At 71.3% G+C, this 41,165-nt stretch carries 34 protein-coding genes and 1 other RNA gene (1 of these 35 running past the window's edge); 15 read left to right on the top strand and 20 right to left on the bottom strand.

The annotated features are described in order from the left end of the window. Window positions 1-433: 433 nt before the first annotated feature. Complete coding sequence (locus tag HND91_RS18205) at window positions 434-1,882, top strand: cytochrome ubiquinol oxidase subunit I (RefSeq protein WP_181708024.1); 1,449 nt, start codon at window positions 434-436, stop codon at window positions 1,880-1,882. Window positions 1,883-1,898: 16 nt separating this feature from the next. Next, window positions 1,899-2,957 (top strand): cytochrome d ubiquinol oxidase subunit II, encoded by a 1,059-nt coding sequence (gene cydB / locus HND91_RS18200; protein ID WP_281379130.1) that lies wholly within the window; start codon window positions 1,899-1,901, stop codon window positions 2,955-2,957. 129 nt (window positions 2,958-3,086) lie between these two features. Here cydB and HND91_RS18195 read toward each other — a convergent pair whose 3' ends face one another. After that, window positions 3,087-5,519, bottom strand: a complete 2,433-nt coding sequence (locus HND91_RS18195) for a transketolase-like TK C-terminal-containing protein (RefSeq protein WP_181708023.1) — start codon at window positions 5,517-5,519, stop codon at window positions 3,087-3,089. Window positions 5,520-5,656: 137 nt separating this feature from the next. Then, entirely contained in the window at window positions 5,657-6,730 is a 1,074-nt protein-coding gene (locus HND91_RS18190; protein WP_181708022.1) for an ABC transporter substrate-binding protein, read from the bottom strand. A gap of 325 nt (window positions 6,731-7,055) precedes the next feature. Here HND91_RS18190 and HND91_RS18185 point away from each other — a divergent pair, with 325 nt between their 5' ends. The 6 genes from HND91_RS18185 (at window position 7,056) to HND91_RS18160 (ending at window position 12,374) form a co-directional block, all read left to right on the top strand. After that, window positions 7,056-8,030, top strand: coding sequence for a Bug family tripartite tricarboxylate transporter substrate binding protein (locus HND91_RS18185; RefSeq protein WP_181708021.1), 975 nt, complete (start codon window positions 7,056-7,058; stop codon window positions 8,028-8,030). Between the two features lie 208 nt (window positions 8,031-8,238). After that, complete coding sequence (locus HND91_RS18180) at window positions 8,239-8,718, top strand: tripartite tricarboxylate transporter TctB family protein (protein WP_181708020.1); 480 nt, start codon at window positions 8,239-8,241, stop codon at window positions 8,716-8,718. Then, complete coding sequence (locus HND91_RS18175; protein ID WP_181708019.1) at window positions 8,718-10,232, top strand: tripartite tricarboxylate transporter permease; 1,515 nt, start codon at window positions 8,718-8,720, stop codon at window positions 10,230-10,232. The genes HND91_RS18180 and HND91_RS18175 overlap by 1 nt, the downstream gene beginning before the upstream one ends. A gap of 205 nt (window positions 10,233-10,437) precedes the next feature. Continuing rightward, complete coding sequence (locus tag HND91_RS18170; RefSeq protein ID WP_181708018.1) at window positions 10,438-10,833, top strand: I78 family peptidase inhibitor; 396 nt, start codon at window positions 10,438-10,440, stop codon at window positions 10,831-10,833. A gap of 44 nt (window positions 10,834-10,877) precedes the next feature. Beyond that, window positions 10,878-11,933, top strand: coding sequence for a Gfo/Idh/MocA family protein (locus HND91_RS18165; protein ID WP_181708017.1), 1,056 nt, complete (start codon window positions 10,878-10,880; stop codon window positions 11,931-11,933). Between the two features lie 186 nt (window positions 11,934-12,119). Continuing rightward, window positions 12,120-12,374, top strand: a complete 255-nt coding sequence (locus tag HND91_RS18160) for a hypothetical protein (RefSeq protein ID WP_181708016.1) — start codon at window positions 12,120-12,122, stop codon at window positions 12,372-12,374. A gap of 78 nt (window positions 12,375-12,452) precedes the next feature. On the opposite strand, the gene HND91_RS18155 is transcribed toward HND91_RS18160, so the two are convergent. The 3 genes from HND91_RS18155 to HND91_RS18145 are packed head-to-tail and all read right to left on the bottom strand — an operon-like array spanning window position 12,453 to window position 16,787. After that, a complete protein-coding gene (locus tag HND91_RS18155) occupies window positions 12,453-14,012 on the bottom strand; it encodes a glucosamine inositolphosphorylceramide transferase family protein (protein WP_181708015.1) in 1,560 nt (519 codons plus the stop codon). Beyond that, window positions 14,009-15,199, bottom strand: coding sequence for a glycosyltransferase family 4 protein (locus tag HND91_RS18150; protein ID WP_246329565.1), 1,191 nt, complete (start codon window positions 15,197-15,199; stop codon window positions 14,009-14,011). Before HND91_RS18150 ends, HND91_RS18155 begins: the two co-directional genes overlap by 4 nt. A 31-nt stretch (window positions 15,200-15,230) precedes the next feature. Next, the gene (locus HND91_RS18145; protein WP_181708014.1) at window positions 15,231-16,787 is read right to left on the bottom strand and encodes a hypothetical protein; all 1,557 of its coding nucleotides are present in this window, start codon (window positions 16,785-16,787) and stop codon (window positions 15,231-15,233) included. 159 nt (window positions 16,788-16,946) lie between these two features. On the opposite strand from HND91_RS18145, the gene HND91_RS18140 reads away from it, so the two are divergent. The 3 genes from HND91_RS18140 to HND91_RS18130 all read left to right on the top strand — a co-directional run bounded on the left by HND91_RS18140 (window position 16,947) and on the right by HND91_RS18130 (window position 21,256). Next, entirely contained in the window at window positions 16,947-18,995 is a 2,049-nt protein-coding gene (locus tag HND91_RS18140) for a GumC family protein (RefSeq protein WP_181708013.1), read from the top strand. 282 nt (window positions 18,996-19,277) lie between these two features. After that, the gene (locus HND91_RS18135; protein ID WP_246329564.1) at window positions 19,278-20,072 is read left to right on the top strand and encodes a WecB/TagA/CpsF family glycosyltransferase; all 795 of its coding nucleotides are present in this window, start codon (window positions 19,278-19,280) and stop codon (window positions 20,070-20,072) included. Between the two features lie 2 nt (window positions 20,073-20,074). Beyond that, entirely contained in the window at window positions 20,075-21,256 is a 1,182-nt protein-coding gene (locus tag HND91_RS18130; protein WP_181708012.1) for a cellulase family glycosylhydrolase, read from the top strand. A 39-nt stretch (window positions 21,257-21,295) separates the two neighbouring features. Here HND91_RS18130 and HND91_RS18125 read toward each other — a convergent pair whose 3' ends face one another. The 13 genes from HND91_RS18125 to HND91_RS18065 all read right to left on the bottom strand — a co-directional run bounded on the left by HND91_RS18125 (window position 21,296) and on the right by HND91_RS18065 (window position 36,726). Continuing rightward, window positions 21,296-22,675, bottom strand: coding sequence for a lipopolysaccharide biosynthesis protein (locus HND91_RS18125; protein ID WP_181708011.1), 1,380 nt, complete (start codon window positions 22,673-22,675; stop codon window positions 21,296-21,298). 257 nt (window positions 22,676-22,932) lie between these two features. Further along, window positions 22,933-24,258 (bottom strand): bifunctional folylpolyglutamate synthase/dihydrofolate synthase, encoded by a 1,326-nt coding sequence (locus HND91_RS18120; RefSeq protein ID WP_181708010.1) that lies wholly within the window; start codon window positions 24,256-24,258, stop codon window positions 22,933-22,935. Between the two features lie 180 nt (window positions 24,259-24,438). After that, on the bottom strand, window positions 24,439-25,341 hold the full coding sequence (accD, locus tag HND91_RS18115; RefSeq protein WP_181708009.1) for an acetyl-CoA carboxylase, carboxyltransferase subunit beta: 903 nt from the start codon (window positions 25,339-25,341) through the stop codon (window positions 24,439-24,441). A gap of 127 nt (window positions 25,342-25,468) precedes the next feature. Continuing rightward, entirely contained in the window at window positions 25,469-26,329 is an 861-nt protein-coding gene (trpA, locus tag HND91_RS18110) for a tryptophan synthase subunit alpha (protein WP_181708008.1), read from the bottom strand. An 11-nt stretch (window positions 26,330-26,340) separates the two neighbouring features. Further along, window positions 26,341-27,558 carry a tryptophan synthase subunit beta gene (gene trpB, locus HND91_RS18105; RefSeq protein ID WP_181708007.1) on the bottom strand — a complete coding sequence of 406 codons (1,218 nt, stop codon included), beginning with the start codon at window positions 27,556-27,558 and terminating at the stop codon, window positions 26,341-26,343. Beyond that, entirely contained in the window at window positions 27,555-28,238 is a 684-nt protein-coding gene (locus tag HND91_RS18100; RefSeq protein WP_181708006.1) for a phosphoribosylanthranilate isomerase, read from the bottom strand. Before HND91_RS18100 ends, trpB begins: the two co-directional genes overlap by 4 nt. A gap of 66 nt (window positions 28,239-28,304) precedes the next feature. Next, window positions 28,305-29,942, bottom strand: coding sequence for a dipeptide ABC transporter ATP-binding protein (locus HND91_RS18095; RefSeq protein WP_181708035.1), 1,638 nt, complete (start codon window positions 29,940-29,942; stop codon window positions 28,305-28,307). After that, window positions 29,930-30,385, bottom strand: coding sequence for a PIN domain-containing protein (locus HND91_RS18090; protein ID WP_181708005.1), 456 nt, complete (start codon window positions 30,383-30,385; stop codon window positions 29,930-29,932). Before HND91_RS18090 ends, HND91_RS18095 begins: the two co-directional genes overlap by 13 nt. Window position 30,386: 1 nt before the next feature. Next, entirely contained in the window at window positions 30,387-30,626 is a 240-nt protein-coding gene (locus HND91_RS18085) for an SH2 domain-containing protein (RefSeq protein ID WP_181708004.1), read from the bottom strand. 11 nt (window positions 30,627-30,637) lie between these two features. Beyond that, the gene (locus HND91_RS18080) at window positions 30,638-31,774 is read right to left on the bottom strand and encodes an ABC transporter permease (protein ID WP_181708003.1); all 1,137 of its coding nucleotides are present in this window, start codon (window positions 31,772-31,774) and stop codon (window positions 30,638-30,640) included. A 3-nt stretch (window positions 31,775-31,777) separates the two neighbouring features. Further along, on the bottom strand, window positions 31,778-32,881 hold the full coding sequence (locus tag HND91_RS18075; RefSeq protein ID WP_181708002.1) for a microcin C ABC transporter permease YejB: 1,104 nt from the start codon (window positions 32,879-32,881) through the stop codon (window positions 31,778-31,780). Window positions 32,882-32,953: 72 nt separating this feature from the next. Then, window positions 32,954-34,849 (bottom strand): extracellular solute-binding protein, encoded by a 1,896-nt coding sequence (locus tag HND91_RS18070; RefSeq protein WP_181708001.1) that lies wholly within the window; start codon window positions 34,847-34,849, stop codon window positions 32,954-32,956. Continuing rightward, window positions 34,849-36,726: an extracellular solute-binding protein gene (locus HND91_RS18065; protein WP_181708000.1), complete on the bottom strand. Its 1,878-nt coding sequence runs from the start codon at window positions 36,724-36,726 to the stop codon at window positions 34,849-34,851. The genes HND91_RS18070 and HND91_RS18065 overlap by 1 nt, the downstream gene beginning before the upstream one ends. A gap of 319 nt (window positions 36,727-37,045) precedes the next feature. Between HND91_RS18065 and ffs the strand changes: the two genes are divergently transcribed. The 4 genes from ffs to recR all read left to right on the top strand — a co-directional run bounded on the left by ffs (window position 37,046) and on the right by recR (window position 40,110). Continuing rightward, window positions 37,046-37,142: signal recognition particle sRNA small type (gene ffs / locus HND91_RS18060), an RNA gene on the top strand. A 109-nt stretch (window positions 37,143-37,251) separates the two neighbouring features. Further along, a complete protein-coding gene (locus tag HND91_RS18055; RefSeq protein WP_246329562.1) occupies window positions 37,252-39,090 on the top strand; it encodes a DNA polymerase III subunit gamma/tau in 1,839 nt (612 codons plus the stop codon). 34 nt (window positions 39,091-39,124) lie between these two features. Further along, window positions 39,125-39,451, top strand: a complete 327-nt coding sequence (locus HND91_RS18050; RefSeq protein WP_181707998.1) for a YbaB/EbfC family nucleoid-associated protein — start codon at window positions 39,125-39,127, stop codon at window positions 39,449-39,451. A gap of 53 nt (window positions 39,452-39,504) precedes the next feature. Next, the gene (gene recR, locus HND91_RS18045) at window positions 39,505-40,110 is read left to right on the top strand and encodes a recombination mediator RecR (protein WP_181707997.1); all 606 of its coding nucleotides are present in this window, start codon (window positions 39,505-39,507) and stop codon (window positions 40,108-40,110) included. 197 nt (window positions 40,111-40,307) lie between these two features. Here recR and HND91_RS18040 read toward each other — a convergent pair whose 3' ends face one another. Next, window positions 40,308-40,733, bottom strand: a complete 426-nt coding sequence (locus HND91_RS18040) for an OsmC family protein (protein WP_181707996.1) — start codon at window positions 40,731-40,733, stop codon at window positions 40,308-40,310. 124 nt (window positions 40,734-40,857) lie between these two features. Further along, window positions 40,858-41,165 carry the final stretch of a glutamine synthetase family protein gene (locus HND91_RS18035; protein ID WP_210272778.1) on the bottom strand. The gene runs 1,072 nt beyond the window's last position, so 308 of the gene's 1,380 nt are visible here — the last part of the coding sequence; its start codon lies beyond the right edge, outside the window — the gene reads right to left on this strand; its stop codon occupies window positions 40,858-40,860.

Raw genomic sequence — 41,165 nt, 5'->3', positions numbered from 1 at the left:
GGCCGACGAATGCGTGGATGGTGCGCCAGACGCGCACCATGACGGCGCGGGTCGTCGGAGGGAACGCCTGCTGCTCCGCGGGACATTCTCGAGCGGCGGCCGACGAATGCGTGGACGGTGCGCTTGAAGCGCACCATGACGGCTGAGGGGGAGGCGGAGGCCACGGCGTCCGGCGATGAATCGCCCGGCGGCCGACGAATGCGTGGATGGTGCGCCAGACGCGCACCATGACGGCTGCGGGGAGGGGGCGGCCGCGGCGAGGAAGCGCTTGCGCCGGGTGGGACGGTCCGGGTGGGGCCGTCGGACGGGATGGGGCGAGTGGGGAGACGGTCGGTCCCGGTCTGCAATGCCTTCCGGTGGAAAATTGTTTCGGCGTCCGGCGAACGGACTTGGCCTTGGCCGGTTAGGGACAGGACCAACCGGGAGAGCCGTGATGGAACTCGATGTCCTGATGCTGTCGCGCATCCAGTTCGCCTTCACGATCTCCTTCCACATCATCTTCCCCGCCTTCACGATCGGTCTCGCCAGCTTTCTCGTCGCGCTCGAGTTCAACTGGCTGCGGACCGGCGAGGCGCTCTACCGCAACCTGTTCCGCTTCTGGGTCAAGATCTTCGCGGTGTCGTTCGGCCTCGGCGTCGTGTCCGGCATCGTGATGAGCTTCCAGTTCGGCACCAACTGGTCGCGCTACGCGGAATTCGTCGGCAACATCCTGGGGCCGGTGATCCAGTACGAGGTGATCACGGCCTTCTTCCTGGAGGCGGGCTTTCTCGGCATCATGCTGTTCGGCTGGGAGCGGGTGGGCAACCGGCTCCATTTCTTCGCCACCTGCATGGTGGCGCTCGGGACGCTGGTGTCGGCCTTCTGGATCCTGTCGGCGAACAGCTGGATGCAGACGCCGGACGGCTTTCGGATCGAGAACGGGATCGCGCTGCCGGTCGACTGGTTCAAGATCATCTTCAACCCGTCCTTCCCCTACCGCTACGCCCACATGGTGATGGGCTGCTATCTGACCACCGCCTTCGCGGTCGCCGGCATGTCCGCCTGGATGATCCTGCGCGCCCGCGAGGTGCCGGCCGAGAAGGTGATCGGCGCGCGCCGGTCGCTCTCCATGGCGCTCTGGTTCGCGGTGATCTGCACCCCGATCCAGATCGTGCTCGGCGACCTCCACGGCCTCGGCGTCCTGGCGCAGCAGCCGACCAAGCTCGCCGCCATGGAAGGGAACTGGGAGCGGCAGGCCAACATGCCGCTCCGCCTGTTCGCCATCCCGGACGAGGAGGCGGAGACAAACCATTACGAGATCGGCATCCCGAAGCTCGGCTCCTGGGTGCTGACGCACGCCTACGACGGGGTGGTGCCGGGACTGAAGGACGTGCCGCGCGACGAGCGGCCGCCGGTGCTGCCGGTGTTCTTCGCCTTCCGGGTGATGGTCGGGCTCGGGTTCCTGATGCTCGGCATCAGCGCCTGGAGCCTCTACCTGCGCTGGCGCGGCACCCTCTTCACCAACCGCCCCTTCCTGACCGCCACCATGCTGATGACGCCCTCGGGCTTCGGGGCGGTGCTCGCCGGCTGGTTCACCGCCGAGATCGGCCGCCAACCCTGGATCGTCTACGGCCAGCTGCGCACCGCCGATGCGCTGTCGCCGGTGACGGCGGGGGCCGTGACGATTTCGCTCGTGTGCTTCGTGCTCGCCTATGCGGTGGTGTTCGGCTTCGGCAGCTACTACCTGGCGAAGCTCCTGCGCAAGGGGCCGGAGCCCATCGAGGAGGCGGCGCGCGGGGCCGACTTCGACGAGCGCATCGACCGCAAGCCCAAGCGGCCCTTCTCCTATCCGGACGAGAGCCTGGAGGGCCGTCCCGGCCGCCGCGTCAATCCGGCCGAATGAGGGAAGGGCCACGCCGATGATGGATCTCGTCACCGCCTTCGCGCCGGAGGGGCTCACCGGGCCCGGGCTCTGGCTGCCGCTCGTCTGGGCCGGGCTGATCGCCGTCGCGGTCGCCATGTATGTGGTGGTGGACGGCTTCGACCTCGGGGTCGGCATTCTGTTCACCGCCGCCCGGACGGAGAACTGGCGCGACCGGATGATGCTGTCCGTCGCGCCGATCTGGGACGGCAACGAGACCTGGCTGATCCTCGGCGGCGGCGGCCTGCTGGCGGTCTTCTATCTCGCCTATGCGATCCTGTTGCCGGCGCTCTACATCCCGCTCCTCGTGATGCTGATCGCTCTCATCTTCCGCGGGGTAGCCTTCGAGTTCCGCTTCAAGGCGGAATCCTCCAGATACGTCTGGGACTACGCGTTCCACTACGGATCGCTGCTGGCGACCTTCGCGCAGGGCGTGGTGCTGGGCGCCTTCGTGCAGGGCTTCGAGGTGGACGGCCGGCAGTTCGCCGGCGGCACCTTCGACTGGCTGACGCCGTTCAGCATGGCGACCGGCGTCGGCCTCGTTATGGGCTACGGCCTCCTCGGCGCCACCTGGTGCGTGATGAAGACGACGGGCGACCTGGAGCTCTGGGCGCGCCGCAAGGCGGAACAGTTCCTGCTCGGCACCATCGTGATGATGGCGGTGATCAGCCTCTGGGTGCCCTTCCTGGGGCTGGAGATCGAGCGGCGCTGGTTCTCCTGGCCGAACATCGCCTTCCTGGCGCCCGTGCCGATCCTGACCGGGCTCACCGCCTTCGGGATCTGGCGGTCCCTGCGCGGCTACGGCCACCGGGCGCCCTTCTTTCTGTCGATCCTGCTGTTCCTTCTCGGCTTCCTCGGCCTCGCCGTCAGCCTGTTCCCGTATCTCATCCCGCCGACCATGACGATCTGGGACGCCGCGAGCGCCCCGGAGGCGCAGATCTTCGCGCTGATCGGCTATTCGGTGGTGATGCCGCTGACCTTCCTCTACACGGCCTACGCCTACTACGTGTTCCGCGGCAAGGTGGAGGAGGACGTGCAGTCCTCCGGCTATCACTGATCCGTCGCGAGCGTGACGTCCCGGCCGGCCGGCGCGCGCCCGGGCCTCCCGGCGCCCGTCAAGGCTCGACAGGTCGGGCCTTGACGGGCTTGGCATGGCAGAAGGCCGCCGGCGGGCCGGTGACAGCCCTCAGCCGGCCGCCCGGATGTGACGGACCGGGCGTTCCGGGGCGAGCGCCTCCACGGCCCGCATGATGCCGGCGGCGTCGACGCCATAGTGGCGGTAGAGGTCGTCCACCGTGCCGGTCTGGCCGAAATGCTCCACGCCGAGCGAGCGGGTGCGGTGGCCGGCGACGGCGCCGAGCCAGCCGAGCGTCGCCGGATGGCCGTCGATCACCGTGACGAGGCCGCAGTGGCGCGGCAGGGGGTCGAGGAGTCGTTCCACGTGGGCGCGGGCATGGACGAGGCCGCGCTCGCGGGCCCGGGCCGCCGCGGTCCAGCCGGCGTTCAGCCGGTCCGCCGAGGTGACGGCGAGGAGGCCGATGTCGCGCCGGTCCTCGGCGAGGAGGCCCGTCGCCCGGATCGCCTCCGGGGCGACGGCCCCCTGGTAGACGATCACCGCCTCGGCGTTCGGGCCCGGCTCGCGCAGCCAGTAGGCGCCGTCCACAACGGCGTCGGCGAGATCGTCGGTCATCTCCCGCGACGGCTGCTCCACCGGGCGGGTGGAGAGGCGGAGGTAGACGGAGCCGCCCGTCTGGTCGCGCAGCCACGTGCGCTCGTCCGGGTCGCCGTCCCCGTCCCGCTGCATGTAGTCGAAGGCGAAGCGCATCACCACGGCGAGCTCGTCCACGAAGGCGGGCTCGAAGGCGGCGAGCCGATCCTGGGCCATGCCGACGAGCGGCGTCGCGATGGACTGGTGCGCGCCGCCCTCCGGGGCGAGCGTGACGCCGGACGGGGTCGCCACCAGGAGGAAGCGGGCGTCCTGGTAGCAGGCGTAGTTGAGCGCGTCGGCGCCGCGCAGGATGAAGGGGTCGTAGAGGGTGCCGACGGGGAGCAGCCGCTCGCCGTTGATGGCGTGGGAGAGGCCTAGGGCGGACAGCATGAGGAAGAGATTGCTCTCCGCGATGCCGAGCTCGAAATGCTGCCCCTTCGGCGAGAAGTCCCACGCGAAGGTGGACGGGATGCGCTCGGCCTTGAAGAGGTCGCGCCGGTCGTCCTTGGCGAAGAGGCCGCGCCGGTTCACGAACGGGCCGAGGTTGGTGGAGACGGTCACGTCCGGCGACGTGGTGACGATGCGGTCGGCGAGGTCGCTGTCGCCGCGGGCGATCTCGTGGAGGATCTGGCCGAACCCCATCTGGGTCGACACCGGCTTGCCGGCCGCGGGCGGCGTCGGCAGCCGGTCCGGCACCGGGACCGGCTCCACCTGCCGGGCGGGGCGCGGCCCGGCGTAGGGGATGGTCGACAGGAACGCGCCAAGATCGGCCGGGTCGTGCCGGGCGCCCTCGAAGGGCTCCCACTCGTGGCCGGGCCGGACGCCGCAGGCGGCCCGGTAGACGTCCATCTGGGCGGGCGTCATCAGGCCGGCGTGGTTGTCCTTGTGGCCGGCGAGCGGCAGGCCGTGGCCCTTGATCGTGTAGGCGATGAAGCAGGTGGGCCGGTCGTGGGTGGAGGCCTTGGCGAAGGCCTCCAGCAGCGTCGCCGTGTCGTGGCCGGCGAGGTTGGTCATCAGGCGGGCGAGCGCGTCGTCGTCGCGCGCCTCGATGAGGGCGGTGACGGGGCCCTGGTCGCCGATGTCGTCGAGGAGGCGCTTGCGCCAGGCGCCGCCGCCCTGGAAGCAGAGCGCCGAATAGAGCTGGTTCGGGCAGGCGTCGATCCAGGCGCGCAGGCGCTCGCCGCCGGGCTCGGCGAAGGCGGCCTCCAGGAGACGGCCGTATTTCAGCACCACCACGTCCCAGTCGAAGTTGCGGAAGACGCTCTCGAACCGGGACCAGAGACCCTCGCGGATCACCGCGTCGAGGCTCTGGCGGTTGTAGTCGACGATCCACCAGCAGTTCCTGAGGCCGTGCTTCCAGCCTTCCAGGAGGGCCTCGAAGATGTTGCCCTCGTCCATCTCGGCGTCGCCGACGAGGGCCACCATGCGGCCTTCGGGATGGGCGCCGGTCCAGCCCTTGGCGCGCACATAGTCCTGGGCGAGGGAGGAGAAGAGCGTCTGGGCGACACCGAGGCCGACCGAGCCGGTGGAGAAGTCCACCGTGCCGCCGTCCTTGGTGCGCGACGGATAGCTCTGGGCGCCGCCGAAGGCCCGGAAGGCCTGAAGCTTCTCGCGCGTCTGGCGGCCGAGGAGATACTGGATGGCGTGGAAGACCGGGCTCGCGTGCGGCTTCACGGCCACCCGGTCCTCCGGCTTCAGGACGGCGAAGTAGAGCGCGGTCAGGATGGTGGCGAGCGACGCGCTGGAGGCCTGGTGGCCGCCGACCTTGAGGCCGTCCGGGTTGTCGCGGAGGTGATTGGCGGCATGGATCGTCCAGGCGGACAGGAAGGAGACCCGCCGCTCCAGGTCGGCCAGCATGGCGAGCCGGGCGTCGTCGGCGGCGGACGCGGCGGGGGGCACGGGCGGCGTCATGGCGGGCATCTCCTCGAAGGGGCGTGGCGTCGCCTCTTTCGGGCGACTCTCCGATCCAGTGTGACAGGGCGACGGTCCGCGCGCAAAGAAGGGGCGCGACACCGGAGGGCGCGGCTGCGCCAAGGGCGGCGGTTCCGTCAGGGTTTGCGCACCACCGAGGTCCAGAGCGCGATGAAGCGGGCGCGCCGGAGCGGGTCCGTCATGGCAAGGAGCTGGGCGTTGAGGCCGATCGGCCGGATCGGCCCCTGGGCGGCGTCGCGGATGCTGGTCTGGCCGAGGCCGTCCGCGATCCGGTCGTCGATCGCCGACAGGAGGGCCTCGTGGGCGAGCACCCGCTGGGCGTCGGCGGACAGGAGCCAGTCGAGGAAGCGCTCCGCCGCCCGCGGGCTTTCGCCGGTGCGGGTGAGGAGCGCGACCCGGCTGACCACGGTCATGAAGTCCTCCGGGTAGAGGATGTCGATGGGCGTGCCGGCCGCCTGGCGCGCCCACGCGTAGGAGCCGAGCACATTGTAGCCGACCGCGGCCCGGCCGTCCGCGACCGCGTCGATGACGTCGGACGTGCAGCAGAAGGTGAGGAGGCCGCCCTCGCTGACTTCCGCCACGAAGGGCCAGTAGTCGCTCATCAGGATGCTGTCGATGGACGACAGGAGGTAGCCGACGCCGCTCGTCGCCACGTCGTAGGTGGCGACCCGGCCCTTGAGGTCCGGCCGGCTCCGGATCAGGTCCGCCAGGGCGGCGCGGGTGCGCGGCGCCGCGTCCCCCGGCAGGAGCGACGGGTTGGTGACGAAGACGAGCGGCTCGAAGGTGAAGCCGAACGCCTCGTCGCGCCAGCGCGCCCACTCCGGCAGGCGGGCGGTGGCGTTCGACCGGTAGGGGCGCGAGTGGCCGTCGTTGGCGAGCCGGATCTGCAGGTCGGCGGCGGAACTGATGACCACGTCCGGCGCGGGATCGAGCGCGCCGTCCACGACCGCCGCAAAGAGCGCGACCGTGTCCCGCTCCACATAGGCGAGCTCCACGTCCGGGTTGGCGGCGCGGAAGCCCGCGATCAGCGGTTCCATGGCGCTCCGGTCCGTGGAGCCGGCGATCACCAGCGTCTCCGCCCGGGCGGGGCCGGCGAACGCCGCCAGGCCGGCGGCGAGGAGGCCCGCGAGGACGACGGCCGCCGCGCGGGAGGGCCGGACGGGGCGCGCGGTTCCGGGCGGGATCGGCATGGCGGGGTCCGAGGTCTGGCAGCCGTGGCGGCCGTCGGGGGTGGGACCGCCTCGACGGCGGCACGGATGGCGGCTGCCGGCAGGGTGGCAGACGGCCGGGTCCCGCCGCAAGGGCCCATACGGCGTGACAGGATCCAGACAGGATGACACGTTAGCCATGCAGGATCGGACCCTGGGCCGTGGAGGCGGCTTATGGGAGTTCCGAGTGGAGAACAAGGCGCGCGAGCACGGTCCGCCTGGGCCGGGTCGGTCCCGGCGAGTGCCGCGAACGCCGTTCCGCCGGCCCGACCGAGGCTGCCGGACCACGCACAGGGAGGAGCCGCAGATGCATCTCGATCGTCGTCATTTCCTCACCCTCGCGGCCACGCTGGCGGCGCTGCCGCTGACGGGCCGGCTCGCCCGCGCCGAGCAGATCCTGGAGCAGGTGCGCTTCTTCGTGCCCGCCAACCCGGGCGGCGGCTGGGACCAGACCGCCCGCACCATGGAGCAGGTGATGCGCACCGCCGGCCTGATCGGCTCGGCCCAGGTGACCAACGTGGGCGGCGCAGGCGGCACCGTCGGCCTGCCGCAGTTCATCAACCAGTGGGGCGGCCAGGGCGACGGCCTGATGGTGAGCGGCCTCGTGATGATCGGCGCCATCATCGCCAACAAGAGCCCCGTCGACCTGTCCATGGTCACCCCCATCGCCCGCCTGATCGGCGAGACGGAGGTGATCGTGGTGCCGAAGGAGAGCCCGTTCCAGACGCTGCAGGACCTGGTGGCGGCGCTGAAGGCCGACACGGCGGCGGTGACCTGGGCCGGCGGTTCGGCCGGCGGCACCGACCACATCACGGCCGGCCTCGTCGCCAAGGCGGTGGGAGCGGACGTGACCAAGCTCGCCTACGTGGCCTATTCGGGCGGCGGCGAGGCCCAGGCGGCGATCCTCGGCAACCAGGTCTCGTGCGGCATCTCCGGCTGGGGCGAGTTCTCCGAGCAGATCGCGGCCGGCGCCATCCGGGCGCTCGGCATCTCGGCCGAGGAGCGCATTGCCGGCATCGACGTGCCGACGTTCAAGGAGCAGGGCGTCGACGTGGTGTTCACCAACTGGCGTGGCGTCTTCGCCCCGCCGGAGATCAGCGACGAGGACAAGGCCAAGCTGTCGGCGCTCGTGGAGGCGATGGTGAAATCGCCCGAATGGCAGGCCGAGGTGAAGAAGCGCGAGTGGCTGGACGTCTACCAGCCGGCCGAGCAGTTCCAGGCCACCATCGACGAGGAGGTCACCCGGATCACCGGCATCCTCCAGTCGCTCGGGCTCGCCTGATCGATCGACGCACGGGCGCCCGATGTAGCGGGCGCCGACCCGCGGCTTTCGCCGCCCCCGGCGACGTCGGCCGGGCTTCGTCAGACGGGAGGCGGCCGGAGCCGCCTCCCCGGCCACAGGGCGCCGGCATGCGGCGCCATGCTGCGGCCGACCCGCAGGCGCGCGCCCCGTCGCCGCCGTTCCAGCCCTCGTCCTTGGAGATCCCGGGATGCCGAGCCATGTCCGCCCTGGCCCGCTGGTCATTTCCCTGGCGGTGTCCGCCGTCGGCCTCGGCGTGATCGCCGCCACCCTGGCGGCCCCCACCTCGCCCATGTACGCGAGGGTCGGGCCGACCGCCTTCCCGTACACGGTCGGGGCCGGCCTCGTGCTGCTCGGCCTCCTCCTCGGCCTCGACGCCTGGCGCGGGCGCTGGCAGTCGGAGGCGACCGACAGGCCGGACGAGCGGCTCGACATGAAGGCGATCGGTCTCCTCGTGGCGGGCTTCGTGGCCGCGATGGCGCTGGTCGGCCCAGCCGGCTTCATCCTCGCCGCCACCGCGCTCTTCACCCTCGCCACCCTGGCCTTCGGGGAGCGGCGCATCTGGCTGTCCGCGCTCATCGGCTTCTCGATCGCCTTCGCGACCTACCTGCTCTTCGCCAAGCTGCTCGGCCTGCGCATGGGCGACGGCCTCATCGAGAGGTTCCTCTGATGGACGCGCTCGCCCAACTGGCGCACGGCTTCTCCATCGCGCTGACGCCGGTCGCGCTCCTGTGGTGCATCGTCGGCGTGACGCTCGGCACGGCCGTCGGCGTGCTGCCCGGCCTCGGCCCGGCGCTCACCATCGCGCTCCTCCTGCCGATCACCTTCAAGGTGGAGGCAACCAACGCGTTGATCCTGTTCTCGGGCATCTATTTCGGCGCCATGTTCGGCGGCTCGACCACGTCGATCCTGATCAACACGCCCGGCGAGAGCGCCACCATCGTGACGGCGCTCGAAGGTCACAAGATGGCCCGGCGCGGGCGGGGCGGCCAGGCGCTGGCGACCGCCGCGATCGGCTCGTTCGTGGCCGGCACCTTCGGGGTGGTCGGCATCACCTTCCTGGCGCCGCTGATCGTGGACGTGGCGCTGAAGTTCGGCCCGCCGGAATACTTCGCCCTGATGGTGGTGGCCTTCGTGGCCGTGTCGGCGGTGCTCGGCGACAGCCGCGTGCGGGGCCTGACCAGCCTCTTCATGGGCCTCCTTCTCGGGCTCGTCGGCATCGACCTGCAGACCGGACAGGCACGGTTCACCTTCGGCGTGCCGGAACTCCTCGACGGCATCGACGTGATCGTCGTGACGGTCGGCCTCTTCGCCGTCGGCGAAACCTTCTACCTCGCCGGCCGCCATTGGATGGGCCGGGACGAGATCGTGCCCGTGGCGGGCTCTGTGTGGATGAGCCGGGAGGACTGGAGCCGGTCCTGGAAGGGATGGATCCGCGGCACCCTGATCGGATTTCCGATCGGCGCCCTGCCGGCGGGCGGCGCCGAACTGCCGACGCTCCTCTCCTACTACACCGAGCGGCGCCTGTCCCGGAAGCCGGAGGAGTTCGGCCGCGGCGCCATCGAGGGCGTCGCCGGGCCCGAGGCGGCCAACAACGCGGCCGCCGCGGGCGTGCTGGTGCCGATGCTGACGCTCGGCCTGCCCACGTCCGCGACCGCCGCCATCATGCTGTCGGCGCTCCAGAGCTACAACATCAACCCGGGACCGATGCTCCTCAACAGCCACGGCGACCTGGTGTGGGGCCTGATCGCCAGCCTCTACGTGGCGAACGTGATGCTGCTGGTGCTCAACCTGCCGCTGATCGGCCTCTGGGTGAAGGTGCTGCAGGTGCCGAAGCCCTGGCTGTTCGCCGGCATCCTGGTGTTCGCCATGGTGGGCACCTACGGGGTCAGCCGGTCCGTGTTCGACCTCGGGCTTCTCCTCGCTATCGGGGTCGTGGGCCTCCTGATGCGGCTCTACGATTTCCCGACCGCGCCGGTGATCATCGGCCTCATCCTGGGGCCGCTCGCCGAGCAGGAGTTCCGCCGGGCGATGATCACCTCGCAGGGCGACCTGACCGTGTTCGCCACCCGGCCCCTGGCGGCGTCGCTCCTCGTCGTGGCGGTGCTTCTCCTCCTTTTGCCGCCGCTGATCCGGCGATGGTTCGCCCGGCGACGGCCGGACGAACGCACGGCGGGCGCCTGACGAAAAGCGCCAAAAGGACCACCGCGCGGCGACCGCCTTCCGGATGGGCCGGGCCGGCAGCGCCCGGCTCGAGGCTCCGATCCTGCCGTCCGGCGGGAACCCCGCTCATCTTGCTGTCCGGCGGGAACAACCCGCTCCCGGCGTCCGTTCCTGAGCGAGGCCGTCGACGCGGCCGCTCGACGACCCGCCACAGGAGACGCGCGCCATGCCTGCCGGACCGATCCCGACCTTCGGACGCCGCCTGCGGATGCTCGCCGCCGGCGGCGCGCTCGCGTTCGCCGGCTGCGTGGCGGTGCCGATCGATGCGCCGCCGCCTCCGGGCATCGGCCCCGGCCCGATCGACAGTCCGGGTTATGGCGGCCCGCCGCCCGTCTACGGCGGGCCCGGGCCGGGCTATAGGGCCTGCCGGGTGGAGCGGGCGCGTTTCGCGATCGGCGAGCCGGCGACCGGCCGGCTGATCGAGGCCGCCGCCCGCCGATCCCGCGCCAGCGAGGTCCGGGTGGTCCGGCCCGGTGACTTCGTGACCCGGGACTTCCGCGAGGATCGGCTGACCCTCGAAACCGACCGGCGCGGCACCGTGGTGGCCGTCAGCTGCGGCTGACCGGCCGCAGGCCCGTTCCGGCAAGACCCACGCGAGGCAGAACGATGGTGAAGGTGATCCAGGTCGGGCTCGGCCACTGGGGCTATGACTGGGCGTCCAGCGTGCTCCCGACCGTCGAGACGATCGACATGGTGGGCTATGTGGACGGGGTCGCGGAGGCGCGCGACCGGATCGAGACCATGCTGGGCGTGGAGAGGAGCCGGCTGTTCGCCTCCCTCGACCAGGCGCTGGCGGCGACCGACGCGGACCTCGTGCTCGCCACCTTGCGCACCGAGGCGCACTATCCGGTGGTCAAGCAGGCGCTCCTCGCCGGCAAGCACGTGATCGTCGAGAAGCCGTTCACCACCACGATCGACGAGGCCCGGGAACTGGTGGACCTTGCGGCGAGCCGAGGCCTGGTGCTCATGGTGAGCCAGAACTACCGGCACTATCCGGCCCCGATCCTGGCCGCCGACCTGATCGAGCGGCAGGCCCTCGGCCACGTGAGCCTGGTCGGCATCGAGTTCCGCCAGCACGCGCCGACCATCGGCTACCGCTACTGGGACTTCCCCGACCCGCTCCTCGCCGACATGTCGATCCACCATTTCGACCTGATGCGCATGGTGCTGAAGGACGAGCCGCACGCGGTCTCGTGCCGGACCTGGAACCTGCCCGGCAGCCCGTTCCACAACCACCCGGTCGGCGTCGCCACCGTTGAGTTCGCCGGCGGCACGATCGTGAGCTACCGCGGCTCCTGGATGAGCGGCGGCGCCGCCACCGCCTGGGCGGGAGAGTGGACCTTCGACTGCGCCGACGGCGAGATCTGGTTCACCTCCCGCGGCCATGGGGACGAGCGATTCGAGCGCGACGTGGTGGTGCTGCGCAGCCGGGAGAAGCCCGCCGAGGAGCCGGCGCTGCCGACCGTGCGGCACTTCGACCGGGCCGGCACCATCGCGGCCTGCGCCGAGGCGATCCGCACCGGCACCCTGCCGCCGCGCTTCTCCTCCGGGGCGGACAACATCCGAAGCCTCGCCCTGATGCAGGCGAGCATCCTGTCGACCCAGCGGGGCGGCGACTGGGTCCGCATCGACGAGGTGCTGCCGGACGCGGCCGGCCCATGAGAACCGGGGGGCGTCCGCAGCGTTAGCAAATTCTTAAGACCCTGCCAGCAGCCTTGGTGAACGGAATAGAGGCCGCTCCTTGCGCGTTGCTTGTCCGAAGCGACCCCGGCGCCATCCTGCGGGGATGCCGACCGGCGCGGCGTCGACGGGCCGCGGCACCGAGCGACCCGACCTTTGGAGAGGCCCATGATCTCGATCGCCGTCACGATCATCCTGACCGTCGCCTATGGCCTCGTCGCGTCGGTCTTCTTCGCGTCGACGACCGCCGAACTGATCGGCCGCGGACGAACGGTGCCCGCCGCGGTCCTCATCGCGCTGCCGACGGCCCTCCTGTGGCCGGTGACCCTCCTGGCGGCGATCCTGTTCGGTGGCGGCGCCGAAAGGCGCCCGATGGCCCGGCGACTGACCACCAGCCCGCCGGGCCTCTCTCCGCGCGCGTGATTCCCCCATCCGTCATGAAGGCGACGACCACCCGGGCGGAGGGCCGTCCGGACCGGATGCCGCTTGGCCGAAGATCGGTCAGAAGGCCAGGAAGACGGGCGCGCCGGACAGGGCGCCGGACACTATCGGCGGCGACAGGGCGCGGTCCGGCGCCTGGATCCTGTCGGCAAGGCCCATCAGCAGGGCCGGCTTCGGGCGGATCACCGCGCCGTCCACCAGTTCCAGGTCGCCGACCCGGTTGAGGGTATGGAGCTTGCGGCCGGGCCAGCCGGCGCCGGGGCGGATGGTCCTGACCACGGTCTGGCTGTAGCCGGTGGCGTCGAGCCGGGTGATCTCCGCGAGGCCGAGGGCGGCGCCGTAGCCGTCCGTGCAGTCCTGGACCGGCCGCACCAGCCGGCCGCCCTGCCGCACGATGGCGCCCGCCGGCCGGGCCTCGGCCACGTCCACCAGGATCGGGTTGCCCGGATGGGGCTCCCACGGGCCGAACAGGCTGGCCGCGCTGTAGAGCACGAGGGTGTCCGAATAGCCGCCCGTGCCGTCCCGGCCGGCGGCGAACAGCCAGAGCCGGCCGCCGTGACGCACCAGGGTGGCGTCGCCGATCTCCACGCCCTCGAGAAGCGTCGCTACCGGCTCCCAGCGGAACGGAAACTCGACGCACCGATAGGCGACGAGACGCTTCGCCAGCCCGCTCTCCGGCAGCATGTAGAGCTCGCCGTCCTCCTGCCACAGGAAGGGATAGGAAAGGTGCCAGGGCTCCTCCAGCACCGGCACCGCCGGCCCGGTCGGCCCGGCGGCGTCGAACGGCACGGCCGCGATGAAGCCCCTGCCGACCCGGTGGTCGAGGCCTTCGACGAACACGGCGCTCCGGCCCTTGTGGGTGGCGGCGAACGGATCCGCGTAGAAGCAGCGGCCCGGGTCCGGCAGCACCCGGAAGGGCTCGCCGGTGAGGTCGCCGCGCTCCAGGACGCCCGGGCCGGCGACCATGCGCCAGCCGACCCGCCAGTGGGGCGCGTGGCAGCAGAGCCGGTAGATCGCAAGAGCGACGGCGCGGGCGGCGGTGCCGGCCGCGTAGGCGAGAGGCCGGCCGGCGCGCGCGGCCATCGGCCGGGGCGGGGCGTGCGGCCGGTCGGGCCGGCGGAGCCGGGCGACCAGGAGGGCGGCGAGACGGGTGGTGACCGCGTCCATGAGGCCGCCGAGCCCGACGGCGAGCTCGGCCGAGGCGACGCCGCGTTCCAGGATCGCGCCGGTCTCCAGGTCGACGACCTCGAAGGCCGGCACGTGGCCGGCGAGGAGGGGCGCGATGAGGGCGTCCTCGCCCGGAAGGCCGTCGTAGCGGACCGCGAGGACGCGAACGCCCGGCCGGGGCTCCGGGTCGGCGCCGAGGTCGATCACGAGGTCCGGCCGGTCGGCCGGGCCGAGGTCGGGAAGGCCGTGGAGCGGGTCGGGATCCGATCCGAGCGGCCGGTGGCGGCGGAGGATCATGCGCTCCAGGTCCAGGAGGAGGCCGGTGCCGCGCTCCACCGAACGGGACGGCGCCGCGGTGAGCCGCACGGCGAAGCCGGCCGCCTCCAGCCGGCGGGCGAGGTCCGCGATCCAGCGGCGGCGGCGGGCGGGATCGACGGCCAGGGCGACGATCACGGGCGCGACCCCCCGGCAAGGACCCTGTCGATCAGGTCCACATAGGCGTCCACCATGGCGTCGACCGAATAGCGCCGCTCCAGCCGCCGTCCGGCGGCCGTGATGGCGCCGCTGACGGCTTCGTCGCCAAGGGCCCTGTCGACCGCCGCCGCGAAGGCGGCCGTGTCGTCCACGTCCACGAAGAGGGCGGCCGGCTCGCCGTCGCTCGCCAGGACCTCGCGAAGGACCGCGATGTCGTTGGCCACCACCGGGACGCCGGTCTGCGCCGCCTCCACCACCGCGAGCCCGAAGGTCTCGCCCTGCGACGGAAACACGAACGCGTCGAGCGCGGCGAGGAAGACGCCGACCTCTGCGGGCGTGAGCTCGCCGAGGAGGATCAGCCGGTCCCGGACGCCGAGCTCCGCCGCGAGGGCCTCCAGCCGGTCGCGGTCGGCCCCTTGGCCGGCCACCGCGAAGCGCCAGTCCGGCCGGCCCGGCAGGAGCCGGATGGCGGCGTCGAAGTGCTTGGTCGGGTGGAGGCGGCCGGTGGAGCCGATCAGCGTGGCGCCGGGCGGCAGGCCGAGGGCGGCGCGCGCCTCGGCCTTCGGCATCGCCCGGGTCTTGTTCTCGAAGCCGTGCGGGATGGAGACGATGCGCCGCCGATACGCGGCCGCGTGGCCGGCGTAGTCCGCCAGGGTGGCGGCGGAATTGACCGTGATGCCGGCATAGAGGCCGAGGCGGCCGAACAGGGCGTCGATCGCCCGGATCGGCCCGGGCGTGACCATCTGGGCCGAGACCTGGTTGGCGATCACCGGCGCCCAGCCGGCGAGGCGGGTGGCGGCGGCGCCGACCACGTTGCCGAAATGCTGGTAGGTGAGCACCACGTCCGGATCGATCCGCCGGATGGCGGCGACCAGGCGGGCGAAGAAGCGCAGCATGCCGAAGACGCCCGTCGGCCGGACGGTTTCGCAGAACACCGTGCGCGGCTGCCCGTCGTAGGCGGCGGTCCGACGGTAGAAGAAGAGCGTGTGCGGCTCCAGGCCCCGCCGCTCCAGCCGGGCGGCGAGCAGGCGGGTGATCTCCTGGGCGCCGGCGCCCTCCGCCTGGGTCTGCACCAGGAGGACCCTGAGCGGCCGGCGACCCGCCACGGCCCGGCCGGCCGCCATCGTCACCGGTCCGGCCGGATGATCCACGCTATTCGACGACATGTGCCCTCTCCTGCGGCCTTTCCTGCGCCGTCTACGCGGCCCGGTCGGTCCGGGCGGGGTCGCCCCGGAAGGCGGACCCGAGAGCCACGCCGGCGAAGGACACCATCAGGCCCATCGCCAAAATAGAGAACAATGCTTCTTCTTGAAACAGACCATTGACCAGTACGGTTAAGAGGCCGAAGGCCGCTATTCCGTGGAAGGGGCTTCGCCCGATGCTGTAGAGCCGCCATGTCATGAATGACAGAATACAGTAGAACGCCAGGATGGGCAGGCTGGCGAGGCCGAGCTGGTAGACCAATACGCCGATGGAACTCTCCAGCGCATAGGGCGTGTAGCCGTTTCGCTGCGCTTGCTCCCACTGGGTCGGCGTCATCTGGGCGTCCAGGTTGCCGCCGTAGCCGATCCCCCAGCCGAGCGGCTGCTCCAGGAAGCCGTGGAGCCCGCCCATGAGGCCGAGCACGTGGAAGTCGCCGGCGGCGAGGCCCACCACCGTGTTGACCACCGCGTAGACGCCGAGGACGCCGACCACCATGGCGAGGCCGAGCCGCGGCCCGAAGAGCCGCGACGCGACGAGGCCGCCGAGGACGACGAGGAGGACCACGATCGCCCCCTTGGCGCTGGCGAAGACGATGAGCGGCAGGATCGCGAGGGCGACGAGCCCGCGCCCGCCGGCCACCAGGTAGAGGACCAGGAAGGCGAGGCAGTAGCCGTAGCTGATGGCGTGGATGTTCGGGCCGGACAGCCGCTCAACCTTGATGCCGAGTTCGGCGAGATAGGCGGTGTTGAAGAGGACGATGTCGAAGGAGTCCGTGATGTCCTTGACCACCCGCCCGGTGGTCTCCAGGGCGTGGATCCAGGCGCCGGTCTGGCGCAGGGGCTCCAGCGCGAGCGTCCAGAAGGCCCGGCCGTTGGTGAGCGTCATCCAGGCGTCGCGGGCGAGGAACTCCACATAGCCGAACGCCAGGTAGGGCACCGCCAGGACCATGAGGGTCCGGCCGAAGTCGACCCGCTCCCGCGCGGCGGTGAGCAGGCAGATCTGGAACAGGAGGATCGGCAGGGCGAAGTTGCGCGTGTAGATGAGCGCCGGCGCACCGTTGGCCGGAAGCCCGGCCGCCATGTAGAGGCCGATGACGGCGAGGACCGCTGTCGACGCCAGCACGAGGCGCCGCACCGTCGGCGTGTAGTGGCCGGACTGGAGCGCGAACCGGCCGAACGCTACCGACCAGAAGCCGACCGACAGGATGAAGCCGTAGCCCCGGATGAAGGACAGCTCGTCCGGCGTGGAGAGCGCCGGCGACAGGATCGAGACGATCATCGTCTGGAACATGGCGTTGAACAGGATCGCCGACGGCATGGCGCGGGGAAGCGCGAGGCCGATCCCGACCGAGACCGCGAGCGCCGCCGAGACCGCGAGCGCCGTGTGCACCAGGTGGAGCACCAGCGGCAAGGCCGTCGCGACGGCGCAGAGGGCGATGACGCCCGCCGTGGCGGCGATCTCGGACGCCGCGCGCGACTGCAGCGCCGCCCGGGACAGGCGGCGTCTTGGACCCGCGCCGCCCGCCGGCGGGTCGGATGTGGCAAGGCTCATCAGAGTCGCCCCCAGGTCCTTCTCAAGCTCTCGTCGGCCGCGCCTTAACCGTAATGGTAAAGCGAATCTGAACGGCGATGGTCAAATGCATCGTTATTGCTATGCTATAAAGAAATCCGTGTCCTGGAAATCTGTCATATGGTGGAGGCGATGCATACGATGACGGCGAGCAGCAAGTCCGACTGGGAGGCGCCGCTCGCCGTCTCGACCGGGTCCGGAGCGCCGCAGCCGGCCCTGCCGGGGCTCGTGGACCCGCGCGCCATCCTGGGCTTTCTCCGCCGCAAGGCCGCCCTGATCGCAACCTTCACGATGCTGGCCTTCGCCGGCCTTGCGGCCGCCTACATGGCGCTGCCGTCCCGCTACACCGCGACGGCGCTCGTGCTGGTGGATCCGCGCAATCAGAAGGTGCTCCTCACGGAGGACGTCATACCGGGGATCGGCGGCGACACGGCGGCCCTGGAAAGCTACGTGGCGGTCGCCGCGACGGACGATTTCCTGAAGCCGATCGCCCGCGATCTCGGCGTCTTCGCCGATCCGGAATTCGCCCGCCCCGGCCTCCTCGGCAGGACGCCGGGCGAGACCGACATCATGGCGGCGTTCCGCAAGCGCCTCTGGGTGGAGCGGCGCGGGCTCACCTATCTTGTCTCCGTCAACTTCTCCTCCGCCGACCCGGACAAGGCCGCCCGGGTGGCGAACGCCGCCGCGGGCGCCTTCGTGGACCGTCTGGTGGAGCCGCGCCGGGAGGCGACCGACGACGCGGCCGGCTGGCTGGAGCGCCGGATCGAGAGCCTCCGGGCGGCCGTGGTGGCGTCGGAACAGGCGGTCGCCGAGTATCGCACGGCCAACCGTATCGTCGACGCCGGGCAGAACGTCACCGTGGACGACCGGCGGCTCACCGACCTCAGCCAGCAGATCGCCCTCGCCAAGGCGAACGCCGAACAGGCCCGCGCCCGTTTCGACCAGATGCGCCGGGAGCGCCCGACCGATCTGGACGCCTCGGCCAACCAGACCGGCCTCCTGGCGACTCTCAGGAGCCAGTACGCGGCCGAGCGCCAGCAGGCGGCCCAACTGCAGCGCGTCTACGGCGACCGCCACCCGCGGCTCAGCCAGGCGTCCGCGCGCCTCGCCGCCCTGGAGCAGCAGATCGCCCAGGAGATCGAGCGCCGGACCGCCGACGCGCGGGCGGCCTTCGAGGCGGCCGACGCCCAGTACAAGGCCCTGGAGGCGGAACTGACCCGCGCCGAGACCCGCGCCACCGGCACCGTGGAAGCGAGCGTGCGCCTGCGCGACCTGGAGCGCGAGGCGGCGGCCAACCGGGCGCTCTACGAGCAGATGCTCACCCGCTTCAAGGAGACCACCGCCCAGCGCGGCCTGCAGCCGACCGACACGCGGGTGGTCTCCGTCGCCTCGCCGCCGACCCGGTCGAGCCGCCCGAGTCCGATCATCGCGGCGCCGGCCGGCCTGGTGGCCTCCCTGCTGTTCGGCCTCGTGGGCGCCATCGCGGTGGACGCCCTGAGGCGCGGGGTGCGGAGTGCCGAGGAGGTGGAGGACCTGACCGGCGCGCCGGTGGTGGCCGAGATCCCGGCGAAGGGCGTCGGCGGGCGGCCGATCGCCGTGAAGCCCGGGACCGACCTGCGCCGGCCGCTGCGCCGGGTCGGCGACGTCATCCGGAAGGTGGCGGCGATGCGTCCCGGATCCCACGTGCTCGTGTGCGGCCTCGGCGACGCCGCCGCCGCCGAGGCGGTGGCCATGGCCCTGGCCCGCCTTGCCGACGAGGCGCGCCTGACCGCGGTCGTGGTGCTGCCGGACCCGCCGGGCGGCGCAACCCGCCGGAAACGCCCCCAGAGGGACCCGGGCCTCTACGACGTCCTCAGCGGCGCCGCGCCGCTCGACCGGGCGGTGCGCTTCGAGGAGCCGACCGCCGGGGTCCAGATGGTGAATGCGGGCTGTCCGGCCGGGATGGGCCTTTCCGACCTGGTGCGCCACCCGGAGTTCGGGCGGCTTTCCGGCTTCGGGCGCAAGCGCTACGACATCCTGTTCGTGGTCGCGCCGGACGTAGACGACGACCTGGACGGCGACCTGTTCGGGGCCCAGGTGCTGGTCTGCGGCTGGAACGTCACCCGGCCGGGCCGCCTGCAGGCCGCCGCCGCGCACCTGAAGCCGACCGGCGGCCAGCCGGTGATGGCCATCCTGCACGGCGTGCCATGACGGGCCGGCGCCGACGGGGCCTCCGCGCCGGATCATGTACGAGGTTCTTTCTGTGCGTCGCACCAGACACGGCTGCGTTGCAGCAAGGTCTCGCGCGCATCAGGTCTTGAGGTGTTTCAATATCGCGCCGAGAAGCCGCCGGCGTGCCGGACATCAGACTATTCGGGCGTGGAAAATTTGTAAAAAATGTTATAGGCATACGTCTATATTGGGTGGCGATACATAATGGATGCGTTCATGAGTATGGCTGAACGGGGTCGATTTACCCCACCGGCGATCCCCTTGCTTCCGGATCAACCGGACAAGCGGTGCGACCTCGCCGGCCTCTGGCCGGTTCGGGTGATCGGCGGGTTGCCGATCGCCGTGGTGGACCGGGCCCGTTCGGCCGAGGACTTGATCGCGCTCGCGGTCGCGGCCCGCGGGTCGGACCGTCCGCCGCTCTACGTCACGTCCGCCAACGGCCAGGTGATGGTGGAGGCGGACCGCGACCCGGCGTTCCGCGCCCAGATGATGACGGCCGACGCCATCCATGCGGACGGCATGCCGATGGTCTTCCTGTCCCGGTTCTCCGGCGGACGGCCGCTGCCCGAGCGGGTCGCCACCACCGACTTCATCCATGACGTGTTCGCCCGGTCCGCCGGGCCGGGCGTGCGCCACTTCCTGCTGGGCGCGACCGCGGACGTGATCGCTGCCGCCGCCGCCAACCTGAAGGCGCTCTACCCGGACGCCGCCATCGTGGGCACCCACCACGGCTACATCCGCCCGGACGAGGAGGCGGCCGTGTGCGCCGAGATCGTCGCGACCCGGCCGGACTTCCTGTGGATCGGCATGGGCGTGCCGCGGGAGCAGGAGTTCGTGACCCGCAACCTGCACCGGCTCGCCGGGGTGGGGGTGGTGAAGACGGCCGGCGGGCTGTTCGACTTCCTGTCCGGACGGCGGTCGCGCGCGCCGGTCTGGATGCAGAGCCTCGGCCTGGAATGGCTCTGGCGCGCGCTCCTGGAGCCGCGGCGCCTCGGCCGGCGGTATCTGGAGACCAATCCGGCCGCCCTCGTCCTTCTTCTGACCCGAAACCGTTGACCGTGGCGCGACCGAGCCCGCGCCGACCGGGAGCCGGTCGCGGCGCCCGCCTCCGGATCGCCGCCGGCGCAGTCCTTGTGGCCGTGGCGCTCGCCCCCGCGCCGGCCCGCCCGGCCGACCGCACCGGCGCCGCCTGCGCAGCCGCGTTCGCCGTCCCGGCCGACCGGCTCGCCCGGCTCGCCCGCGGCTACAACCTGACCGGCTGGATCGACACCCGGAACGAACGCGAGCCGGCGCCGGGGCTTCTGGAGGAGCTCCGCCGGCTCGGCATGACCCACGTCCGCCTGCCGGTGCCGGCGGAGGACCTGATGCCCGCCTTCGCGGCGCCGGAGCGGACCGCCGATCGGCTCGACCAGATCGCCCGCGTTCTCGACCGGCTGATCGCGCTCGACACCGCCGTGGTGCTGGACCTGCACCCTTCCGGTCGGATCGCGGAGCTTTATGCGGCCGACCCGGACGGGGCCGTCGGCCAGATCGAGGCTGCCTGGGACCGGCTGGCGCCGCTGGTCGCGGCGCGGCCGGCCGGCCTCGTCTTTCCCGAACTCCTCAACGAGCCGCCCGTGGACGCGGAGCGCTGGGACGGCGACAGCCGCCGGCTCGCGGCCCGGCTGCGCCGCGCCCTGCCGGAGCACACCCTGGTGGTCGGACCGGCCGGCCCTCAGCGGGTGGAGCCGCTGATGGACCGCCCGCCCCTCGACGACCCGAACGTGGTCTATGCGGTCCACTACTACGACCCGATGGCCTTCACCCACCAGGGCGCCACCTGGATGGGAGACGATCCGCTGGCGGCGCTCGCCGAGGTGCCGTTCCCGGCCGGGCCGGACGACCGGCCGCTGCGCGAGGTGGCGGCCGGCATGGAGCTGATCGGCCGGCCGGACGCGGCCGACCTGGTGCGCGAGGCCTATGGGGAACGGTGGGACGGGGCGCGGATCGCGGCGGTGTTCCAGGCGGTGTCGCGCTGGAGCGCGTCCGCGCGCCGACCTGTTGTGGTGGGCGAGTTCGGCGTCCTGCGGTTCACCGCGCCGCCGGCCGACCGGGCGGCCTGGATCGCCGCCGTCCGGACCGCCGCCGAGACGGCCTGCATCGGTTGGACCCACTGGGAGTTCCGGGACGGCTTCGGCCTCGTGGACGAACGCACCGGCGAGCCCGACCCGGCGATCCTGGAGGCGCTGGGGTTGCCCTGACCGGGTTCGGCGTCAGGCGGCCGGCGGGCGGACGCGGCCTCAGCCGGCCGGTTCGGCCGCGGGGAGCGCCGGCCGGGGCGGCAGGAAGACGCCGAACACGGACGCGTCGATGCCGACGCGCAGCCGGCAGAAGATCGCGATGCCGAGCGAGAGCGGGGCCGACACCGCCACCACCGCGACGGCGGCGCCGAGCGTGCCGTAGGCGGGGGCGAGCACCGCGAGGGCCGCGGCGCGCCCCAGAACGGAGAAGATCAGCACCCGCGAATAGAGGAGCTCGTGGCCGGTCATCAGCATGACGCCGGGGCCCGGGCCCATCAGGGCCGCGAAGGCGGTGCCGAGGGAGAGCACCAGGAGGGTGGGATACTCCTCCACGTAGGTGGGGCCGAACAGCCCGAGCAGCGGCTTGCCGGCGAACACCACCACCAGGGCGAGGAGGCCGACGAGGCCGATGGCGACGAGCATCACCCTGGCGAGGAGCTGCTGGGCCTCCGCGCGCCGGCCGGCGTAGTAGAGGTTGGAGAAGCGCGACGACGAGTAGCCGTGGAGGCCCGTGCCGATCATCGGGAACACGTTGGCGAGGCGGGCGACCACGAAATAGCCGGCGGAGACCGCCGGGGACGTGACCGCGCCGACGATCACCACTTCGGCATACTGGCTCGCCGCCTCCGCGCCGGCGGAGGACACCATGCCGACCGTGCGGCGCGTCCATTCGCGCGCCCGGACCACCGGCGGTGCCGACCGGATGGCGGCCGGAATGGTCCGCAGGGTCGCCCACGTCTGGATGGCGGCGGCGATGAGCGCCCCGAAGGCCGCGGCGGCGAAGAAGGCCATCACGGCGTCCGCCGGGTCGAGGGCCGCCACGGTGACGAACACAACCACCAGGATCAGCCGCCAGGTGATCTCCCGGTTCGGCTCGGCCACCGCGATGCCGCAGATCACCCGCGACGCATGGGACGTGTAGTGGAGGACCACCTGGGCGAACAGGAAGGCCGCCGCCGCCGCGATGGTGCCGGGCTCCGTCGGCAGCGGCAGGAGGTGGGCCTCGTCATAGGGCGCGTGAAGGACGCAGAAGGCCGCGAAGGCGAGCGCGAACAGGAGGCCGGAGACGATCGCGATCCGGCCGCCGAACAGATAGGCGCCCCAACTCGCCCGATCGTCGTTCTGGCCGCGGGTCTCGGCCCAGTTCCTGAGGATCATGGTGTCCTGGCCGAGGACGCCGACCACCGCCAGGAAGGCCACCACGTTGAAGGTCACGGCCAGATAGCCGAAGTCGTCCATGGACATGCCGCGCGCCGCCACGGCGAACACGAACAGCGTCATCACGGATCCGAGCACCTTGATGGAGAGCGAAAACAAGGCTCCCAGCATGGCCGGGTGGACACCGACGCGCTCGGCTGCGGCGAGTATGCGGGCGAGCACTCCCTCGGCTCCTCACGTCGGCTGCCGACCTCCGGGCGCGGCGCGCGGAAGTCCTGGATCACGGGCGCTCGCCGGACGCCGACGGCTCCGTCCGAGGGGAACCGGACATGCGGACAGGGCCGGGCGGCGCCGACGGTCCGGCTCGTCAAGGTCTACCGGAGCGGCGGCGGGGCGGCAAGCGACCGGGCCGGGCCGGAACGGCGTGGTATATGATTTATTAAGAACGTGGTTGACGCGCGCGACGACGGACGGATCCGTCAGCGCGGCGGCGTGCCGTTGAGCGCCAGGACGTCGCCGGCGAGATAGAGCGAGCCGCAGATCAGGATCCGCGGCGAGCGCTCGAACTGCCAGCCCTCGCCGAGAAGCCGGAGGGCCTCCTCCGGACCGCTCACCGGCTGGGCGGAGAGGCCGGCGGCGATGGCCGCCTCGGCGAGCGGCTCGGGCGCCCAGGCGGCTTCCGACTGCGGGATCGGCACCGTGAAGACGTGGCGCACCAGCCCGGCGAACGGGCCGAAGAAGCCGGCCGGGTCCTTGGTGGTCAGCATGCCGGCGATGAGGAAGAGCGGCCTCGGCAGGCGATCCTCCAGGTCCGCCATGGCGCTCGCCACCACCTCGCCGGCGCCCGGATTGTGGCCGCCGTCGAGCCAGACCTCCGATCCGGCCGGGGCGGCCGTCACGAGGGCGCCGTGGGTGAGCCGCTGCAGGCGCGCGGGCCAGTCCACAGTCTCCAGGCCGGTCTCGAAGGCGCGCGTCGGGATGTCGAGCCCGCTCGCCCGGATCGCCGCGATGGCGGTGCCGGCGTTCTGGATCTGGTGCCGGCCGAGAAGGCGCGGCAGCGGCAGGTCGAGAAGGCCGTCCGCGTCCTGGAAGACCAGGCGGCCGTGCTCCTCGAAGGCGGTGAAGTCCTGGCCGCCCACGTAAAGCGGCCCGGCCTTCACGTCCCGGACCACGCGCTCGAACACCTCCCGGATGCTGTCGCCGTTGGGGCTCAGCACCACCGGCCGGCCGCCCTTGATGATGCCGGCCTTCTCGAAGGCGATCTTCTCCACCGTGTCGCCGAGAAAGGCTTGATGGTCGAGCGAGATGGAGGTGATCACCGAGACGAGCGGCTCGTCGATGACGTTGGTGCTGTCGAACCGGCCGCCGAGGCCGACCTCCAAGAGAACCACGTCCGCCGGCGTCTCGGCGAAGAGCAGGAAGCCGGCCGCGGTGAGGAGTTCGAACAGCGTGATGGGCTCCTGGCCGTTCGCCGCCTCGGCCCGCGCGAGGGCGTCGGCGAACCGGTCGTCGTCCACGAAGGCGCTCGTGCCCGGCCCGGTCGCGAGCCGGTAGCGCTCGTTGTAGGACACGAGATGGGGCGAGGTGTCCGTGTGCACCCGCAGGCCGGCGGCCTCCAGGATGGCGCGCAGGAACGCCACGGTCGAGCCCTTGCCGTTGGTGCCGGCCACGTGGAAGACGGGCGGGATCCGCGTCTCCGGCGAGCCGAGCGCCTTCAGGAGGCGCTGGATGCGCCCGAGCGTCAGGTCGTATCCCTTCGGGTGAAGGGCGGCCAGCCTGTCGATGATGGCGAGGCTTCTGGTCATGATGGCGGTCCGGCTATTCCTCGTCCGCGCCGTCAGGTCCGGTGGCGCAGTCTCGGGGGACCGATACAGTGCTTCACCCCCGGACGCCACAGGCGAAAACGCCGCCCCCGCTGACGCCCTCCCCTTTGGCGGCGGGGCCGGCGTGGCGCGCGGCCGCCGGCGGCGGCCCCATCGGTTCCGTCACTCGGCCGCGAAGGCCTGGGCCGCCGGCGCGGTCTCCTCCACGGCCGCCGGCTGCGGGCCGAGCAGGCGCACGAGCCGCCCGAGGGTGGACCGGAGCTCGTGCCGGTGCACCACCATGTCGACCATGCCGTGGTCGAGGAGGTATTCCGCCCGCTGGAAGCCGTCCGGCAGCTTCTCCCGGATGGTCTGCTCGATCACCCGCGGACCGGCGAAGCCGATGAGGGCGCCGGGCTCGGCGATCTGGATGTCGCCCAGCATGGCGTAGGACGCCGTGACGCCGCCCATGGTCGGGTTGGTGAGCACCACAATGTAGGGCAGGCCCGCCTCGCGCAGCATCTCCACCGCCACGGTGGTGCGGGGCATCTGCATCAGCGACAGGATGCCCTCCTGCATGCGGGCGCCGCCGGAGGCGGTGAACAGGATGAAGGGCGTGCGCCGGGCGACCGCCGTCTCGACGCCGGTGATGATGGCCTCGCCGGCCGCCATGCCGAGCGAGCCGCCCATGAAGTCGAAGTCCTGGACCGCGGCGACCACCGGGATCGTCTCGAGCCGGCCGGCGCCGACGAGCACCGCGTCCTCGCGGCCGGTCTTCACCTTGGCGTCCTTCAGGCGGTCGGTGTAGCGTTTCTCGTCGCGGAACTTCAAGGGATCCTGCGGCACGCCCGGCAGCCCGACGGTCTCCACCGCGCCGTCGTCGAACAGCAGTTCCAGCCGCTTGTCCGGCGCGATCCGCATGTGGTAGCCGGAGTTCGGCACCACCCACTGGTTCGCCTCCAGGTCCCGGTGGAAGACCATCTCGCCGGTCTCGGGACACTTCACCCACAGGTTCTCCGGCACCTCCTTCTTCGGGTAGATGAGGGAGCGGATCTTGGGGCGGACGACGTTGTTGATCCAGTTCACGGGAGAGGGACCCTGTTCCGGTACGCTTGACGAGAGGACATGCGCCTTCGTCCGGGATTTCACAAGGGGGCGGCGAAATCAAGGCCGCCCCGGCGGGCGGCCGGCGCGGCGGGAAGGCCTATCGGACCTATTCGGCCGCCACCGGCCTTGCCGACCGCACGCCTTCGGCGAGCGCCCGGACGAGCCCGGCCACCGCCTCCACGGTGCCGGCGGTGGCGCGGCCCTCGCCGTCGAGGCTGTCGCGCACCACGTTGACGAGGGCGGAGCCGACCACCACGCCGTCCGCCGCCGCCCCGATGGCGGCCGCCTGGGCGGGCGTCTTGACGCCGAAGCCCACCATCACCGGCAGATCGGTGTGGCGCTTGATCCGCGCGACCGCCTCGGCGACCCGGGTGGGATCGGCGGAGCCCGCGCCGGTGATGCCGGTGATCGACACGTAGTAGACGAAGCCCGACGTGTTGGCGAGGACGGCCGGCAGGCGCCTGTCGTCCGTCGTCGGGGTGGCGAGGCGGATGAAGGAGACGCCCGCGGCGAGCGCCGGCAGGCAGAGCTCCTCGTCCTCCTCCGGCGGCAGGTCGACGATGATGAGGCCGTCGACCCCGGCCGCCTTGGCGTCGGCGAGGAAGCGGTCGACCCCGTAGGAATAGATCGGGTTGTAGTAGCCCATGAGGACGATGGGCGTCGCGTCGTCCTCGGCCCGGAAGGCGCGGACCATGTCGAGCGTCCTCGCCATGGTCTGCCCGGCCTTGAGGGCCCGGAGGGTCGCCGCCTGGATCGGCGGGCCCTCGGCCATCGGGTCGGAGAAGGGCATGCCGAACTCCACGATGTCCGCCCCGGCCTTGGGAAGCGCCTTCAGGATCTGGAGCGACGTGTCGTAGTCCGGGTCGCCGGCCGTCACGAAGGTGACGAGGGCCGGCCGGCCTTCCGCCTTGACGGCGGCCACCTTGGCGTCGATGCGGGTGACGGGGCGGTGCGTGGGAATGGACATCGGCATGGTCCTCAGAGATCGAAGCCGAGCAGCTTGCCGACGGTGAAGACGTCCTTGTCGCCGCGGCCGCAGAGGTTCATGACGATGATCTGGTCCTTGTCGAGGGTCGGCGCGAGCTTGACGACCTGGGCGAGGGCGTGCGCCGGTTCGAGCGCCGGGATGATGCCCTCCACCTTGGTGAGGAGCTGGAAGGCCTCCAGGGTCTCCTCGTCGGTGATCGGCACGTAGGTGACCCGGCCGGTGTCCTTCAGGAAGGAATGCTCCGGCCCGATGCCCGGATAGTCGAGGCCGGCCGAGATGGAGTGGCCCTCCAGGATCTGGCCGTCGTCGTCCTGCAAGAGGTAGGTGCGGTTGCCGTGGAGGACGCCGGGCCGGCCGCCGGTGAGCGAGGCCGCGTGGCCGTTGTGGACGTCGAGCCCATGGCCGCCGGCCTCCACCCCGTAGATGGCCACGCCGTCGTCGTCGAGGAAGGGATGGAACAGCCCGATGGCGTTGGAGCCGCCCCCGACGGCGGCGACCAGCACGTCCGGCAGGCGGCCTTCGGCGGCGAGGATCTGCTCGCGGGTCTCCTTGCCGATCACCGACTGGAAGTCGCGCACCATGGCCGGATAGGGATGCGGGCCGGCGGCGGTGCCGATCAGGTAGTAGGTGCTCTCCACGTTGGTCACCCAGTCGCGGAGCGCCTCGTTCATGGCGTCCTTGAGGGTGCCGTGGCCCGCGGTCACCGGGTGCACCGTGGCGCCCAAGAGCTTCATGCGGAACACGTTCGGCGCCTGACGCTGCACGTCGGTCGCCCCCATGTAGACCTCGCACGGGAAACCGAAACGGGCGCAGACGGTGGCCGACGCGACGCCGTGCTGGCCGGCGCCGGTCTCGGCGATGATGCGGGTCTTGCCCATGCGCCGGGCGAGCAGGATCTGGCCGAGGCAGTTGTTGATCTTGTGGCTGCCGGTGTGGTTGAGCTCGTCGCGCTTGAAGTAGATCTTGGCGCCGCCGAGATGGGCGGTCAGCCGCTCGGCGAAATAGAGCGGGCTCGGCCGGCCGGTGTAGGTGGCGTGGAGGGCATCGAGCTCGGCCTGGAAGCCGGGGTCCCGCTTGGCGGCCTCGTAGGCGGCATCGAGCTCCAGGATCAGCGGCATCAGGGTCTCGGCCACATAGCGGCCGCCGAAGATGCCGAAATGGCCGCGCTCGTCGGGCCCGGTGCGGAACGAATTGGGCTTCACGGTCATCGGGTCTCTCCTTCGCCGCCGGCCGCGCGCCGGCCCGCCTCCACGGCGGCCATGAAGGCGCGGATCAGGGCTCCATCCTTGACGCCCGGCGCGCTCTCCACCCCGGACGACACGTCGACGCCCGCCGGCCGCACGGCCGCGATCGCGTCGGCGACGTTGGTAGGCGTCAGGCCGCCCGAAAGCAAGAAGGGCGTCGCGCCCCGGTGGGAGCCGAGCAGCGACCAGTCGAACGGCACGCCGAGGCCGCCCGGGCGCGTGGCGTCCTTCGGCGGCTTGGCGTCGAAGAGCAGGAGGTCGGCGACGCTCTCGAAGGCGCCGGCGGCCGCAAGGTCGTCCGCCGTCCCGATGCCGAGCGCCTTCATGACCGGCCGCCCGTGGCGGGCCCTGACGGCCGCGACCCGCTCCGGCGTCTCGCGGCCGTGCAGTTGCAGGATGTCGGGCGCGGCGGCGGCGACCAGCGCGTCGAGAAGCGCGTCGTCCGCGTCGACCGTCAGGAGCACCACCGCGGCCCGGCCGCGCGCATGGGCGGCGAGCGCCGGCAGTGCCTCCAGCGGCACGTGGCGCGGGCTCTTCGGGAAATGGACGAGGCCGATCCCGTCGGCTCCGGCGTCGATCGCCCAGTCGAGGGCCTCGGGCGTGGACAGGCCGCAGATCTTGGCGTGGGGCGGTGTGAAGGACATGGCCCGACAGGTGCCACGACGAGGCCGCCCTGTCGAGGGGGTCAGGGCCCGGTCGCCCGTGCGGTGCTACTCCCGCACGATGCCGACGGGGGCGGTCTCCAGCTTGAAGGCGGCGGCGAGGAGGGCCTGGGTGTAGGGCTGCTTCGGGGCGGCGAACACCTCGGCGGCGGGGCCGGCCTCCACCACCTTGCCGTGGCGCATGACCACGAGATCGTTGGCGAGCGCCTTCACGACCTTCAGGTCGTGCGAAATGAACAGGTAGGCGAGCCCGTGCCGGCGCTGCAGGTCGCGCAGCAGGTCGACCACCTGGGCCTGGACGCTCATGTCGAGGGCGGAGGTCGGCTCGTCCAGCATGACGAACTTCGGATTGAGCGCCATCGCACGCGCGATGGCGATGCGCTGGCGCTGGCCGCCGGAGAACTCGTGGGGATAGCGGTGGCGGGTGTCCGGATCGAGACCGACCTCCTCCAGGGCCTGGATCACCCGCCGTTCGCGTTCGCCCGCCGAGAGGTCGCGGGCGTGGACGAGAAGGCCCTCGCCGATGATGTCGGCGACCGACATGCGCGGGCTGAGCGAGCCGAACGGATCCTGGAACACCACTTGGATGTCGCGCCGGAGGGGCCGCATCTGGTTCGACTTCAGGCCCTGGATGACCCGGCCCGTGAAGGCGATCCGCCCCTCGCTGCCGATGAGGCGCAGGAGGGCGAGGCCGAGGGTGGTCTTGCCGGACCCGGATTCGCCCACGATGCCGAGGGTCTGGCCGGCGCGCACCGTGACCGAGACGCCGTCCACGGCCTTGATGTGGCCGACGGTGCGCTTCAGGAACCCCCGGCGGATCGGGAACCAGACCTTCAGGTCGTCCGCTTCCATGACCACCGGGGCCGACGGGTCGGCGACCGGCGGCTCGCCCCGCGGCGCGGCGGCGAGGAGGTGGCGGGTGTAGGCGTGCTGCGGGTCGGCGAACACCGTCCGGGTGGGGCCCTTCTCGACGATCTGGCCCCTGGTCATCACGCACACGGTGTCGGCGAACCGCTCCACGATGCCGAGGTCGTGGGTGATGAAGAGGATGGCCATGCCGAGCCGCGCCTGCAGGTCCTTCAGGAGCTGGAGGATCTGCGCCTGCACGGTGACGTCGAGGGCCGTGGTGGGCTCGTCGGCGATCAGGAGGTCCGGCTCGTTGGCGAGCGCCATGGCGATCATGACGCGCTGTCGCTGGCCGCCGGAGAGCTGGTGCGGATAGGCGGAGAGGCGCGTCTCCGGGTCCTGGATGCCCACTTCGGTGAGGAGTTCGACGGTGCGCCGGCGCGCGGCGCTCTCGCCGAGGCCCTTGTGGATGGAGAGGATCTCGCCGATCTGCCGCTCGATGGTGTGGAGCGGGTTGAGCGAGGTCATCGGCTCCTGGAACACCATGGTGATCCGGTTGCCGCGCACCTTGCGGAGCGCCGCGTCCGACGCCGTCAGGAGATCCTCGCCGTCGAACAGGATCCGGCCGGACGGGTGCGAGGCGGCCGGATAGTTGAGCAGCCGGACGACGGACATGGCCGTGACCGACTTGCCGGACCCGGATTCGCCCACGATCGCCAGCGTCTCGCCCTTGGCGAGGTCGAAGGAGACCCGGTCCACCGCCAGGGTCGTGCGGTCGCCCTGGGCGAATTCGACCGACAGGTCGCGGACGGAAAGGAGGGGGGAGGTCATGGCAGGGATCCAAGGAGAAGATCGACCGCAGCCTCTTCGACGAGAACACGGTCCAGGCCGTCCGGAACCGGCAGTCGCCGGTCGGCGGTGGCCAGGTGGGTGCACCCGTGGCAGAGCGCGGTCGCCAGGTGAATGGCGTCCGGCAGCTTCAGGCCGTCGTAAGCGGCTCTGAGCAAGGCGGCGCGCTCGAGAACCGCAAGATCGATCGGCTGCAACGTGAAGCCCGGCCCGTCGGCCAGGATAGTCCGGTAGAGGTCGGCGAGGTCCCGGTCGGCAGCCTTGAACGCACCGGCGAGCGTTTCCGCAAGGGTTACCGCGGATGTGGCGGCCGCAATGGCGCCGGTCTCGACGGCCGCCAGCAATCGGCGCGCCGGAGCGGACGTCTTCCCCGCGCCCTCGTAGGCGAGGATGAAAACGTTCGTATCGAAATAGACGGTGGCCGACGAGGGCACCCTAGTCGGCCCCGCTCATTCCGTCGCCGTCTCGGATCTGGCGCACGTGGGCGACGATCTCGTCGGCGGAGCCGTAGGTGGACCTGCCCGCGGCGAAGAAACGCGTGAAACGGCCTGACGGCACGACACCGCCGTCAAGGTCGCGGACGACGATCTCGACCCGGTGGGTCGGATCGATGTCGCCGCGCACCGACGCCGGAAGGTCGCCTGCCAGTATCTCCCGCCTGACCACCTTGTTCATCGCGCGCCTCCTCAGCGGAACGTCTTGCGCGGGTCGAAGGCGTCGCGGACCGCCTCGCCGACGAAGATCAGCAAGCTTAGCATGATGGCGATGACGAAGAAGCCGGTGAGGCCGAGCCAGGGCGCCTGCAGGTTTGACTTGCCCTGGGCGAGGAGTTCGCCGAGGGACGGCGACCCGGGCGGCAGGCCGAAGCCGAGGAAGTCGAGCGACGTGAGGGTCGTGATCGAGCCGTTGAGGATGAAGGGCATGAAGGTGAGCGTCGCCACCATGGCGTTCGGCAACAGATGCCGCCACATGATGGTGAGGTTGGAGACGCCGAGGGCCCGGGCGGCGGTGATGTATTCGAAGTTTCGCCCGCGCAGGAATTCCGCCCGGACGACGCCGACCAGCGACACCCAGGAGAAGAGCAGCAGGATGCCGAGGAGAATCCAGAAGCTCGGCGCCACCACGCTGGAGAGGATGATCAGGAGATAGAGCGTCGGCACGGCGCTCCAGATCTCGATGAAGCGCTGGAACAGGAGGTCCACCCAGCCGCCGAAATAGCCCTGGACCGCGCCCGCCGCGATGCCGATCGCCGAGGACACGATGGCGAGCGTCAGGCCGAACAGCACCGAGATGCGGAAGCCGTAGATGAGGCGCGCGACCACGTCGCGGCCCTGGTCGTCTGTGCCCAGCCAGTTGAAGTTGCCGGCCACGCAGTTCTTGTCCTCGACGCCCTGCGGATAGGCCCGGCAGCGCTCCTCGCGCGAGAGCAGGAAGGCCGGCGGTGCCGGCGCCGGCGTCGGCATCTGGGCGTTGACCGTCCGGTAGGAATAGCGGACCGGCGGCCACACCATCCAGCCGTTGGCGAGGATCTCGTCCTGGATGAAGGGATCGCGGAAGTCCGTGGTGGCGAGGAAGCCGCCGAACTTCTCCTCCGGATAGTCGACGAGCACCGGATAGAGGATCTCGCCCTTGTAGGATGCGACCAGCGGCCGGTCGTTGGCGATCAGTTCGGCGAAGAGCGTGAAGACGAACAGGACCATGAAGATCCAGAACGACCAGTAGCCGCGCCGGTTGGCCTTGAAGTTGGCGAGCCGGCGCTGGTTCAGCGGCGACAGGAAGGGCTTCTTGGTGCGCGCCGTCGGCGGGCGGGTGGTCGCGTCCATGGCTCAGACCTCCCGGCTCTCGAAGTCGATCCGGGGATCGATCCAGGTGTAGGTAAGGTCGGAGATGAGGCCGACGATCAGGCCGATCAGGGAGAAGATGTAGAGGGTGGCGAACACCACCGCGTAATCGCGCTGGATGACGGATTCGAAGCCGAGAAGGCCGAGCCCGTCGAGCGAGAAGATCTGCTCGATGAGGAGCGAACCGGCGAAGAAGGCGCCGATGAAAGCGCCCGGGAAGCCGGCGATCACGATCAGCATGGCGTTGCGGAAGACGTGCCGGTAGAGGACCGCGCGCTCCGCCAGGCCCTTCATGCGGGCGGTCAGCACGTACTGCTTGCGGATCTCGTCCAGGAAGGAGTTCTTGACGAGGAGCGTCGAGGTCGCGAAGGCGGAGAGCGCCATGGCGGTGAGCGGCAGCGCCAGGTGCCAGAAGTAGTCGAGGATCCGCTCCGGCCAGGACAGCTGCTCCCAGTTGTCCGACGTCAGCCCCCGGAGCGGGAAGATGTCGAGGAAGTTGCCGCCGGCGAACAGCACGATGAGGAGAACGGCGAACAGGAACCCCGGCACCGCGTAGCCCACCACGATGACGGCGGAGGTCCAGACGTCGAAGCGCGAGCCGTCCCGGACCGCCTTGGCGATGCCGAGCGGGATCGAGATGCCATAGGACAGGAGCGTCATCCAGAGCCCGAGCGAAATGGAGACGGGCATCTTCTCCAGGATGAGATCGATCACCGACACGTCGCGGAAGAAGCTTTCGCCGAAGTCGAACCGCGCATAGTTCCAGAGCATCAGGCCGAACCGCTCCAGCGGCGGCTTGTCGAAGCCGAACTCCCGCTCCAGTTCCGCGATGAAGGCCGGGTCGAGCCCCTGGGCGCCCCGGTAGGTGGACGTGTTGCCGCCCTGCTCGGAACCCGGCTGGACGCCGGAGAAATCGCCGCCACCGCCGGAGAAGCGCTCGGTGGCGGACACGTCGGTCCCCTGGAGGCGGGCGATGATCTGCTCCACCGGGCCGCCCGGGGCGAACTGCACGACCACGAAGTTGATCGCCATGATGCCGATCAGGGTCGGGATCATCAGGAGAAGCCGACGGAGGATGTATGCGCCCATGGGCGGTGCCGTGTCCTTGCTGTATGGGGGCCGGACCCGGCGGGGCCGGGCCTGCCCCGCCTCGCCCCGGCCTCAGCCCTTGCCGATCGCCGCGGCCTTGGCGGCGTCGATCCACCAGGTGCTTTCCACCGGAAAGCCATAGGCGGGCTTCATCTCCGGCCAGCCGAGCATGTCCCAGTGGACCACCCGGTGGACGGAGGAGTACCAGTTCGGAATCCAGACATGCAAGGCGCGCAGCACCCGGTCGAGCGCCCGCACGGTGGTCTGGAGCTCCTCGCGGCTCTTCACCTTGCCGGCGCGCTCGATCAGGGCGTCGATCGCCGGATGGGCGATGCCGCTGAGGTTGTAGGATCCGGGACGGTCCGCCAGCCTGGAATGGAAGAAGGCGTCCAGGCTTTCCACCGGCGTGGCGCCGAGGTTGAAGGCCCGGATCGTCATGTCGAAGTCGAACGCGTTGGTGCGCGCCTGGTATTGGCTGGCGTCCACCACCCGGATGGTCGCGCCGACGCCGATCGCCTTCAGGTTCTGGACGTAGGGGCCGAGTACCCGCTCCCAGATGGCCGATTCCACCAGGATCTCCACGTCCAGCGGCTTGCCGTCCGCGGACGCGAACCGGCCGCCCTCGCGGCGCCAGCCGGCTTCGGTCAGGAGGTCTCCGGCCCGGCGCAGGAGCGCGCGGTCGCGGCCGGAGCCGTCGGACACCGGCGGCGACACCGGCTCGCCGAAGGCGCCGGCCGGCAGGTTCGCCCGGAACGGCTCCAGGAGCGCGGCCTCTTCGGGCGGAATCGGTCCTTCGGCGGCGTAGGGCGACTTCTGGAAGAAGGACGTCTGGCGCTGGTAGATGCCGTAGAAGAGGTTCTTGTTCGTCCACTCGAAGTCGAACGGCAGGCCGAGCGCCTCGCGGGTGCGCGGGTCGGAGAAGATCGGCCGGCGCAGGTTGAAGAAGGTGCCCTGGATCGACGGGATCGCCTCCGACGGCACCTCGCGCTTGACCACCCGGCCCTCCACGAGCGCCGGGAAGGTGTATTCGGTCGCCCAGGTCTTGGAGGTGAACTCCTGCCGGTAGTGGATCTCGCCCTTCTTGAAGGCCTCGAACTCCGCCTGCCGCTCCCGGTAGAACTCGATCCGCAGCGTGCCGAAGTTGTTCTGGCCCACGTTGACCGGCAGGTCCTTGGCCCAGTAGTCGTCGACGAGGTCGTATTCGATGAAGCGCCCGACCGCGAACCGGCCGATCCGGTAGGGGCCGGATCCGAGCGGCGGCTCCAGGGTGGAGGCTTCGAAGTCGCGTCCCTCCCAGTAGGCCTTCGGCAGGATCGGGTAGGTGGCGGCGTCGAGGGGGGCCGAGAGGCTCTGCTTGCCGGAGAAGACCAGCTCCAGGACCCCGGCGTCGATCGCCTCCACGGCGACGAGCTCGCGCAGGCCCTCCGCGAGGGTCGGGTGGCCCTTCTCCTTCAGGATCATGTAGCTGAAGGCGGCGTCCTCGGCGGTGAGGCGCGTGCCGTCGTGGAAGCGCGCCTCGGGTCGGAGCGCGAAGGTGAAGGTGTTGCCGTCGTCGGAGACGGTCACGGACGCGGCGACGAGCCCGTAGAGCGCATCCGGCTCGTCGAGGCCGCGCACCATCAGGCTGTCGTAGATGATGGTGCTGCGCGGCGGTGCGCTGCCCTTCAGGACGAGGGTGTGCAGGGTGTCGAAGGTCTGGGTGTCCTGGTTGAGGGCCCAGTTCGGCACCGAGAAGACGAAGCGGCCGCCCTTCGGGGCGTCAGGGTTCGCGTACGGAAAGTGGGTGAAGTCCGGCGGGTACCGGAGATCGCCGAAGACGCTGAGCCCGTGGCTCGTGGCGCCGGCCTGCGCCACCCGGAACGGCGGCAGGGACGCCGCGGCGGCGAGCGCCGCGGTTCCGGAGAGCTGCAGGAGGCGGCGCCGGGTGAGGGCGCCGAAGGGGGCGGCATGCGGGGTCGTCCGGTCCATCAGCCTCCTCCGCCGGTCTTGGCGGCCTTGTCGGCATCGAACCACCAGACCGTCGGGAAGCCCACGTCGAACCGCGGCAGCGGGTCCGGGTGGCTGAAGCGGTTCCAGTAGGCGATGCGGTCGGTCAGGATCGTATAGCTCGGGATCACGAACTGGTTGCCGAGGAGCACCCGGTCGAGCGCCCGCGTGGCGGCCTCCAGCGTGGCGCGGTCCTTGGCGAACACCACCTCGCGGATGAGCGCGTCCACCGCCGGGTCCTTGATGCCGGCGTAGTTGCTCGAGCTCTCGCTGTCCGCCGCCGCCGAGCCCCAGTAGTTCATCTGCTCGTTGCCGGGCGACATGGACTGGCCCCAGCCCGAATAGATCATGTCGTAGTCGCGGGAGCGGACCCTGGTGATGAACTGGTTGCTGTCCACCGACCGGATTGTCATGGTCACGCCGATGCGCTTCAGCGACTGGGCGTAAGGAAGGGCGACCCGCTCGATGGTCGGGCCGTTGAGGAGGAGTTCGAACTCCACCGGCCGGCCGTCCGGGCCGATCATCCGGTTGCCTTCCAGGCGATAGCCCGCCTCCCGGAACAGCTCCACCGCCCGCCGCAGGTTGTTGCGCACGTTCTCCGGCGTGCCGCCGACCGGGTTGGCGTAGGGCTGCGTGAACACCTCGGCGGGCACCTGTTCGCGCACCTTCTCCAGGATCTCCAGCTCCTGGCCTTGCGGCAGGCCGGCGGAGGCGAGCGGGATGCCGTAGAAGAAGCTGTCGATCCGCTGGTACTGGCCGTAGAAGAGCGTCTTGTTGAGCTCCTCGAAGTCGAACGCGTAGTTAAGCGCCTGCCGGACGCGGCGGTCCTGGAACAGCGGCCGGCGGATGTTCGGGATGAAGCCCACCATCACGCCGCTGACCTGCTCCAGCTCCACCGCCTCCTTGATGATGCGGCCGTCCCTCACCGGCGGGATGTCGTAGCCGGTGTTCCAGCGCTTGGCCTCGTTCTCGGTCCAGTAGTCGATCTTGTCGGCCTTGAAGGCCTCGAACTCCACCGTCAGGTCCCGGTAGTATTCATAGGACAGCCGGTCGAAGTTGTTCGTGCCGACGTTCACCATCAGGTCGGCGCCCCAGTAGTCCGGCACACGCTCGTAGGTGACGCTGCGCCCGGCGTCCACGCGGGCGATCCGGTAGGGGCCGGAGCCGAGCGGCGGCTCCAGGGTGCCGTTCTCGATCGAGCGCTGGTTGCCGCTCGCGTCCTTGCCCTCCCACCAGTGCTTCGGCAGGACGAGGAGCTGGCCGACGATGTGCGGCAGCTCGCGGTTGCCGGTCTCGTCGAACGTGAAGGTCACCTCGCGCTCGCCGGTCTTCTCCGCCTTCACCACATGCTGGTAGTAGAAGCGCTGGGTGGGGTTGAGCGCCTTCAACTTGTCGAACGACCAGATCACGTCCTCCGGCGTCACCGGCTGGCCGTCTTGCCAGCGCGCCTCGGGCCGGAGGCGGAAGCTGACGGACGAATAGTCGTCCGGGTGGGAGATGGCTTCGGCGAGGAGGCCGTACATGGCCGAGATGTCGAGCTCGTCCAGGGACGAGGTCATCAGCGTCTCGTGCACGAGGCCGAGCCCGTCGGCCGGCACGCCCTTCGGCAGGATGGGGTTGAGCGTGTCGAAGGTCTGCCCCGCGCCGCCGAGGCGCACGGTGCCGCCCTTCGGGGCGGCGGGGTTCACATAGTCGAAGTGCCTGGCGTCGGGCCCGTACTTCGGGGTGCCGGCGAGCGCGGTCGCGTGCCGCCAGACCGGCCCGTCGGCGGCCGCGGCGGGCGCCGCCAGCGATAGGCCGACGAGGAGGGCGGCCAGAAGGCGGCCGAAGCCGGAAAGGCGTGTCAGTCTCGGTCCCATCCACGTCAACGGCGTTCCTCCCGAAGCGTCGGCCCCTTAGATTTTCACCATACGCCGGTGATTGCAAACCGGCGCCCGGCGGGCCGGGCGCGGCAAAAGGGCGGCTCTTTCCAGGGCACCTATGGGCGCGATGGGGCGAAACCAGGACCGACCCGGCTGGATAACGGAAATGTCATGAGGTGGTTCGGGGACCGGGTTCGGGGATCCGCCGCGGCGACGGGACCGGGAGGCCGGCGGCGGGTGGGGCGCGGGGGCCGTCCCCAGGCGATGCGCCGAAGCCCTCTTGCGTTTTTCCCCTCCAGTCGCGATATGTGACGCGGGAGGTTGGCGGTGGACGTGCCACTCGCCAACCGGGTCAGGTCCGGAAGGAAGCAGCCCCAACGAGCTCCGGCTCGGGTCACTCGTCGGCCTCCCACCCCGCACCGCTCCTCCCGCCCCGTGCGGGCCTCGGGGATGAGGGATCCGGGTCCGCGGTCCCCGCCGGCGCGCCGCGCCAGAGATGACCGCGCCTCGCCGGAGCCGACCATGGACGACACGCCCGCCCTCATCGAAGCCGCGCCGCCTGCCGACGGGAAGCCCGGCGGCTACCGCGTCCTCGCCCGCAAGTACCGTCCCCAGAGCTTCGCCGACCTGATCGGCCACGGCGCCATGGTGCGCACCCTCTCGAACGCGTTCGAGACCGGCCGCATCGCCCAGGCCTGGATGCTGACCGGCGTGCGCGGGGTGGGCAAGACCACCACCGCCCGCATCCTCGCCCGCGCGCTCAACTACGAGGTGCCCGGCGAGGCGGACCGTCCGACCGTCGATCTCGCCCGCGAGGGCGTCCACTGCCGCGCCATCATGGAAGGCCGGCACGTGGACGTGATCGAGATGGACGCCGCCTCCCACACCGGCGTCAACGACGTGCGCGAGGTGATCGAGGCGTCGCGCTACAAGCCCGTGTCGGCCCGCTACAAGGTCTACATCATCGACGAAGTGCACATGCTCTCCACGGCGGCGTTCAACGCCCTCCTGAAGACCCTGGAGGAGCCGCCGGAGCACGTGAAGTTCATCTTCGCCACCACCGAGATCCGCAAGGTGCCGATCACGGTCCTGTCCCGCTGCCAGCGCTTCGACCTGCGCCGGGTGGACGGCGGCCTGATCACCGGCCACCTGAAGGCGATCGCGGCCGCCGAGGCGGTGACGATCGAGGACGAGGCGGTCGCCCTGATCGCCCGGGCGGCGGAAGGCTCGGTGCGCGACAGCCTCACCATTCTGGACCAGGCGATCGCCCACGGCGGCGGCTCGGTGTCGGCCGAGACCGTGCGCAGCATGCTGGGCCTCGCCGACCGGGCCCGGGTGATCGATCTCTTCGAGATGATCATGAAGGGCGACGTGGGGGCGGCGCTCGCGGAACTCTCCGACCAGTACGACGTCGGCGCCGACCCGGCGGTGCTCCTCTCCGATCTCGCCGCCTTCGTGCACCTCGTCACCCGCATGAAGCACATGCCCGCCATGGCGGACGACCCGGCGCTGACCGAGGCGGAGCGCGCCCGCGGCAAGGCGTTCGCGGACGCGCTGTCGGTCCGCGTGCTGTCGCGCGCCTGGCAGCTGCTCCTGAAGGGCATCGCCGAGGTGCAGGCGGCGCCCCGGCCGCTGCCGGCCGCCGAGATGGTGCTGGTGCGCCTCGCCTATGCGAGCGACCTGCCGACCCCGGACGAGGCGATCCGGCAGCTGCGCGAGGGCATCGCCGCCTTCCAGGGCGGTCCCGGAGGCCCCGGGAGCGGCCTCGGCGCCGGTCCCGGCGGCGGCGGCCTGGGCGGCGGCGCGCCCCAGGCCATGCTGCGCACGGTGGCGGCGGACGGCCGGTCCGGCGCCCGCGAGCCCGCCCGGCCCCAGCCGGCCGGCGAGCCGACGCTGGCGCTCGCCACCTTCGACGACGTGATCGCGCTCCTCGCCGAGAAGCGCGAGATCGGCCTCAAGATCGCGCTCGAGCGCGACGTCCGGCTCGTCCGCCTGGAGGACGGCCGGCTGGAGCTCAATCCGCTGCCGACGGCCCACCCGAACCTTGCCGGCGACCTCGGCCGCAAGCTCACCGACTGGACCGGCCGGCGCTGGATCGTGGCCCTGTCGCGCGAGGACGGCGAGGAGACCATCCAGTCCCGCCGCGACGCCGCCCGCCGGATGGCGGTGGACGACGCCCGGGCCGACCCGGTGGTCTCCGCCATCCTGGCCCGCTTCCCGGGCGCCGAGATCGTGGACGTGCGCCTGGAGGCCCAGGAGGCGGCGGCGGAGACGGTGTTCGACCCGGTCGGCACCATGGCGGACGACCTCGACGGCGACTTCCTGGTGCCCGACTGGGTCCCGTCGGATTTCGACGACTAACCATACCAAGACCCGAAGACGAAGGAGATCTCCCATGTTCGGCGACCTCGGCAAGATGATGAAGCAGGCCCAGGCCCTCCAGGCCAAGATGGCCGAGGCCCAGGAGGAGATCGGCCGCCTGGAGGTGACCGGCGCCTCCGGCGCGGGCCTCGTGTCGGTGACCCTGTCCGGCAAGGGCGACCTGAAGGCCCTGAAGATCGACCCGTCGCTCGCCAAGGAGGACGAGGTGGACATCCTGGAGGACCTGATCGTGGCCGCCCACGCGGACGCGCGCGTCAAGCTGGAGGCCGCCGTCGCCGAGAAGATGCAGTCGGTGACCGGCGGGCTCAACCTGCCGGCCGGCATGAAGCTGCCGTTCTGAGCCCCGCCCCGCCCGAACGCCGCGCCCGGCGGGCGCCTGCCTGAAGGACATCCATGTCGAGACGCGTCACCGGTCCGGAGATCGAGCGGCTGGTCCAGCTCCTGGCGCGCCTGCCGGGGCTCGGGCCGCGGTCGGCGCGCCGCGCCGCCCTGCAGCTCGTCAAGCGCAAGGACCAGCTCCTGGTGCCGCTCGCCGAGGCCCTCGGCCGGGTGGGCGAGAGCGTCCGCGTCTGCTCCACCTGCGGCAACATCGACACGTCGGACCCGTGCGCGGTCTGCACCGACCCGCGCCGGGACGCCAGCACGATCGTGGTGGTGGAGGACGTGTCCGACCTCTGGGCGCTGGAGCGGTCCGGGGCCGTGGACGCCCGGTACCACGTGCTCGGCGGCGTCCTCTCTCCGCTGAACGGCGTCGGCCCGGACGACCTCGACATCGCCGGGCTCGTGGAGCGGGCGCACGACCCCGCCGTCCGGGAGGTGATCCTGGCGGTGAACGCCACGGTGGACGGCCAGACGACGGCCCACTACGTGACCGACCGGCTGCAGGGCCTCGACGTGACGGTGTCGCGGCTCGCCCACGGGGTGCCGGTCGGCGGCGAGCTCGACTATCTGGACGAAGGCACCCTGGCGGCGGCCATCCGGGCGCGCACGCCCTTCTGATCGCGGCGGATCGCCGGCCCACGGCGGGCGGCGGCCCCTGAAGGGGCGCGGGCGGCGGTCACGCCCGCGCGTCCGTCGTCGTCCGGGCCGCGCGTCGTCGGGACGCCGCGGCCCCCGCCTCTCAGATCAGGCTCGTGACGTCCCGGCCTGCCGGGCCCTCGACGGGCGCCGGCATGCCGACCTTCACGAGCCATGGCTCAGGCGAGCGAGGCGTCGAGGGTCACCGTGATGGCTCCGAGGGCGCGCGAGACCGGGCATTCGGCCTTCGCCTTGTCGGCGAGCTCGCGGAACTTCGCCTCGTCGATGCCCGGCACGGTCGCCTTCAGGGTCAGCGCGCTGCCGGTGATGCCGGTGCCCGGTATCAGCTCCACGGCGGCGGTCGCCTCCAGGCGATCCGCCGGCGTGCCGTTCTCGGCCAGGAAATGGGACAGCTGCATGGCGAAGCAGCCCGCGTGGGCGGCGGCGATCAGCTCCTCCGGGTTCGTGCCGGAGCGTCCGCTCTCGTCCTCGAACCGGCCCTTGAACGAGTAGGGCTGGCCGGAGAACGTGCCGCTCTGGGTGTCGATCGTGCCCTTGCCGTCCTTGAGGGCTCCGGCCCAGACTGCCGTTGCGGTGCGCTTCATGATGTCTCTCCCATGGTGGATGCGGCCGCCCTCGGCGGGCGGCCGGGAAGAGAATAGGGCCGTCGACGCGGCGGGTCGATGACGGGCGGGGCCGAAACCGCCGCGCCCCGACGCGGCGGGCCCGTCAGGCGAGGCGCAGGTACCAGGCGTAGTCCCGGTCGGTGATCTCGGCGAAGAAGCGGTCGCACTCGGCTTCCTTGATGGTGAGGAAGACGTCGGTGAACCGCTCGCCGAGCCGCCGCTTCAGGAAGTCGGACTGGCGCGCCCGGCGGAGCGCCTCCGGCCAGTGCCGGGGCAGCGACGGGGGGATCTGGTCGTAGCCGTTGCCGGTGATCGGCTCGGACGGGGCGAGGCCCTTCTCCACCCCCTCCAGCATGCCGGCGAGCACGGCCGCCATGACCACGTAGGGGTTGGCGTCGGCGCCGCACACCC

This window comes from Chthonobacter rhizosphaerae (assembly GCF_013839525.1).
GTDB lineage: Bacteria > Pseudomonadota > Alphaproteobacteria > Rhizobiales > Pleomorphomonadaceae > Chthonobacter > Chthonobacter rhizosphaerae.
This window is presented reverse-complemented; position numbering and strand designations above follow the sequence as displayed.

Bases quoted from the DNA above. Each gene is read 5' to 3' on its own strand.
- HND91_RS18205 (WP_181708024.1), top strand. From the start codon at position 434: ATGGAACTCGATGTCCTGATGCTGTCGCGCATCCAGTTCGCCTTCACG.
- cydB (WP_281379130.1), top strand. From the start codon at position 1,899: ATGATGGATCTCGTCACCGCCTTCGCGCCGGAGGGGCTCACCGGGCCC.
- HND91_RS18195 (WP_181708023.1), bottom strand. From the start codon at position 5,519: ATGACGCCGCCCGTGCCCCCCGCCGCGTCCGCCGCCGACGACGCCCGG.
- HND91_RS18190 (WP_181708022.1), bottom strand. From the start codon at position 6,730: ATGCCGATCCCGCCCGGAACCGCGCGCCCCGTCCGGCCCTCCCGCGCG.
- HND91_RS18185 (WP_181708021.1), top strand. From the start codon at position 7,056: ATGCATCTCGATCGTCGTCATTTCCTCACCCTCGCGGCCACGCTGGCG.
- HND91_RS18180 (WP_181708020.1), top strand. From the start codon at position 8,239: ATGCCGAGCCATGTCCGCCCTGGCCCGCTGGTCATTTCCCTGGCGGTG.
- HND91_RS18175 (WP_181708019.1), top strand. From the start codon at position 8,718: ATGGACGCGCTCGCCCAACTGGCGCACGGCTTCTCCATCGCGCTGACG.
- HND91_RS18170 (WP_181708018.1), top strand. From the start codon at position 10,438: ATGCCTGCCGGACCGATCCCGACCTTCGGACGCCGCCTGCGGATGCTC.
- HND91_RS18165 (WP_181708017.1), top strand. From the start codon at position 10,878: ATGGTGAAGGTGATCCAGGTCGGGCTCGGCCACTGGGGCTATGACTGG.
- HND91_RS18160 (WP_181708016.1), top strand. From the start codon at position 12,120: ATGATCTCGATCGCCGTCACGATCATCCTGACCGTCGCCTATGGCCTC.
- HND91_RS18150 (WP_246329565.1), bottom strand. From the start codon at position 15,199: ATGTCGTCGAATAGCGTGGATCATCCGGCCGGACCGGTGACGATGGCG.
- HND91_RS18145 (WP_181708014.1), bottom strand. From the start codon at position 16,787: ATGAGCCTTGCCACATCCGACCCGCCGGCGGGCGGCGCGGGTCCAAGA.
- HND91_RS18140 (WP_181708013.1), top strand. From the start codon at position 16,947: ATGACGGCGAGCAGCAAGTCCGACTGGGAGGCGCCGCTCGCCGTCTCG.
- HND91_RS18120 (WP_181708010.1), bottom strand. From the start codon at position 24,258: ATGACCAGAAGCCTCGCCATCATCGACAGGCTGGCCGCCCTTCACCCG.
- trpA (WP_181708008.1), bottom strand. From the start codon at position 26,329: ATGTCCATTCCCACGCACCGCCCCGTCACCCGCATCGACGCCAAGGTG.
- trpB (WP_181708007.1), bottom strand. From the start codon at position 27,558: ATGACCGTGAAGCCCAATTCGTTCCGCACCGGGCCCGACGAGCGCGGC.
- HND91_RS18100 (WP_181708006.1), bottom strand. From the start codon at position 28,238: ATGTCCTTCACACCGCCCCACGCCAAGATCTGCGGCCTGTCCACGCCC.
- HND91_RS18085 (WP_181708004.1), bottom strand. From the start codon at position 30,626: ATGAACAAGGTGGTCAGGCGGGAGATACTGGCAGGCGACCTTCCGGCG.
- HND91_RS18080 (WP_181708003.1), bottom strand. From the start codon at position 31,774: ATGGACGCGACCACCCGCCCGCCGACGGCGCGCACCAAGAAGCCCTTC.
- HND91_RS18075 (WP_181708002.1), bottom strand. From the start codon at position 32,881: ATGGGCGCATACATCCTCCGTCGGCTTCTCCTGATGATCCCGACCCTG.
- HND91_RS18070 (WP_181708001.1), bottom strand. From the start codon at position 34,849: ATGGACCGGACGACCCCGCATGCCGCCCCCTTCGGCGCCCTCACCCGG.
- HND91_RS18065 (WP_181708000.1), bottom strand. From the start codon at position 36,726: ATGGGACCGAGACTGACACGCCTTTCCGGCTTCGGCCGCCTTCTGGCC.
- HND91_RS18055 (WP_246329562.1), top strand. From the start codon at position 37,252: ATGGACGACACGCCCGCCCTCATCGAAGCCGCGCCGCCTGCCGACGGG.
- HND91_RS18050 (WP_181707998.1), top strand. From the start codon at position 39,125: ATGTTCGGCGACCTCGGCAAGATGATGAAGCAGGCCCAGGCCCTCCAG.
- recR (WP_181707997.1), top strand. From the start codon at position 39,505: ATGTCGAGACGCGTCACCGGTCCGGAGATCGAGCGGCTGGTCCAGCTC.
- HND91_RS18040 (WP_181707996.1), bottom strand. From the start codon at position 40,733: ATGAAGCGCACCGCAACGGCAGTCTGGGCCGGAGCCCTCAAGGACGGC.